The organism is Pelotomaculum propionicicum (assembly GCF_048984525.1).
GTDB classification, from domain to species: domain Bacteria; phylum Bacillota; class Desulfotomaculia; order Desulfotomaculales; family Pelotomaculaceae; genus Syntrophopropionicum; species Syntrophopropionicum propionicicum_A.
Window position 1 is genome coordinate 172377 of record NZ_JBMGJC010000004.1, and the last position, 57671, is coordinate 230047.

The window sequence follows — 57671 nt, forward strand, 5'->3', positions numbered from 1 at the left end:
CTGCTGGCCAGTCTGAATCCCGCCCAGCATGTGATTAAAATCGTCCATGAAGAGCTGACAGCCCTGATGGGAGGCCAGAGCAGCAGGATCAACCTGGCTCCCAAACCGCCCACAGTGATAATGATGGTAGGATTAAACGGCGCGGGCAAAACCACCACTTCCGCGAAGCTGGCCAACCTGCTGCGGAAGCAGGGCAGGCGCCCCCTGCTGGCGGCGGCTGATGTCTACCGGCCGGCGGCGGTTAAACAGTTGGAGGTGCTTGGCAGCCAGCTGAACATACCCGTGTTTGCCATGCCGGACCAAAAAGACCCTGTGGCTATCGGCCGGGCTGCTGTCGACAACGCCCTCACAGGCGGCAGGGACATTGTCATAATTGACACTGCGGGACGGCAGGAAGTAAACGACGATCTGATGGCCGAACTGGAAAACATGAAAGAAGCAATCAAACCGCATGAAATACTGCTGGTGGTTGATGCCATGACCGGCCAGGCGGCGGTAAGCGTGGCCGAAACTTTTGACAGCCGCCTGGGCCTGGAAGGGGTTGTGCTGACAAAGCTGGACGGTGACACCAGGGGCGGCGCGGCGCTGTCGGTACGCTCGGTGACAGGAAAACCTATTAAGTTTATCGGCGTGGGCGAAAAACTTGACACCCTTGAGCCCTTTTACCCTGAACGGATGGCCGAACGGATCCTGGGCATGGGCGATATGCTGACGCTTATAGAGAAAGCCCAGGAGAACTTTAACGCCGAACAAATGGCCAAAATGCAGAAAAAAATCCGCAGTATGGATTTTACTCTGGACGATTTTCTGGACCAGTTGAACCAGGTTAAAAAACTTGGCCCTCTTGAACAGGTCCTGGGGATGATCCCCGGCCTAGGGGGCGCCAAGAAGTTAAAGGACGTCAAGCTGGATGAAAAAGAACTTGTATTTGTCGAGGCTATTATTAAATCCATGACGCCCGCAGAGCGAAATGAACCGGAGCGGGTCCTTAACGGCAGCAGGAAAAGGAGAATAGCCCAGGGCAGCGGCACCACCGTACAGGACGTCAACCGCCTGCTGAAGCAGTTTGAGCAGACCAAAAAAATGATGAAGCAGTTCCTGGACATGGAAAAAACTTTAAAAAAGGGCGGCAAAATGCTGAAAAACCCTTTCTTAAATTAATTTAACAAAGGAGGTGAGGGCGCGTGGCAGTTAAAATCCGCTTGAGGAGAATGGGTGCGAAAAAAGCCCCGTTTTATCGCATAGTGGTTGCCGATTCACGCTCCCCGAGAGACGGAAGGTTTATTGAAGAAATAGGGTTTTATGATCCACTAAAAAATCCCGTGGTGATCAATATCAATGAAGAAAAGGCGCTGGACTGGCTCAGCAAGGGAGCCAAGCTTTCAGAAACCGCCAAAGCCTTGTTTAACAAGGCCGGGGTGCTGAAAAAAACCGCGGGAGAGGGTCAGTAGGATAGGGAGGCTATATGATGAAGGAATTGGTGGAAATTCTGGCCAAAGCTCTCGTTGACCAGCCCGAAAAAGTTGTGGTTAATATGATTGAGAAAGACAAATCAACTTTGATTGAACTGCAGGTCGCCCCGGAAGACATGGGTAAAGTCATTGGCAAGCAGGGGCGTATCGCCAAGGCGATCAGATCAGTGGTCAAAGTGGCGGCAGCACGGCAGAAGAAAAAAGTTGTAGTCGAAATAATTTAAAGCTATGTCAGAAGATTATATAGCTGTCGGCAAAATCTTAAATACCCAGGGAAGGACCGGGGCTGTCCGGGTACTGCCGCTTACTGATTATCCCCAGCGTTTTAAAGTAAAGAGCCGGGTTTATGTATCATTAAAAGGTTCCAGAAAGGTAATGAGCATAGAAGAATCTGCTCCGCGTCAAAAATATGTCATAATAAAGTTCAAAGAAGTGCCTGACATGAACGCGGCGGAGGAAATTAAAGGGGGATTACTGGAGATAACCCGTGAAGATCTGTATCCCCTCCCGGAAAACACCTATTATATCTTTGATATAATAGGCCTTAACGTAAGAGACCTAAACAGGGGGAGCCTGGGCAGGATTACTGATGTCCTGCAAACAGGGGCAAATGACGTCTATATTGTCGAAACCGGCGCCAGGCCTCTTTTAATACCGGCTCTCAAACAGGTGGTAAAGGAGATTGATTTGCCCGGCCGGAGCATGGTCGTTGACCTGCCGGACGGGCTGGTTGATGATGAAAATTGATATCCTCACCCTATTCCCGGAGATGTTTGCCGGGCCGTTTTCCTCAAGCATCCTTAAAAGAGCGCAGGACAGCGGCTTAATTGATATTAACCTGGTAAACATCCGTGATTTTTCTACCAACAAACACCATACTGTAGACGATACGCCATATGGCGGCGGCGCGGGTATGGTGATGGCGCCGGAAGCAATATTCGGCGCTGTTGAGGACGTTGTCAAAAAAATTGAGGGCGCGCAGTCCCGGGTAGTATTGATGTGCCCCCAGGGCAGGCCGTTCAGCCAGGCGATAGCACTGGAACTGGCCCGGGAAAGAAACCTGGTCCTCATCTGCGGCCATTATGAGGGTGTGGACGAACGTGTGCGCGAGGGCCTTGTGACTGATGAAATTTCAATAGGGGACTATGTCCTGACCGGCGGCGAACTGCCGGCAATGGTACTAGTCGACGCGGTAACACGGCTCATTCCGGGTGTGCTTGGAGAGAGCGCGTCGGTTGAAGAGGAATCTTTCAATACCGGCCTGTTGGAATACCCGCAGTATACCAGGCCCAGGGAATACCGCGGTCAGGCTGTGCCCGATGTGCTTTTAAGCGGCCACCATGAGGAAATTAGGAAATGGCGCAGGCGGCAGTCCCTGCTGAGGACGTTGGAACGCCGGCCTGAACTGCTGGCACAAGTGGAATTAACTGATGAAGACAGGGACATACTAAAAAAATTAATGTGTAACCTGCAGCGTTTAAATCTTTAGCTAAAAGATCCAACATGTTTTAAAGCGCAGCCGCAGTTTTTTAGGAGGATATTTGTTGCCGCTAAAAACTGTTTGTGCTATAATAACTTCTGTTGGGTATAAAACATGGATTTACCGTATTTGTTATATTAACCTTAAATGCATTAATGGGGAAGGAGGGATTCTTAAATGAACCTCATCCATTCGCTTGAACAGGAGCAAATCAAGAAAGATATAGTTAAATTTAAACCCGGAGACACTGTAAGAGTTCACGTGAAGGTTGTTGAAGGCGGCCGGGAAAGGATCCAGGTCTTCGAAGGCGTTGTAATCAGGCGCCGCGGCGGCGGTCTGGGTGAAACCTTTACCGTCAGGAGGGTTTCCTACGGGGTAGGGGTAGAAAGGACGTTCCCCCTGCATACTCCGAAAATCGAGCGTATTGAAGTAATGAGAAGAGGCAGGGTGCGCCGGGCAAGGCTTTACTATCTGCGCGGGCTGCGCGGCAAAGCCGCTCGTATTCAGGATAAACGATAAACTTAGAGGGACTGGGTTATACAGTCCCCTTTGCTTTTAACCCAGAATTTCGCAGTGAAACTTTTGTGTCAACATTTTTACAGTGCCTGTGAAGGTAAGTCCGGGAGGTAATAAAATTGGCTCAGAATGAAGACCCTGCTAAGAAAAATTCGTTTTTTATGGAAATCCTGCAATCACTCCTGGTTGCCGCGGTGCTGGCTTTCATCATCCATACTTTCATCATGCAGAATTTCCGCATACCTTCCGGTTCTATGGAGCCTACGCTGCAGATACAGGACTATATTTTTGCCAGCAAAATAACCTACCGCTTCAATGAACCAAAGCGGGGGGATATTGTGGTTTTCAAGTATCCCCAGGATACCAGCAGGTATTTTGTGAAGAGACTTATAGCCGTGGGCGGGGAGACAGTAACCCTCAGGGGCAGCAAACTCTATATTGACGGCCAGCTGGTGCCTGAAGATTACCTTCCGCAGGGGTTGAGATTTCCGGATTACGGCCCGGTAACGGTACCCGAAGGGAGTTACTTCATGATGGGGGACAACCGCAACAACAGCAGTGACAGCAGGGACTGGGGTTTTGTGTCCAGAAACCTGATCGTCGGGAAAGAAATTTTTATCTACTGGCCCCCGGGCAGGATTGGCGTGGCCAGGTAGATTAAACGGTGCGCTTTACCTCGTTAATTCCAATGCTGTACGAAATATTATTATTGAATAATATGGCAGAGTTGGAGATGAAAAATGGATATTCAGTGGTTTCCGGGCCACATGGCTAAAACCAGGCGGCAAATTAAAGAGGACCTCAAACTGGTAGACGTTGTAATTGAAGTTTTAGACGCGAGAATACCGCAGAGCAGCCGGAACCCGGATATTAATATTATAACAGGCGGAAAACCAAGGCTTATCGTTTTGAATAAGTCTGATCTTGCCGACCCGGTCCTGACCAGGCTCTGGGAAGGCTTTTTTTTAAAAACCGGTGTGTCCGCGGCGGCTGTGGATTCTCTCAGCGGCAGGGGGATAAGGCTGGTTCCGGGACTGGTTCAACAGCTGACAGCGGCCAGGATGGCCGCCCTGGCGGCATCCGGCAGGCGTTCCAGGCCGGCCCGCTGTATGGTGGTCGGCATCCCAAACGTGGGGAAATCATTTTTTATCAACAAGCTTGCCGGGCGCAGTGTCACCAGGACTGAAGACAGGCCGGGTGTTACCAGGGGACGCCAGTGGATACGGGTGGCAGGCAGCCTGGACCTGATGGACACGCCAGGCGTGCTCTGGCCCAAGTTCGAGGACACGGCGGTTTCATTCAGGCTGGCGGCGACTGGCGCTATTAAGGAAGATATTTATGATCTTAACGCTGTGGCCGGCAATTTATTGAAATGGCTGGCTGAAAACTACCCGCACGCCTTGCGGGAGCGATATAAACTGGTGGAGGAACTGCCGGCTGAGCAGGAGGAAATACTCAGGGCGGTAGGGAGTAAGAGAGGTTTTCTCAAACCTGGCGGCGATGTGGACACTTTAAAGGCTGCCCAGGTTGTTTTAAAAGAGTTCCGGAGCGGCAAACTGGGCCGTTTTACACTGGAAGCGCCGGAGAGCCGATAAGTTTTAGAAAACCTTTGCAGGAATATTATTAAAAGCCCCGAAGATTAATATTAAATATTGTGGTTTAACCGGTTTTGATTAAAACACTATTTGCGCCACTAAATCTACAAGGGGTGGTATTAATGTTTCCCAACCTGGGGATGTCGGAAGTAGTTTTGATATTAGTGATTGCACTGGTCATTTTTGGACCCAGCAAGCTGCCTGAAATGGGGAAAGCGCTGGGGAAGACCATGAATGAATTCAGGAGGGCTTCGGCGGCCAGCTTCGCAGATTTTGAGGAAGTTAAAAGTGAAGTTCAGCAGGTCAAGGAAGTGGTCAGCCAGGAGGTCAGCCAGGTTACAAAAATTACCCAGGAAAAACCTCATTAGAGAAAAGTTATGAATTAGGAAATTATACGAAGGGGGTACTAAAACCTCCTTTTTTATTGTCTTTTCGCAAAATTAAACAGCTCCCAGGTAAACATATTAAATGATTTAAAGGATTAAAGGATTAAAGGATCTAAACATATATCACAAGATTTACAGGATTATTAAGATTTACATAATTTTAAGGTAACAAAAACTCGTGTCTTAACAAACATACAATGACAGAGGAATGGGGACACACCGTTTGAGACGTGAGAAATGAGATGTGGGACGTGAGAGTGCAAGACAGACCTTAAGGGTTAAAGGCCTGAAAGGAATGCATGAACCTCACGTCCAACGTCTCACGACCCACGACCCAATTAATGTCTACGATTAAAAAGGGCAGGGGGGCTTTTATTAAGCCCCCCTGAACATTTGTAACTATACAGGTTTTTATTAGGCGTGGAAGCCTGCTCCGACAGAATGGCCGCTGCCGTGCGCGTGCTCTTCCTTGGGCAGGATCGGGAAGTTCTCAACAACGAAGCAGTATACTAATACCAAACCGCTCCACATGCCGATGGTCAGCGCCCATTCCCAGATGCTGGGGAAGTAGCTGCCGCCCGTGGCCTGTGCCATACCGGTGAACACCACGTTCATCCGGTTGAATATTACACCTACAACCACCAGGATTGAAGCGGTCAGAACACCGCCCAGCTTGTTGCGGACAGACGGCATAGCGTACATGATGATCGGCAGGATAATAAACACGATCATCTCGATCAGGAACATGTTACTTTCAAAGGACCCATTGAAGGCCATTGAAAGCACGCCTCTGTATACCAGGTCTGCTATCTTTACAATAAGGTAGATGATTAACATAACCAGCGTAATCTTGGTCATGCTTGCAAATACCGGAAGCTCCGGTTCCCGCCCGTAAGCTCTGGCGGCCAGGGTCCCTTCCACGGTGACCATAGCCGGCCCGAGGAAGAAGGCGGACCAGACAAAGAAGAACGGGATGATCTGTGACCACCACAGCGGGTACAGCCTGTCAACGGCAACAATGTACAGAGAGCCGAGGGAGGACTGGTGCAGCGAGGGCAGTACTATGCCCAGGATCAGCAGGAATGGCAGCATGGCTTTAATAATTTTCTGCAGCCCTGGGAAGTTGATTTTTTCAAAGAAGATCTCACCGAACTCCAGTACCTGTACTGTCGTGTACAGTGAAATGCACCAGAATACTTCAAACAGCACGGAGTGGAAACCCCAGAAGAAGAAGGGACGCCAGAAGTTAAACCAACGGCCGATATCCAGGAAAAGGCTGACCATTGATATGATATAACCGATTAACGAAGTTAACAAAGCAGCGCGGGCGATCGGCAGGTATTTGTCCTTATGCAGCACGTGCACGATCAGCGCCGTGCTGAAGCCGCCGCCGGCCAGGGCGATGCCGCAGAGCAGGTCAAAACCGATCCACAGCCCCCAGGGCCACTCGTCGCTCAGGTTCGTCACCGATCCCAGGCCGAATGCAAAGCGCCAGAGGGCGGCTCCAACCGCGATCAGCACGAACAGTATCAGCAGCTTTCTAAAACCAGTCAATCTGAAAGTAAAGCGTCCAAATTGCATTTATATCTCACCTCCAGTTATCAAAATAATTATTTGTTGTCAACGGGCTCAAACATTTCCGACTCGTCATGATGTTCCGCGCGGCGCTTGGTATAGGCGCGCATGATGGTCAGGATGGCGCCCCAGCCGAAGAACAGGTAGGGAGTCCATTTGAGCACGTCCCAGGTCAGAGAAGGTATCGACCTCTGGGTGACAGGTTTGCCGAAAGCTTCTGTCCTGAAGCCTAATTTATCGAAAGGAACGTCTGATATATACAGCCATGATGTGCCGCCGTATTCTTTTTCGCCGTAGACATGTTTAATGTACCTGGGGTCCTTGTTAATCTTGTCCCAAGCCAGGGCAAGCAGTTCGTCCCTGTTTCCGTATGTCAGGGTCTGGGTGGGGCAGGAGGTCACACAAGCCGGCTCAAGGCCCTCTGTCTTCATGCGGTCATAGCAAAAACGGCATTTCAGCACGTAGGGGAAAGCTTTGTCCCACTGGAAGCCGGGCACTCCAAAGGGGCAGGCGATCATGCAGTAGCGGCAGCCGACGCAGTAGTCCTTGTTGGCGTCGGTCGGCTTGTAAATAACCGCCCCTTCTTTAGTCTTGACAAATGAGTGGGTAAAGCACGCTGATTCACAGGCGGGCTCATTGCAGTGCATGCATTGTTTTTTAACAAAGCGCCACTTGAGCTGGTCGCCTTCTTCTATTACATAGTAGTTAACGTTGGTCCAGGTATATGCGCTTAATTTGCCTGGGCTGTCCCAGTTGTTGGAAAACGCGCCCTCATTGGCCGGCAGGTCGTTCCATGATTTACATGAAACCTGGCAGCTGCGGCAGCCGATACACCTGGTAACGTCTACCAGGACACTCTTTGACATCGTTACACCTCCGGTTTCTGCTTGGATTTAAGGTGTTGATTATTATGCTTTCTTCACGTTGCAGAGGAAAGCTTTGGATTCCGGTATCATCGTGTTGGGATCCCCGACGCTGGGTGTTATGTCGTTGGCTGTCTCACCCGTTGCAATGCCGGAGTAACCGTAATGCCAGGGCAGGCCGATAAGCTCAATTTCCTTGCCGTCAACCTTGAACGGCTTGACTATTGGCAGCACGTTCGCCTTGCACTTAATCTGGCCGCGGATACTGCTTACTACCAGCATATCACCCGGTTGAACTCCCAGTTTCTTGGCCAGGCCTGGAGATATTGTCGCGAACATTTCCGGCTGGAGCTCTGCCAGGTTGGGGCAGCTTCTGGTCACAGCGCCGCTCTGGTAGTGCTCAACCAGGCGGTGGGTCGTACCGATATAAGGATAGTCCTGAGACGCCGTTGGCGCGAGCTTGGCATAGTCACCTTTGTATTTCACAGTCACCGGATTGCTTTGTTGTTTACTTATCGGGTTATCTATCGGGCTCTCCACCGGCTCGTAGTGTTCCGGCAGAGGGCCGTCCTTGCAGCCGGTAGGCGCGAACAGCCTGCCGACACCCTCAGTGGTCATAATGTAGCAGTTTACGGCTGACTTGTCCGGGGTGGTAAAGGCGCCTGTCGCCGCGTCTTTAAATCCGAAGTCAGGCACGTCGTTATTTACCCATGCCGCGCCGTCCCAGGACACCAGCGACCGTTTCGGATCCCACGGTTTGCCGGACGGGTCGGCAGAGCAGCGGTTGTACACGATACGGCGGTTTGCCGGCCAGGAGAAGGACCATTTCGGGAAGAGGCCCAAGTTGCTCTTGTCTTCCCGGCTGCGCCTCTGCGACGCGGGGACTTTCAGCACGGGGTCTTCAAACATGTAGCCGGTGTAAATCCAGACGCCGCAGGCTGTTGAACCGTCGTCTTTGAGTTTTGAGAAGGCGTCCAGGGTGGTGCCGTCAGCCACCACGTAGCCGTTCATCTCCTTGGCTATTTTCATGATATCCGGTTCATCATGGCCGGGCAAGTCGTAATCCCACACCATATCCAGGATCGGGGCTGGGAACTTGCCGCCGGCCTTGTATTCTTCACGGACCGCTTTAAATATTTCATAAGCGATCCAGAGGTCGCTCTTGGCCACTCCGGGCGGCTCAACCGCTTTCCAGCGCCACTGGATCCAGCGCGAGCTGTTTGCCACTGTGCCTTCCTTCTCATAGGAAAAAGCGGTGGGCAGCAGGAAGACCTCAGTCTTGATATTGGCCGGGTTTGCTCCCGGACGCTTCCAGAATGAAGCTGTTTCCGTCTCAAACAGGTCGACGGCTACCATCCAGTCCAGGTTCTCCAGCGCCTTGCGGGCAACGGTGCTGTTGGGCCCGCCTACCGCCGGGTTCTGTCCCCAGGCGAAGTAGCCCTTGATTTTGCCTTCGGACATATCATGGAATATCGCCTGGTGAGAGTGGTCTTTGCCGTCATGCTTGGGAATATAGTCAAAACAGAAGTCGTTTTCCTTGGTCGCCTTGGCTCCGTACCATGCTTTCAGCATGCTGATCAGGAACTTCGGCTTGTTCGACCAGAAGCTGGTCTTGGGAGTCTCTTTTTCCAGATAATCTTTAAGAGCGGGGTGTGCAGCCGCGTTAACTGATGCGAGATAACCAGTCAATAAGTGATATAAAATTCCCTGGTCAGTGGAGCCCTGCACGTTGGACTCGCCGCGCTGGGCGTTGACGCCGCCGCCGGCGATGCCGATGTTGCCAAGCAGCAATTGCAGCATGGCGGTGGCCCGCACGTTCTGGCTGCCGTGCGAACTCTGGGTGATACCCATGGCGTAAATCAGGTTGCCGGCTTTATCCGGCTTGCCGGTGGAGCAGTACAGGTCGCAAACTTTCTTGTAAACATCTTCGGGTGTGCCGGTGATATTGGACACTGTTTTGATATCATAACGGGATAAGTGCTTTTTCAAAATCTGGAACACGCACCGGGGATCCTGAAGAGTGGGGTCTTTTGCTATGGCATCTCCGTTCATCTGGTATGCCCATGTTTTGGTGTCGTACTTGCCGTCGGCAAAACCGGTGAACAAACCGTCGCTGAAACCATATTCCGGGTTTACTATGAAGGAAGCGTTCGTATAGTTCAGGACGTAATCATAAAAGTACAGACCGTTCTCAATAGCGTAATTCATGATGCCGTAGAGGAACGCGATATCGGTGCCGGGGCGCAGCGGAGCGTGAATATCAGCTTTGGCCGCTGTTTTGGTAAACCTGGGGTCGGCTACGATTACCTTGGCGCCCCTGGTGCCCACGGCAATACCCAAGTGGCGCATGATCTGCGGGTGGTTTTCCGCAGGGTTGGCGCCGATAATTAAAAATACGTCGGTGTTTTTATAGTCCGTAAAACTGTTGGTCATAACACCCCTGCCGAACGTTTGGCCAAGACCGGCCACAGTGGAGGAGTGTCAGAGGCGGGCATGGTGGTCAATATTGATGAGCCCCATGGCACGCTGCATTTTTTGGAAGAGGTAGTTCTCCTCATTGTCACAAGATGCGCTGCCGATATGGCAGATAGCCTGGGTGCGGTTGACAGTGACACCCTTTTCGTCCTTTTCCTCGAAGGTTGCGTCGCGTGTTTCTTTTACTCTCTTGGCAATTTCTTTCAGCGCCCACTCCCAGTCTTTCTTTTCCCATTTGTTGCTGTTGGGGGCGCGGTACAGCACATCCATGATCCTGCGGTTGTTGACCACCCTCTTGCGGTTTTTGTCAACAATGGTGTTGGCGTCGCCGAGGGCGATACCTTTGGAGCACATGGATCCTTCGTTGTTGGGGTTGTCCGGGTCGCCCTCGATATGAAGAACTCTTTCCCCTTTTTCATCGGAATAGACAATGAGTCCGCAGCCGACTCCGCAAAACGCGCAGACTGAAGCAGTCTCTTTGGCCTTGCTAATTTTCAGGGGACCCATTTCAAAAGTGGGGAGCTTGTCTGCGTCAGTGCTGGCAAGAGCCGGTACAGCGCCCGCGCTGCCCAGAAGTGCGGTTCCGGCGGTGCCCAGACCAAAATATTTCAAAAAATCGCGACGACTGACTTTTTGCTTCACAAACCTGACCTCCTTTGACATAAAAGTGCGCGTACTCAGTCATCTCGTTAGATCTCCTTTCCAAGTACGGGAGGTGTACCGGTTTCCCTGTATACCCTAACGACCTGGAAATCATAGCTTTTAAGCGCTTTAGATCGCCAGGTTCGGAGATTATTAGATAAGATACTGAAGAAAATTTTACCCTTTCCTCTCAAAATCAGTGGACCTGGAACTTCCCCCCCTTCTATATCTATAAAATATCGAAAGTTTCCCAGGCTGTTATCTATCTCTTACAGCCGGCCCTCTCGTTGTTCCCTGAAAGCCATACCAGTTTTATAGAATAAGTGGCTATCATCCATGTTTATGAACAGTTACGATAAAAAATAATATGATTGATTAGAAAAAATAATAAATTCTTTTAATTTCATTAGTTTATTCTGTATTTGAACACTTTTCCCTGCATAAGAGAACAAAATATTTTTTGTTTACGGGTAATCAGCATACCAATATAAGTCGACTTCATAACTTTTACATTTCATGTCATTAGTAAAAGCAAAAGGTAACAATTTTACAAAACTTAATTTTGGCCTTTAGAGGTGACTATAATTTCCCGGCCTCTCTAAGGCTGCTGCGGGTGAGCGTCCGACATTTCAGCCATCTGCTCCCGCTTTTTCCTGCGGGCAAGCCTGCGTTCAGTGATACGCATCACAAAGACGCTGAATTCAAAAAGCAGGTACATGGGACCGCTGACTATTAAACAGGTAATGATATCGGGAGTAGGTGTGATTACAGCCGCTATAACTACAGAGATCAGGATCGCGTAGCGCCGGTTCCTGGCAAAAAAAGCGTAGCTGACAAGCCCCAGCCGGGCCAGGAAATAGCTGATTAATGGAAACTCAAAGACTATGCCGAAAGGTATCAGAAAGGATATAGTAAATGAAATATACTTGTCAATGGTAAGCATCGGCGCCAGAGTGGGACCGGCGAACTGGAGCAGAAAATATACGCCGTAACGGAACACGCCAAAGAAACCGAAAGCCACCCCGCCCATGAAGGACAGGTAAGAAATCAAAACGAACATGGTAAAAGCCACTTTTTCGTTTTTTCTAAGCGCGGGTACGACAAAGCTCCAGATCTGCCACAGAATAATAGGCATGGCCGCTAAAAAGCCGGCAAAAAAAGACAGCTTGAGTTTTACAAAGATCGGTTCGGTAACGCCCAGAAAATTCACTTTTTGTTCAAGCTTGGTCAGTGGTTCCATAAGTATCGCCAGAATCTGGTCAATGAAGAAATAAGCAGCTATAGCAAGTACAATAGTGGCGATAATAGATACGATTAAAACCCGACGCAGTTCCTCCATGTGCTCCATAATAGGCATTTCGTCGGTTTTTTTAGGCATTTTTTACCCTCTCTAATAGGCGGCTAAATAGGCTGTTGCATGCTGGACGACCTGCTGTTCAGGAATTAGCTTTAGCCGCTTCTGTTATTTGTGGTCCTTCGCTTTTCTCTTTGCTTGCGACTGATTCTACATCATCCATTATTTCCATTGAAGAACGGCGAAATTCTCTTATTGTTTTGCCTGCCGCTTTACCCAGGTCCGGCAGTTTGCCCGGGCCAAATATTATTAGGGCCACGGCCAGGACCAAGATCAATTCAGTTGCTCCAATATTCGGCATTTAAGCGCACTCCTTTCATGCTTACAGCTTAATTTACGACGCAATCGTCGAATATTCCTGCCCGTGCCATTATTTTTCAGGCTCCTGCGGGTCAACCTGCTGGTTGAAATAACCTTCCCGCATGGCCAGGATATCCAGCTGCACCGTGTTAATATCTTCCCAAAAAAGATTTAGCTTGCTGTCGCCGGCCCTGGCTCCGTCTATAGTTTTTATATAACCGTGGCATTTGTCACAATAATAAACCCTGTACTTTTCCATACCCTCAACTGTAAAAAAGTGTGACTCAGGGCTGGCACAGTAAGGGCAGCCCAGGCGGTGGAAGCGCCATTTCACTTCACAAAGCCCGCAGTACAAGTAACGGCCGCCTTTTTCCTTTTCCAGCAGCGCCAGGGTGGGTTTGCCGCCGCAAACAGGGCAGTTTCCTTCCAGCCATGTTTCGGGGTCGAAATATTTGCTTGCATTGACCGCGTACTGCCGCATGAACGGCTTAACAGTGTGGTTCAATAAGAAGCCAAAGGTCTCAGGCGGCACATCTGATTTTAGGTATGTCAATAAATTCACTCCGGGGGTAAAGGCCCTGGCGGCAAATTCCTCCTGTCCAGCGGGTTCAACAGGCAGGGCTGATTCTATCTGCTCTGTATCCGCGGCTAGATCAGGCATGAAATTTTTAATAACGCCGGCCACTTGCTTCATGGTTGCAAAAAAGTCTTCGGCTTTAACCCGGGGCGGACAAATACTCACCAGCGGTATCGATTTTTCCCGCCCCTGTTTTAAAATTGTTTCGCCCGGCGTCTCGAAAGTTACGGCGTCTTCCCGCACCGATATCTGCAAAAATTCCTGGTGAAAACTTACCAGCATTTCCTGTAATGATGGGTTTTGCATTGAAATTTCGCCTACTTTCTTTTTATAATGTATAAAATTTACATTATGGCGTATGCATGTCCTTTAAGCCCTGGAATGAGCATAACAAGCGGAAATATAGATGTCAATTAAATTATTTTCCATATGCATATCAATATCAAATCCGCATCAAGGAGATTTTAATCTTTTGGCGAAATTATTGTTAAATCTGGAATAGGGTAAAATGTTATAACGGAAAACGGAGTCTGCAGTATGGACATATCTAATTTAACTATTGGACAAATAAAAAAGATAGCATGCAGTCCTCACGGAAACAGCCTTGATTTCAGGCAAGCTCTGTCGGCTGATAACAGGGCGGGTGTCCGGGAAATATACATGAAATTATTGCGGGCAGAAAACGTAATGGCACTTGAAATGAAGCGCCTGGCCAAGCTGTTTCTATATGAGGAAGACCTGAAGGCCGGGGGGTATTATCCTGTCGCGGGCGTTGATGAAGCGGGCCGGGGTCCGCTGGCCGGGCCGGTTGTGGCCGCCGCGGTAATCCTGCCTGAAGACGCCGTCCTGGTAAACCTTAACGACTCAAAAAAACTGACCCCCGCCAGGCGCGAATTACTGGCGGGCCAGATTAAAGAGACTGCCCTGGCCTGGTCTGTCGGCATCTCTTCCGTGGAGGAGATTTTCACAGAAAACATTCACCAGGCAGGCCTCAATGCCATGCGCAGGGCTGTTGCCGGGCTGGCCGTAAAACCGGCTCACGTACTGGTGGACGGTTTTAAAATTGACCGGCTGGAATACCCTCAGACGCCCATTATCGAAGGTGACGGTCTAAGCGCTTCCATTGCCGCGGCTTCGATCCTGGCCAAAGTGACAAGGGACGACATGATGGACTCATACCACGAGCTTTATCCCCAGTACGGTTTTGACCGCCACAAGGGCTACGGCACACCGGAGCATTTGAAGGCACTGGCTGTTTACGGGCCCTGCCCGATCCACAGGGCCGGGTACCGTCCCGTCCAGGAATGCCTGCAGCTATGACAGTCAGGAGAAAGAGGCGGGGTCAAAAGGGAGAAAACGCGGCTGCTCATTACCTTGAAAAGATTGGTTACAGAGTGCTGCAAAGGAACTACACCTGCTCTATAGGCGAGATTGATTTAATAGCGCTGGATAAGGATGTATTGGTCTTTGTGGAGGTTCGGTCACACAGCAGCTTAGAATTTGGCCTGCCCCAGGAAAGTGTCACGAAACACAAGCAGAACAAATTACGGCAGCTGGCCTGGTATTTCCTGAAAGCTGAAGGAAAAACTGAAAGCAGATGCCGGTTTGACGTGATAGCTGTTTTATTTGACTGGGAAGATGTTATAAAGGATCTGGAACACATTAAAAACGCCTTCTAAAACATTGCAAAGTGCGACAGTGGGGACGGTTCTCGCTGTCATTTACTTGAAGCTGAAGGCTGCCCCTTGTCGCAATAAATAATGGCAAACTAAAAAACTATTTACACTTTTATTAATAAAATGGTACACTATGATAGAAAATTCTGTTAATTTGTCTAAGGAGGGGTAAAAATGAAAGCAACAGGTATAGTGAGAAGAGTCGATGACCTTGGACGCGTAGTTTTGCCAATGGAATTAAGACGTACTTTCGGCATTGACGAGAAAGACCCCTTGGAATTTTTTGTTGAAGGTGAACAGATTATCTTAAAAAGGTATGAGCCTGCTTGTGTCTTTTGTAATAACGCTGTAAAAGTCAAACATTTTCGCGGGAAGATGGTATGCGTTGAATGTGCTGAAGCTATGTTCAGAAACGTTAAAACTATATAGTTCCTGTAAAAAAGCTGCTCCGTAGGTGAAAGGCTGCCATAAGGCGGCCTTTTTTATTTGTAAGGACAGCGGCAGACATTATTTTGTCAGCAGGGAAGGGAGATTTGGCCGGGTTATCAAAGGAGGCAGGGTGAAAAAGGCGACCACGTTAGAATCAAAGATATGTTTTGTTAATGCGTATGCCTGTGATGTAGGTCAGGCAAATGTGCATGCTTGTGCTCAATTGCTTCATGAGTATGTTCATGGCTGTGTTCTCCAACTATTTCAGGGTAGTGTGTATGAGAGTGGTGCCCGTCATCGTGGCTGTGTTTATGCTCATGCGACTCTTCAGCGTGGACATGTGAATGCTTATGGTCCTCGGTGACCGCAAAATATGTTCCGACTAGCATGATCATAAGTGCAATTAGAAACGTTTGGGTAATACCTTCCTGCAGTACCACCCAGGAAATCAAAACTCCTATAAATGGTGCGGCAGCGTAATAGGCGCTTGTTCTTGCCGCCCCAAGTTCTCTTTGAGCTGAAATATAAAAAAATATACTGAGCCCGTAGGCAAAAAACCCTAATACCAGGGCAAGGAATATATATAAAAAATTACTGCTGTATTCCTTTAATAACATTGAAATGATGAGAGCCCCGGCGCCTGACCCAAATCCCTTAACAACCACTATTTGCAAGGGGTCCTTTAAAGACAGCATACGTGTACAGTTATTCTCAAGCCCCCAACTGACGCAGGCAAATAAAACAAATATAGAGCCAATAGAAAAGGAAAAACTGCTGAAATCCTTTACCGACAAAACTATACTGGACAGCGTTATGAATGAAATCGCCAGCCACAAGCGCTTTCCCACAGCCTCTTTAAAAATAAACAGCGCGATCAGCGAGGTCGCTGCAATTTCAAAATTATTAAGCAGGGAAGCATTTGCGGCAGTTGTCATAGTAAGTCCCAGCATCAAAAATATGGGGGCCGCAATATCCAGAACTACCATAGCTATTATATAAGGCAGTTCTTTTTTGGTCATTTTCGCTTCTAATTGTTCTTTCTTCTTAAGTAACTTTAAAAGATTAACCGCCAGCATTCCTAAACCCGCGCCTAAATATAGCAGCGCAGCCATTAATGTTGGTGGTATATCCACGAGCAGCAGCTTTGACGCAGGTGAACTGATGCCATAAAGAGCCGCTGCTAAAACAGCCATGAGTACAGACTGTATTTTTTTGTTTTTTCTGTCTGCATTTTTTACCTCTAATAATTCCATATATAAGCCTCGTTTAATTCTATAGGTTTGCAAATAGCGGTCCGTAAAGCTTTTAGCCCGTAGAATGAAAGTTGGGGTACACCGGCTTCGTTACAGGGTAAAACCTGCCTTTTAAGCAGACAGGTTTTTTAAATTATATTCGATAAATCAGACAGCGATTCCTTCGCAGTTACTCCTAAAAAACAGATTTGAAACGGGGCTAGCCGGGGAGAACCTGCCTGGGGTTAAAATTCATAAAATTCACCTTGGAGTGGGGAGTATAGAAGATGGACAAAGGCTGGCATCATATTATTATGATGCTTTAATAACAGGGGGGTCATGGTTTGGATGCGTCGCTTAAACTGAAGTATTTGGAGTGCCTGAACAGGATGCAGGGCAAAGATTATCTTGCAGCCATCATCTCTTTTGGGGCCGCTCCCACTATTAAAGGCAGGAAGCCGTCCTCTCTGATTGCTTTTTCAGGGCGCAGAAAGAACCTTTTTGCTTTGTGGCATTGCTATAAACAGGAAATATGCCTGGAGTTTAACCTGGAATATTGCGAGCTGAAAGACGGGGCCGAAATCGCAATAGTGCTTTTTTACAGGCGGAAAATGCTTGAAAGGTATCTGGGTAATAGCCGCAACCTTGATTTTTTAAACAGCTTGGGTTATCAGGAAGCTGTTACTTTGGACGAAAAGCTGCAGTTGTTAAAAAGCAGGTTTGCGTTAACCTGCACGCATGAAGTTGGTATATTTTTGGGCTTTCCGGTTGAGGATGTGAAAGGCTTCATAGAAAACAAGGGCAAGAATTATCTGCTGTCAAGGTACTGGAAAGTATACCGAAACCGGGAACGGGCCGAACTTCTTTTTAGAATTTACGACGAGGCTACACTTGATGCGGCCAGTGCTGTTATAAGATACAGCGAGGGATATAATTCCATGCGGGATTAAAAGGATGGCGACAAAATTCGATTTAATAATTATTTAATGATTCTGAAATCTTATTTTAATTTTTTCTTTATATAATTACTACCAGAATAAACATTTAACCGGCACAAGAAGAGAATATTAAAATGTCCGGAAAAAGGGAATAAATCTTTTTTACAAAGGAGGAGCGAAAATGGATTTGCTGGTTGCCGTACTAATTGTTATATTTGCCGTATATGGAATTCCTGTTATTACAAACTTTATTGCAGAGAAAAGGAGCACAGCCTCATGAAACCAGAGACCCAAATATGAACCGGTTCTTGTATTTAGACGAGAACCGGTTCATTAGTTTTAGAGACAGATGAGAGTAAGGCTATTTCCATATAAATTATTATTCAAAACTCGATTCCGACCTGCGGGCGGGGCCAAATCAACAAATTACAAATTATGATGGACGCCGACCGCCTTTTATAAATAGGTGGAATGCCAACTTTTTGTGTTTAAAAAACTACCTACTTTTTGTGATTTGCATTCAGGACATGAGTTGCACAAGCCAGGCAGGGGTCAAAGGAGCGGATGATCCACCCAAGTATAGTTGAAAAGCATGTCATTGGAGGGTATTTCTGTGCCGATCAAAGCGGATTCCACCGGATCCCTGTTCCCGTATTGATCCTTGGGAGAAAAATTCCATACGGTAGGCGTAAACCATTATTATTAGAGTTTCGATTTGCATATTACAATTTCTCAATTGTAGGGTTCAGAGAAGGTCACAGGAAGTCTTTCACATCACCCAGCCTTGGAAGGAATATCCGAAAAGTATAACGTTTGACTGTATTGTATTATTGTTATATAATGCTAAATAAACTGATTGGAGGGTTTAAATTTTGGGGAGTCGATAAAATATAAAATAGGTGAAATTGCTGATTTGGCAGGCATCAGCAAGAGGACCGTGGATTATTATACAAATTTCGGACTGCTTAATCCTTTGCGTTCCGAAAGTAATTACAGATATTATTCCCAAGAGGCCTTATTTCGCCTTAAACTCATTGAGTGCATGAAGAAAAAAAGACTTACTTTGGAGGAAATTAGAAAAAGGTTAAGCTTGCTGGACAACAACCAGTTAGAAACCGGAATTGAAATTGATAAGGAAACTATAAGTATTGATTTTATCAAGAAGCAGCTTAAAGAACTGGAAAAGCAAATTATCCAGCTGCAACCAGTTGCTTCCGGCCAGGAATTCAGTCAGGCCTCTCAGTTGACAAAACAGGTGTTAATACAAAGCATGGCATTGATTAATTCAATAATGCTGTATATCAATGAAATTGCTCCTGAAATAACACAATATCTTTAGTGCTTATATGCCATTTAAGGAATTATTAGGCTTAAGTTTGGATATTTATCAGACAAGCTATGTGTTCGAAATAGTTTAAGGAGCGTATATTCAGTGAATTTGTTGGCTGATGCCGCTGGCGCCCGCATTGCCGGTTCACCGGCAGGTCTGGCTAACGCCCTGTTGAAGTTGGAGGCCGGAGCGCAACGGGTCCCAATGCAGGTGAATCCCGCGGCTTCCCATCTTTTCATTGTGAACCCGCTATCAGGGGGATCCCTGATGAGGCTTTTCAGCACCCTCCCACCTATCCAGGAAAGGGTGGAGAGGTTAAAGGATGGGATAGATTAGTCACTAATTATATAGCCATTTAGTCAATTTAGGCTGAGCGTATATAGGCTCAAATGATCATAGGGGGAGAGTGTTTCATAATTATGGATGACGGCTCGTCATTCAGTTTTTTCTTGGTTTTTAAAATGTTTTTAGCCCTTTTTTTAGTTTTGCTGAACGGTGTTTTTGTAGCGGCAGAGTTTTCTTTTGTAAAAGTAAGACCGACTCGCCTGACACAGTTGGTTGCAGAGGGCAACCGCAGGGCTAAAATCGCCCAGCAGTGTATTCACAATATTGACGCTTATTTATCGGTGTGCCAATTAGGGATTACGATCTCAAGCCTCGGTCTGGGCTGGCTGGGTGAACCGGTGGTGGCTAAGCTTTTAGAGCCGCTGATGCACAGCTTTGGTGTTAGTTCTCCGGCAGCAGTACACTCCATATCTTTTATGGTTGCATTTACTCTTGTGACTTTCCTGCATGTGGTTTTTGGAGAACTTGTACCCAAGTCGCTGGCCATTCAGAGGGCTGAACACGTGACCCTGTGGCTGGCGGCCCCGATGCGGCTGTTTTATTACCTGTTTTATCCGGGAATTGTCGTCTTTAACGGTACAGCAAACAATATCCTGCGTGTCCTGGGTGTAAGGCCCGCCAGCGAGCACGAGGAAAGCCACAGCGAGGAAGAACTGCAGATGCTTGTTTCCGCCAGCTACAAGTGTGGTCACCTGGACAGCAGTGAATGGAACTTGCTGCAAAACGTGTTTCAGTTTGAAAAGAGGGTGGCCAGGGAAATAATGGTCCCACGGCCGGAGGTAGTATTTCTGGATAAAAAGAACAGCCTGGAAGAGAACATGGAAATAGCTCGCCGGTCAGGGCACACCCGTTTCCCGCTTTGTGAAAGTGATCATGACCATGTTGTGGGACTTGTCCATATAAAGGACGTTTTCCGCCTGGACACTGGTACCAAAATAGACGATATCAAGCGCAATATTATGTTGGTTCCGGAAGGAATGTCTTTAGACCGCCTGCTGAGAGAGTTTCAAAAAAACCACCAGCATATGGCCCTGGTAGTTGATGAATACGGCGGCACGGCAGGTATTGTTACTATGGAAAACGTTCTGGAAGAACTGGTCGGACAGATTCAGGACGAATTTGATGAAGAGGTACCCCAGGTGACTCCGGAGAAAGAAGGGTCATACCTTGTGGACGGCCGGATGCTCCTGGAAGATGCTGCTGACATGTTTGATTTGCCGGTTGGCGAACAGGAAGAATATGATACCCTGGGTGGATTTGTATTTGGAAAACTGGGAAAGCGTCCCCGTGTTGGTGATGTTGTCGAACTGCCTGAGCACAGACTGAGAGTGGTTGAGGTCAAGGGCTTGCGTATTCGACAGGTCCAGGTGGTTGTAAAGGAACAGGCCGGTCAGGCCGTGTAGCCCGATTTAGTAAAAATGGAATCAGTATGCAATGTAACTCCGGTGGATTTACCCGGAGTTTTCTTTTTTTAGAAAATTAATTTCCAGACGACGGATAGTGTTTTTCTCGTATTCAATTATAGTAAACCTTAAATTTTGGTGCACTAAACTTTGCCCCAATTCCGGCCTTTTATGAGACTTATCCAGGAACCAACCGCCAAGGGTAAAAACACCATCTGCCTTCAAGCACTGTTCAAATTGCCGGTTGAAGTCCGCTATGGGTATCCTGGCATCAATGGAGTACCTGTTGTCCTCCAGTTCTTCAATGGTGTTTCGCTCCTCGTCATGCTCATCCTGGATCTCCCCTACAATTTCTTCCAGGATATCTTCTATGGTTAAAAGGCCCGCAGTACCACCGTACTCATCCACCACAACCGCCAGCTGCACACGGTTTTTTTGCATTTTTTTCAGGATTTCATCGATGGAGGTCAATTCAGTAACGATCATGACCTTGCGCAGGGCCTGCATCAGAAAACCTTCCATCTGGATTAAAGTCAGGTCCGTCTGCCCGCTGAAACAGATGTCCTTGGTATTTATGTAACCGATGATATTGTCTTTGTTGACGTCACAAACAGGGTAGCGCGCATATTTTTCCTCTGTCATTATTTTTAGATTTTCTTCCCAGTTGAGGTTAGTGTAAAGGCAGATCATATCAGTACGGGGAACCATAATCTCACTGGCAACCCGGTCGGCGAACTGGAGGGAGTTTCTGGCTAATTGTAATTCGGACTGGGTAATTTCGCCTCCCTCGTGACTTTGTAAAAGAATCATCCTTATTTCTTCTTCAGAATGAATCTGGTGATGTTCGGAAACCGTATGCAGCCCTATGAATTTTATGATTAACCTGGCGGAGCCGTTCAGCAACCAGATTGCCGGGTATAGAGCTTTATAAAACCATATAAGGGGGCTCGAAACCCACATGGCTGTATACTCAGCACGCTGGATGGCGAGAGTTTTGGGAGCTAATTCCCCGATGACCACATGGAGAAAGGTTATGGTGGCAAAACCTATAATAAAGGACAACCCTTCCGCTACAGGTACAGGTATGCCCAAGTAACTAATTGCCGGCCCAATAACGTCAGCCACGGCAGGCTTTCCTATCCAGCCTAGGGCCAGCGCGGTTATGGTTATACCCAGCTGGCAAGCGGAAAGGTAGCCGTCCAGGTTATGGATTACTTTGCGGACGGCCAAAGCTTTTTTGTTTCCTTCCTGAATCAGCTGCTCGACACGGGAGTCCCGCACCTTAACAATGGCGAATTCAGCAGCCACAAAAAATGCGGTAGCCGCAATCAGTATTACTACAAGTGTCAAGTTTATAAACGGCATGTTTTAGATCCCTTTGAAGAAGTCAATTATGATTTTTATTATTTTCAATAATGCAAATTTTAAGCACCGCTATTAACTGAGCTATCTCATGCAAAAAGAGGGGGCCTCGATTGGGAATTGGACCCGGGTGAGAACCACGCTGCCTCATATAGCCGGACTAACAGGAGTAACAGTTTAGCATTTTGGTTTGTTGGAAAAGGAAAGAAAATTGCAGACCAAAATGTATAAATATTAATTGGGGGTAAGATATGTAGGGATAAGGTAGTATGTTGCAAGAATCGCTACCAAACGTTATCTTGTCTCCGGGCAAGGGCCGATTCTCTGAAAGGTTTAAAGTCGGAATAATAGTTAGAACAGGGGATCCCGGCAGAGAAATATGTTTAGAAGCACTGTTCTTCTGGTAAAAAAATAACATTTAAATTTTCTTTGCTAATAGTATGAATAAATCCTGTCCAGGGAGCGGTACTGGATGGCTTCAGCCAGGTGAAATTCTTCTATGAGCTTCGAACCGTCCAGATCAGCTATGGTACGGGAGACTTTCAAAATCTTATCATGGGACCTTGCACTCAAGGAAAATTTGCTAAAAGCCCCTTTAAGGAGGTTTTGTGCTCCTTTAGTCATTTTACAATATTGACGTACTTCTTTCGACCCCATTTGAGCGTTGCATGTTGGGGCCTTGCATCTTTTATGATCTTCATTCATAAACCTTTCCCGCTGGCGTTCCCGCGCCGCTTCCACCCGTTTTTTAATAGACGCCGAGCCCTCCGGTTTTTCATTTGAAGAGATTTCCTCGAAAGGCAGCCTTGGCACTTCGATGCAAATATCGATCCTATCCAAAAGCGGCCCGGACAGGCGGGAAATATACTTCTGCACCTGGTGGGGTGTGCACGTGCATTCGCGCATTGGGTCGCCGAAATAGCCGCAGGGACAGGGATTGAGCGCTCCCACCAGCATCAACCTGGCCGGGTATGTAAGAGAAGCGCTGGCTCTGGATATTGTCACAATACCGTCTTCAAGAGGCTGGCGGAGGGCTTCCAGCGCGTCTTTTTGAAATTCAGGCATTTCATCTAAAAATAGTACGCCGTTGTGGGCGAGGCTGATTTCTCCCGGCCGGGGATTCCTGCCGCCGCCGACCAGGCCGATGGTAGACGCGGTGTGATGGGGTGATCTGAAAGGCCGCCGGTTAACCAGCGGTGTGTCCGCTGTCAGCAGGCCGGCGAGGCTGTAGATTTTGGTTGTTTCTATAGATTCCTGGAAAGTCATGTCCGGCATGATGCCGGGCAGGCGGCGAGCCAGCATGGTTTTGCCCGATCCCGGGCTGCCGAACATGATCAGGTTGTGCGAGCCGGCAGCGGCCACCTCGAGAGATCGCCTGGCGGTTTGTTGTCCTTTCACGTCAGCGAAATCCGGCCAGTCAAAAGGTGCGGACCTTAGATAATCTTCCAGGTCCAAAACATATGGTGGTATGTTGATTTCACCCCGCAAAAAACCGGTCAGTTCCGCGAGGCTGACGGCGGGATAAATATTCGCCCCTTCAACCAGTGCCGCTTCAGCGGCATTTTCCGCAGGGACGACGATTTCATCCATGGATGCTCCCACAGCCGCCAGGACGCTGGGCAGCGTCCCGGCGACACCGCGCAGCGAACCGTTTAAGGATAGTTCACCCAGGTATGCGAAGCGCCCGTACTGATCAGGTGTCAGCTGTTCGGTAGCGGCCAGGATCCCGACTGCAATCGGCAGATCGTAAACGGGACCTTCTTTTTTTACGTCAGCCGGCGCCAGGTTAACAGTTATTCTCCTCACCGGAAACTCCAGGCCGGAGTTTTTTATGGCCGCGCGGACCCGGTCTTTTGATTCCCTGACCGAGACGTCGGGCAGGCCTACTATATCAAAGGAAGGCAGGCCGTTTGAAACGTCAACCTCAACTTCCACCACCTGGCCGTCCAGGCCGTGGAGGGCGGTGCTTTTTACAATGGCTATCATCAGAGCCTCCAGTTATAGCTATTTTTACCATTTATTCGACTGCCGCCTCCTTAATCCTTCCAGCATAAGCAGCGAATGGTTGGAATTTTAATAAAATAAGCCAATTAAGAGGAAAATTAATAGATCCAAAGAAATAATCTTTGGGGGGGATTTTATGTTAGATACATTTAAAAGCTGTTTTATAATTACTGCAATGGGAGAAGTCAATTCACTAGAATGGAATAAATTAGAACTAATAGAGGATCCTATAAATATTACTCTAAAAAAAAGCGGGTATAAGGTAAAATGGCCGCATAAGAATTATTGCTTAGGTTCAACGATTAAAAAAGTATTTGACGAAATTAACAGTTGCGATTTAGTAGTTGCAAATTTAACAGGATTTAAAGCAAATATTATGTTTGAGTTGGGATATAGTTATGCTGTAAGTAAACCTGTAATTCAAATTTGTGAAATTGGTGAAGTGCTGCCATTTGATATAACTGATATTAATACCATTTATTATGATACCAGTGAGAAGGGTTTGGACAAACTATCAAAAGATTTAACGAAAGCACTTGAAGTGGTTTCGGAAGATAAATTTTCACACCATCTTTATAGTGAATCACAAAAACTTCTTGAGCGAAAATCCAGAATGATGGAGGAATTAGATTTAATTAAAAAGGAATTAAATATGTATATATGCTATGGTGGAATCGAGAATTTTTTGAAGAAGCAAATCAAGGTTTATACTACTGTACTTTCGACAATACTTTCTTGCCTTATAAATGATGATAGTTCTAAAAGGATTGCCATTCTTGTAGAGGATGAAAAAGATCCCAATAACCTGGTAATTTTTGAAAATTCAGGTTGGTTTAATACTTATGATTCTGAGCAATTATCATTGCCAAAATCATCAAGTTTAGGAGGTTATGTTTTTAATAGCAAAAAAGAATATCATTTGAAGGATATTGATTCAATAGAAGCAAAAGGAATGTATTTTACACGTAAGCAAGATAAAATATACTCTTCAATTATCTGTGTTCCAATTTTAATGGGAGAAGAAATTTACGGTGTTTTAAGCTTAGATTGTCAAAAGGTTAATGCCTATGATGAATTAGATGTAAAGTTTCTTGGTTATTGTGCTACTCTGATAGCTCCTTTTTTGAAAATAAGTTTGCAGCAAAGGAATAGTAAAAATACAGTATGTTGATCGATAAACGGGACATTTAATGTTTAATGCTGCTACTGCATGGAAAATCTTGAATGACGAGTTTGAAAAAATGATGAGTTTAGATACCCATCAGCCTCGAGGTTTTTGTCTGTGAGACTTGTCCAAAACATCCCGCCTAAATCAAAACGGCCACCTAACAGGGCGGCCGTTTTTTTAACCGGCTGTATAACAATCCATGCATAATATGCGGCAATTGCCTGCATCAGGCGGTCTCTCAGGGTTAACCCGACAAGTTTCCCAACCACCGGGCAGAGACATGCCCCTCATATGGTAGGTCATTAACTTATTGCATCTTCCCGAGTGCTTATGGTTACTTTTTGTGCATTCACACTCTCCGTCCGAGCGAATGAAAGCTGCCTTGACCACGTCTGCGGAAAAAGCGTCAGGCATTTTGATTCCCCCACTTTTAAAAAATTAATTGTCACTCTATAAATTCTACAGGCCTTTAATATTACCTTTCTAAATAAACCTTAAACCTTGCTGGATGGCGATGCGGGCGCATTAGTCCTTCAATTAAATTGAGACCATAGTCCCAGAAAAAATGTAAATATGGTTGCCTGTAAAAAAAATCAGCACAGTTAAAATTAATATTAGATAAAAATAAGGGGAGATGGTGGGATTGAGAAGGCTAGTGTCCCTGGTTATTTCACTTGCACTGATTGGTGTTTTGTTTACCGGAGCCGCATGGGCTAAGCCAGGAGGAGAGAGCAAGGGGAAAAGTAAAAATGTTGTTCAGCAAATAAAGAATGAAGAACAATCTGAAAATCAAATCGAAAATCAAGCAAAACGACAATTAAAAGATCAAACTAACAGTATTAAGGGAAATAAAGGAGCGGTAACAGAAAACAAGTATAAAGACGTTAAAGGGCATTGGGCCAAATCAACTATTATTGAGATGTCAGAGCTTGGTATTTTTGCGGGATACGATGACGGCACTTTCCGGCCGGACGACCCGATCACAGAGTTGGAGACCGTTTCGCTGGTGGATAGAATTACTGAGGAAGGGATTGAAGAGGAAGATTTGGATTTAGAGGAAGATGAACTTGGCGATGTTCCCGGCTGGGCCAAGAAATCTGTCCAAAAAGCAGTTTACAAAGGCGCTATTAACATAAACCGCTTCCATTCACATAAGCAGTGCGAAAGGGTCGATGCGGCAGTTATTATCGCCAAGTATATGGGCCTCACACCGGCGGACACATCGACTCTTCCCTTTAAAGACGGAATCTTAATATCACCTGAAGACGCAGGTTATGTTCTGGCCCTTTACAACGAAGGTATTATTTCCGGCACTCCGGACGGTAAATTCAATCCTAACAGCAGGATTACAAGGGCGGAGATGGCAGTCATAATAGCCAAAATAAACGCTGAAACCGGTGGCCAGACGGGTGACACCACAGATACCGGCGATGATACCGTCAGTGATACCGACGATGATGCAGATACGGACACTGACACCGACACCGATAATGATACCGGGGAAGAAGACTAGTAATATATAAATTCAAGCAAAACATACGAGGATGGTGGTGCTATTAGAACTAAGACTTAAAATAATTAAACCTTATCTTAAACCAAAAAGGGGAGCCCGCAATTTGCAGTGCGGGCTCCCTGCCGTTCTTTAACCTGTTATTTAAGATAAATTTTCGCTTTTTAAACAGTAAAAGCAGGTGTGTCTGCGGGGCTGGATAATGCTTTTTCAACAGCCTGCAGCAGTCGTTCCCTGGTAAAAGGCTTAAGTACGAAGTCCTGTGCTCCTAAAATAGATTCTTTTACATCCAGGGAGCTGACAATAACTACTTTGGCTTGCGGGTCCATGGATAATATTTTATGCAGGGCTTCTTTGCCGCCCATTTCAGGCATTACGATATCCAGTGTGACCAGGTCCGGATTCAGCCTCTGATATTCGGCTACCGCGTCAATACCGTTTCCGTAATCCCCAACCACTTCATAACCCTGGCCGGTAAGAATTTTTTTCAGCATCATTCTGGCAAAATTGCTGTCATCGACAATCATAATGCGTTTTTTCATCGGTAACCGCCCTCTACAAAAACAATCACCATAATATTACTATTTTGGCCAAATCTATTTATATATTTCGTACTATACCTTACTTTTGTCAGGGAGTAAATTAGTATATTCTACTAATTTTTTATTATACGAAGGTCCTGGATTTATCCGGGACCTTAATCGAGGCATAAAAAAACATGATTTTTATGTCGCTATTTGTCGTAAAAATTTTCCAGGGAGTAACCAGGTGTTGTCGAAATAGTGAAAAAACGGCAGGGCATTAAGAAAGATCCGGACGGATTAATGCCCTGTGGCAGGTTAATGGCCGGCTGTAATGTGGAGGGGAGGAGGCCAATGAGCATGGTCCGGGAACAACCGAGAAGAAATGATCCGTGCTCCTGCGGCAGCGGCAGGAAATATAAAAGATGCTGTCTGGGAGCAGTACAAGAAGTCGCCTTTACAAATTACCAGGGGCGTCAAGCGTATTACCCTGTCGAAGAAGCCAGGCTTGCACTCGATAAATATATGCTCCTGCTGGTTGAAGCCGCCCGGGTGAGGGGCATTAATGAAAAAAATGCCCTGGAGATGCTGCGGCAGCTGTATTATTTATATGAAGGGGTACAGAAATATTTTTCTCCTTATTACTCCTGCCAAGCAGGCTGCAGCTATTGCTGCTACCCCTATGTCGGGGCCAGCACGCTCGAAAGCCGGTTGGCCGGAGAACATATAGAAAGCGCTTTCAGCGCGGATACGCGGGATTTATTCTTCAAAAAGATATGCGAACACAAAAATGATTATTTATCACTGGTGGAAACTGTTGGTGCTATCGCCGGACGTATGCAGGAGGAATATTTCGCCAAGCAAATACCTTGTCCATTTTTATCCGACATTGACACCTGCCTGATATATCCTGTCCGGCCGCTAGCCTGCAGGGCGCTGGCGGTTATATCAGACCCTGAAGAATGCAGGCTCGACAGGGTCAAGGAGCATTTTGTGCCATTCGGTATTAACAGCCACGCGGTAAAGGCTGTTCTGGCGCTTTCGAGAAGAGTATATGGCGGTGAGGCTGAGGTAAAACATTTTCCCGCCTGGTTTGTTGACGGTTTTGGTAAAATAGGTATAGAGCGCACTTGAAACCAGTCTTTAATAATGGAGGGGTTTGTATTTTTGGGTTTGGCTTAAAAAACAAGACAGTAAAGGAACTGCGGAAAAACCAGGGCCTTACGGCCAGGGAACTGGCACAACAAGCAAAGGTCGACACTATAGATATTTTAAGAATAGACGACGTGAAGGTTAAAGATTTGTCAGAGCCGCTGAAGACAAAGATCATGCCCATACTCCGAGGTGATTACATGGATAAAATACCCTGGTGATCAGGTTTTGTCACAATAATTTTTAAAATTATACCAGAATAGATGAGAGCGGCGGGCGGTAACGAATATAAATGGCAGGAATTTGGGAACATAATAAAGAAATAAACATCACTGTGCCACTGATTACATTTTCTAGCGGAAGGTATTGAGGGTATGAACGGAGATAACGGGCCCAAAAGAAAAGTGCGGACCGGCCTGGCAAAATTATTCAGGGACGCCCTGGACGAAGCGTTGGAAAGAGATCCTGTCCAACATATCAGGGACGGTTACCACAAAAAACTGGATCATGAATTTAATACTGAGCTCAGCATTGATCCAGCGGAGGACGACCTGCGGCAAGATCCGGTCCAGCGGATCAGAGACAGCTATGATAAGAGGCTGGACAATGAAGACCATGCCCAGGCCAGCATCAGTTCCCTGGAAGACGAACTGCGGGACGAACCGATCCGGAGTATCAAAGAAGGTCTTGAAAAAAGAATAAACTATGAAGACGATATTAAAAACAATATCGACACACTGGAGGAAGCGCGGCGGGATGAGCCGGTCCAGCGCATCCGGGACACCTACGATAAAATATTAAATAGTGAATATGGAGAACCAACAGCTGTGCAGGACGCCCCGCAGAAGGAAAAAAGCAATTACGCCAGGGTTGACCCTTTTCAGCGTATCAAAGAAACATACGACCAGATGTTTGATGATAAAGAAAATAATTTTCAGGAAAACCAAAAAAATAAAAATGGCCAACTGCCGTGGTGGAAAAAGTTTTTTTAAGCTCATCGGCATTTGGATCTCCGGCGTGCGTACTTGACCAACCAAACATATGTTTGCTATAATACCTCCCACAGGAGGTATTTTCTATAGGTGGTGGATACATGTCTGAAAATGAGAAACTGCTTAAAAGCTTATTGCAGGAGCTGAAAAATGTGCTTTTAGAGCCTTATGCCTCGGACCGGGCCAAGGTGCTGTTTATTGAAAACCTGTTCAACCGCTACACCCATTTTTATAAAGTACCGGGATCTTTTTCAGCGGCCCAGCGGATAATTGACCGGGCAAAGGGCGCAGAATAAACTTTACCAATAAAATATGAAGCCCATTATTACGAAAATATATGTCAAAACTGGGGGGCGCCGGTTTGCATATCAGGTTCGGTTACGTGGCAATGTCCGTTATTCTTGAAAGTGCTTCCCCTTCGGGCACAGTTACATTTAAGACATACAGCAAGCTCGCTGAGAATGACGAGGCGGCCGCTTTAGCCAGGGTGCGGAGGACCGCCCGCGAAAACCTGCTCAACACGCTGCGCCTGCTCAGGCATAACAGGGCACACAGGGTGCGGGTATACCGTTTTTCATCCAAAATTATTCCCCTGGCCACCCATCCCATGCTGTCGGAATGGGACTATATAAAAGACCTGAAAGAAGAGCTGGAGACAATCGGCAGTCTTGTAAAGGAAAATAAAATCAGGGTTTCCTTTCACCCTGATCACTATACTCTACTGAACTCGCCTGCGGAAGAAATCCTCCAGGCTTCCCTGAAAGACCTCGGGCACCACTGTCGCCTGCTTGACGCAATGGTCCTGGATAACAGGGCCAGGCTTGTTATCCACACCGGGGGCGCTTACCGTAATAAAAAGAACGCGCTGGAACGGTTCAAACAAAACTGGGGTCGCTTGCCCCGGCATATGGCGGACAGGATAGCTGTCGAGAACGACGACAAGTCTTTCACCGCGAAAGAAGTGCTGGATCTGTGCGGCGCGTTATCACTGCCCATGGTCCTGGATATCCACCATTATAAGTGCAATAACGAGGGGGAAAGCCTGGCCGAAATTTTGCCTGCAGTCTTCTCAACCTGGGATATTGCCGGCCTGCCTCCGAAGTTTCACATCTCCAGCCCTAAAAGCGCGGCTGACTTCCGCAGCCACCATGATTTTGTAAACCCGGACGACCTCTACCCGTTTCTGAAGCTGGCACGTGAATTGAATAATGATATTGTTATTATGGTGGAGGCAAAGCAAAAAGACAGGGCGATGTTTCAGCTGGTCGGGGACCTGGCCGGCTACCCCATGGTGGAGCGTGACGGTGACGCGGCCCTAATATTTTTATAGCTTAAAACGGTGAGTAAGGATTTCAAAAGGTAAACCTGGTTATCATAAAGGCGGGTAATTATATTCAAATAAATAAAGGGCGGGAAAAAACTTGAGCAGGCAGCGGTTCATACGTTTTCACACTCTGGAAAACCTGGACAACTTTTTCAAAGAGTCAAAAAGACAGGAACTGATTTTTAAGGCCCACCCCATATCAGGCAGTCCGGAAAGGTTTAGGTACGACAGCGGCGGGAAAGCGGTATCAAGCCTGGAAGACGGAGCCAGGTTCGACAGTATGGAGGATTTTTACCGGTATGTATTTCAGTGTGACTCTGAAGGTTACCCCAATACTGAATACATCGACTTCGAGCTGTGGGAGCCAAAAGTTTTCTGAATAACAATATCTGATAATCAGCATAATACTGGCATAAAAAAAATAGGAGGGATATTATGCCGGCTAACCTTGGCGCCCATGAAACAATGGAATTACACGAGGTCCTCACGCACACCATCGACGGCATTAACCAGCTGCAGCTGTACAGCCCCCATGTGAAAGACCCCCAGCTGAGGAACATCCTGGACAACCAAATTAATTTCGCACACCAGGAATACAACAATATGGTCAATGCCACCAGCCAGCGGGGCAGGGGTGAAGCTGTCCCCTACCGCAGAGTTGGCAACGTCAGCCCTTCGTATGGTCTGCGGCACCCGGGCCCCGTAGCGCCAAATGTTTCACCCGATGAGATTGACGACAGGGATATTTCAAGCGGGATGCTGGGATTCCATAAATCATCTGCTACGCTTAAGATGACAGCCTCTCTTGAATTTGCAGATCCTTATTTAAGGCGAATGGTGCAGCAAGGCGCTATCAACTGCTCCGAGCAGGCTTATGAGGTATGGAATTATATGAACCAAAAAGGATATTACCAGGTGCCGACGATGAAAGAAATGACAACAGGCACGATGATCAATACATTCCAGCCCGCTAACATGGGGCAAATGGGTCAAACGGGACAAATGGGACAGATGGGACAGATGGGACATATCAGTTAAACCGGGCCCCTGGTTCACAAGACCAGGGGTCTAAATTTTTTATTTATTCTAAATTATTTTTTAATTCAAAATATAATCATTTTGTGGTATCTTTAAAAAAGCTAAATAATTCAACGCAGGAGGTGTGTTTTATGATTATGAACAGAGTTGAACTGTTGGAAGCTATTGAAAATACACAGAAAAACATTAACTCGGTTAAAGAAATGCTGTCAACGGCCACTGACCAAAATGCCGCCAGCGACCTGAGGGCTAAACTTAAAAGCTTGCTGAACACTCACATTGAGCTGATGGACCAACTAGGGTGATAGAAAGTAGAATAAACCGGAGGAACCGGTTTCTGGAACCGCCGCCCCAAGGCGGTTTTTGTTTTGCATCAACCGCCATAATTTGACGCCCGATGCCGCTCAGGTGTTATTAACGATTTAATAGGGTGGAAAATGAGGCTATAAAATATTTGGCTAAAATGTTTTAATGTGTTAATCTTTAATCAGCCTAAGTTTTTATGAGCAGGGAGAATTATATGGGACACATAGCAAACGCCAAAGACATGGTTTACAGGGCGCTGGCCGAAAGGCTCAGTAAAAACCCGGTGGGCGTAATAATAAATGAAACCCTGCTGGAAATTCTCCACCGGCTATACAGCGAGAGCGAAGCCTCAGTTGGCGGCAAATTCCCTTTAACCCCGGTGCCGCTTGAAAAGATTGCCGCGGCGACAGGTTATGAAGAAAACAGGCTTAAAAAAATATTGGATGAAATGGCCGAAAAAGGGCTGGTGCTGGATATCTCGCGCCGAAGCACAGTCCTTTATATGCTGGCGCCGATGGTGATCGGTTTTTTCGAGTACACTTTCATGCGGGCCAATGAAAATGTCGATATGAAGGAACTGGCCGGACTCTTTGAGATTTATTTTAAAGACGACGGTGTAAGGGATGAATTGTCCGGCGGGGAAACGAAGATGTTTAAAACCATGGTATACGAAAGGCTGATCCCTGCCGCTGTGGAGACCGAGGTTTTAAGTTGGGAAAGGGCGTCTGAAATAATTGTCCAATCGGGCGGCGGGGCTCTTTCCATGTGTTCGTGCCGGCACAAGGCCCAGCACCTTGGCAAATCGTGCGGCGCGCCGCTGGACGTGTGCATGTCACTGGGCAAAAGCGCCTCGGAGTGGTTGGTCCGGCGGGGATTAGGCAGGGCGGCTGGTGTGGACGAGCTGCTGCGGGTCCTGGAACGAACAGAGAAGGCCGGCCTGGTCCACCTGGGTGACAATGTGCTCAATAACCCGACCTTTATCTGCCACTGCTGCGGCTGCTGCTGCACAGTGCTGAAAGCCGTCAGGGAATCCGGGAAATTTATGGCTCATCCAAGCAATTTCATACCGCGGCTGGCTGAAGATCAGTGTGTCGGGTGCGGGACGTGCGCAAGGTCCTGCCATATAGGCGCCATAGACATGCGGCCGGATGAAAAGGGTGTGGAACTGCCCTGTATAAGCCAGGACCTGTGCATTGGCTGCGGTGTCTGCGCATCTGCTTGTCCCCGGGGTACGCTCGTTATGTCCAGGCGGGACGCCATACATGTTCCCCCGAAAAACAGTATGGAGAAATTTTCCCGCATTGCCGGAGAAAAGAGAAGAAGCAGCTGATGAATTTATTTTTTCTCCCGTCGCGGAATATAGCCCTGACCATACCAGTGATGCTTGTTACAGGTTTTATAGCGGGTTTATATTTAAACACCAGCTTTTTAAAAGACTATATACTGTTGGTCACAGTACTTATTATGATCTATCCCACCATGATCGGCTTTAAAACAAACGAGATTATCAACACCAGCCATACCAGGCTGCTGTTGGCCGCGTCAGTTATTAACTTCATACTGGTCCCGCTGCTGGCTTATGTGCTTGGTGTGGTATTTCTGCTGAGGGACCCGCAGCTTTTCGCCGGCCTGGCCATCGCGTCGCTGCTGCCGACCTCAAACATGACTATCGCTTTCACTCATTTTGGCAGGGGGAATATTCCGGCTGCTGTTAAGCTTACGGTTATCAGCCTGGTTTTTGGTTCACTGCTGGCGCCCTGGTACCTGTATATTATGGTCGGCGGTTATATTGAAATAAATGTCCTGGCCATGCTCCAGACTGTTTCGATGGTAATTTTCCTGCCGTTGTTTATGGGTATAACCACCTACAATATAATTTTGAAAAAATATACCAGGGAAGAATTTGAAAACACCGTTAAGCCTTATCTGCCCGCGCTCAGCGCCTGGGGCATGGTATACGTTATTTTTACCGGGATCAGCACCAACGCCCATACCATTGTCTCAAAGCCCGGCCTGCTCCTGGTTTCCCTGATGGTCTGGGTGTTTTTCTACGCTTTCAACTATATGATTTCCATTAAAGCCGGCCGCAGGTACTTTAACCGGCAGGATTCCGTTACTCTTGTTTTCGGCACCGTCCTGCGCAACCTGGCGATTTCGATCGGCCTTGCGGCCACCGCTTTCGGTGTCACTGCCGCTTTCATGGTTTCCCTGGCGTTTCTGTTCCAGGGACAGTCCGCCGCCTGGTTTGTCAGGCTGAATGAAAAATACAATATTCTGCCTGAAGATTCCGCCGACCTGAGGATTAAAACAAATTGACAGGATTGGAACCTGAGAATTGTAGGTGCGGCTTCAGCCGCACATCTTTGGCGGGATAAATCCCGCCCTACATTGTTATCTTGACTAGTTGGTTGGGAAAGAAACAGGGATATAAAAGGTGGGATATTGCTATCGAATAAAGGAGTAGTCACGGCTTTTGTTAGTGGACTGAAAGTTCCTGGCGCAAGTTGACCGGCTGGTAATCCTCCAGCAGTTTGCCGTCAACGACGACCACAACCGGGAACTGGCCGGCGTTGAAAGCCGAGCCGACCCTGCCGCGGGCGTCAACGGCCAAGATGCCGCCTTCAGCTTTTTTTAGTTCATGCAGCCTCTTGAGGGCTGATTTTATTGCCTGCTGAGGCTCACTGCCACCGGCAATCACTTCATCGACGTATTTCGATGTTAGTGTCTCTATAAATGCTTCGCCGACACCGGTGCACACGACGGCGCTAGTTTTGGAGGCGAATATACCTCCTCCGAGGCATGGAGTATCTCCTACCCGGCCCGGGGTCTTCAGTGAACAGCCTCCGGTGGATGAAGCCGCGGCCAGCCCCTCGCCGTCCCAGACGACGCACCCGACCGTATCGCCGTGATAGGCCAGGCCGGTGTACAGGTTTTGGGTTGGTTTTTCCCCGCGGGCAAGGCTTTCCCTGGCCTTCTGCCAGGCGTCGAGCTGTTCGTCGGAAACGCAGTTTGCCGTTGGAAAACCATGTTTGCGGGCAAATTTAATTGCACCGTCTCCAGCCAGGATGACATCTTTGGTTTTTTCCATCAGCGCCCTGGCTACAGAAACAGGATTATGGACATCCCGGATGGCGGCGATAGCGGAGAAACGGCTGAATACACCATCGACGATGGCTGCATCCATTTCCACAACACCGTCAAAATTAAGCACGGATCCATACCCGCAATTAAATTTTGGCGATTCCTCCAGGATACGCAGCACTGCTTCCAGCGCCTGTACGCGGCTTTTGGCCAGGAGTCCATGCCCCTGCAGGGCCGCATCCTGAAGAATTTCCAGATACTGTTTATCCCGGCTGGTGTCCAGCCCGCCATGTACAGCTATTATTCCCATGGACATAGTCTGGGCATAAAGCAATTCTTCTATGCATGGGATGGGTATAGTACTTTAGCATAATGAGGGCATAAATCTTGATCATCTATATACTGGCGATTAATATTACCGGTTTTTTGATAATGTGGTATGACAAAGCCATGGCCCGCGCCCGCAGATACAGGGTCCCTGAAAGCAGGCTGCTCCTTTTAGCCGTCGCGGGCGGATCTGTTGGCGTTTATTTGGGGATGCATATTTTTAAACACAAAACAAACAAGTTGCTCTTCAGCCTGGGTGTGCCGGCTATTTTTGTAGCCCAGATTATTATTTTCAGGACGCTGCATTAAAGCTATATTAAAGGAATTGGGACACACCGTTTGAGACGTGAGAAATGAGATGTGAGAATGATGTCTGACACGCTGATAGCCTCAATTATTTTTTTTGTTATCATCCCCATTGTATTGAACAGGTTCTTAGGCTGGCGAGGCAATAAAGCCCAATACGGACTTGTTGTTATCGCCGCTCTTTACTGGATTTACATCTGGTACGCAGATTAGAAAAAAATTTAAATTCTGCCCCCAAAAAACGCCACTATTTTCGTATTATAAGAAAAGGAGCGGTCCCCAAACGGCCCCTGCTTGTAAAACGAGAAAGAGGTGGTTTCCGGCATTAAGGGGAGTGAATGTTTGTACCCTGTGCAGGTTGTAGACGAAAAAATTAAAAAGATCAAACAGGGAGACCGCCCGGCCAGAGAAGATTTCCTGGAGAACTATAAGCCTTTTGTTTACAAAATGGCCTGTAAATTTTCAGGGCGGGTCCTGGAATGGGGCAGGGACGACGAGCTTGCTGTGGCCCTGATCGCTCTGAACGAGGCGATAGACCGCTTTCGCGAGGAGACAGGAGTACCCTTCCTGGCATATGCCAGGATAGTAATTCTCAGCAGGCTTAAGGATCACCAGCGGCGGGAGGTCAGGAAAGCTGCCGCCCAGGTCCCGCTGATGACCAGCATAGATGAATCGGAGACCCTGGGTTTAAATAAGTCATGGGAAACATACTTTTCAGACATGGCTGCCAGGGAGAGGGAAGAAGAAATCAAGGAGTTTGAAGTACTCCTTAACGAATATAACGTGTCGTTCAGGGATCTGGTCAAATGCTCGCCGCGACACCGTGATACGCGCCACTCTTTAATGACAGCCGCGGTAGAATTAACAAAAAACGAAAGACTGTTCAAAGAACTTAACGATAGTAAAAAACTGCCGCTGGCGGAACTGGAGAAGCTTACCGGGATCAGCCGCAAGACCATGGAAAGGGGCCGCAAGTACATTATAGCGATTGCACTTCTTATATATAATCAAAGGGAATATTTGTACCTGAGCTCATACTTAAAGCTGCCGGTCCAGGGTTAGGGGGGTCTGTTATGGTGGAAGAGCGTGGAATGATAGTTAAAATTGAAGGCCGGTCATGTATAGCGGTCACCCCGGCGGGTGATTTCGTAGAAGTGCCGCTCCCCAAAGGAGGCGGTATCAGGATCGGCCAGGAGATAAGCCTTGCCGGCCGAAGAAAAAGAATACCTTATTTAAGGTATTTGATGGCTGCCGCTTCTTTTCTGATTATTTTTCTAACAAGCCAGCTTTATATCGGCCGTACCCCGCAGGCAGTCGCCTACCTGACTATGGACATTAACCCCAGTATCGAGCTGGCTATATCCGATGAAGGTAAAGTAGTGTCCTGCAGCGGCTTGAACAGTGACGGGGAAAAAATCCTGTCGCAGGTCACGGTCAAGGGCTGTGACCTGGAGCAGGCTGTTGAAATAATCGTTACTCAAGCTATCGCAGACAAATATTTAACGACGGACGACAGCAATGTCATCCTGACCACGCTGACAGTTAATGAAGACAGTAATCCTGTGGTGGACCTGGAACATGTTTATAACGCCATTAAGACCTCCATGGATTCGGGTGGTGTCGTGTCTGAAGTGGTAATTGAGGCAGTCGAGCCCGAAATGCGCCAGGAAGCCGTAGAGTCGGGGATCTCAACAGGGAGGCTGCTCTTGCAAAAGAAGACTTTTGAAAAAAGCCTGCCGGTGAGCGTGAGTGAAATAGGCACAATTAGGTTTGACAAGATTGAAAGAGAAAATAAAGTTTCTATCGTTAACCTGATCGGCGAGGGCAGCGGCGACGTCAGGGAATATAACCTTGAAAAAGGAGAAGGGGCCGGAATTGTTAAAAAGGGTTTATACGCCGAGCGCCGCAATAATAATATAAAAATAAAAACCGGTCCTCAGCGCGGTCAGGGCAGTGAAAAAGGTAAAAACAACGAAGATAAACAAAACAAGTATGACAACGAGAACAAACCGGGCAGCGAAAACAATCAATACACGCGCGACAACGAAAACAACCAAAACAATAATGACAACGAAAACAGAAACAGGTATGACAGTAAAAACAGCTCGCGCAGCAATAGTTCAAGGTATAGCGGCAGTCGCTGAGGCACTGGTATTAACATAGGGCACTAATAAAAATAAGGCTGTTGAGAGAGATTTTTTTACTCAGCAGCCTTAATAATTTTTTCGCGTGGTTACAATGACGGTATCCAGGCATGGCACGGGAAATTAATGAGCAATGTAGGCGCAGCTTAAACGAAAAAACTAAATATACTATAGAATACCGCTGTTACCGCGGCAGCCATAACCGGCCCGCAGGGCATGCCCCGCAGCAGAAGAATTCCGGTCACACTGCCCGCGGTCAGTCCGAATATAATCTCAGGGCTTGTGTTCATCAGGTTCAGGCCGTCCCCGTTCAGTTTGGTTGCCAGAGCTCCCGCCGCCAGGGCCAGCAGGCCTTTAAGTGAAACAGAGGAATACATGTCTTCTTTGGTGAGCCTGCCTGTAGCAATCGGCGTGAGGATATGCAGCATTAATAAAACCAGCCCTATTTCAATACCGCGTTTTTCCAGCACGGGCAGGATTACATGGTCCAGGTTGAAGTACTTGACACAGAGAAGGATACAGGAAGACGTGACAATTATATTAGACCGTCCGAAAAGCCCCAGGAAAAGGAGGATTATTAATATTATTTCAGACGCTTCATAATTTAAAAGGAGCATGCCAGGGCCACTCATCTCTTGTTTTTATATTGATAGGATATGCCAGGCGGACCAGAATATCACATAATTGGAATTAACAAAAACCGTTTTTTTTGAACAGGCAAATTTTCAGAAAACGGAAGGTTTTTCTAAATAAAGCATGAATTAATTAACAATAAAATACTATTTAGGGGAGGGGAAAATATGGCCAAGGTATTAGAAGTGGGTATCAAGGGCGAGGCCAGGGATGTCGTAACCGATCTCAACACGGCGGTAGCCTATGGCAATACCGTGGTAAACGTATACGCTTCACCGGCGATGATCGGCCTGATGGAAAAGGCGTCGCTGGAATCAGTCCTGCCGTACCTGGAAGAGGGCATGACAACTGTCGGCACGAGGTTTGAGGTAAAACACATGGCGGCGACGCCGGTGGGCATGAACGTGGTTGTCCGCTCCACTCTGGCTGAAATTGATGGGAAGAGGCTTCTTTTTGAATTTGAGGCGTGGGATGACGCGGAACAAATCGGCAAAGGCACCCATGAAAGATTTATTGTCAAGCTTGACAGCTTTTTAAAACGGGCCATGGTAAAATCGGGAAAGCAATAAAATTAATGATAAAAGGCCTTTCTTACTTGATATAATGTAATTGGAAACCAAATCAGGGCTTTCAGGTGCTGAGACATGTCCATAAAATTGTTCGCAAAAACAGAGTCCAAAAAAGGTGTTAACAAGGATATCGTTAAACTGACCTGGGGGGCGATGAACAACGCCGGGAGAATATTTTATTCCCACACGGAGTTGATGTGCCTGGAGGATTTCGAAAAATTTAAGGAGCTTTTTGTGTCACTGGGACCCGACGACGAGAAAAGGGTGGATACAGGCCGGTCGATATACTAACCTGTTCGTGGCGGATTGAAAATATGTGTTAACGCTGGCGGGGGGTCCTTTATGCGTTTGATTTATCTTGCCGACACACATATACGTAGTGGAGTTCCTGAAAACCGCAGGGATGATTTTATTAATGCAATTTCCCTCAAGCTTGCTGAGGTTTTAGATCTCTGCCGGCAGTTCCAGGTTAATTTCATTATCCACGGCGGCGATATTTTTGACAACCCCCGGCCCGACCAGAGGTCACTTGACCTTTTCCGCTGGTTTTTGAAAGAACTGGACCTGCCTGTATACTGTGTCGCCGGTAACCACGACCTTATCGAACAGCGTCTGGACAGCCTTGAATCTACCGCCATCGGCAGCCTGGCCAGGCAGGGATTGATCAACCTGCTTCAGCCCGGTGAGAGGACTTGCCTTGCTGACGGCAGCTGTGTCCTGCAGCTGAGCGGCCAGCACTATTACGGCGGCATAGACCGGCAAAAAAACAAAAACCATTACATGGTTAAAAAGCAGCGCTGTGATATAGCGCTCCACGTGACCCACGGCATGCTTTTACCCAGAGCCTTCTCCGAGAAGGTTCCCTGCACCCTGATTTCCGACGTGATCTCGACGGAGGCGGATTTCACCCTGGGCGCGCACGCGCACCTGGGCTACCACGAGGTGGTCGGTGACAAGTATTTCCTGAATCCAGGCGCGCTGGCCCGCCTGACCAACTTAAAACAGGAACTGGTACGCAGGCCGAAGGTCCTTTTTATGGAATTTAACAGCCAGACCAGTTATAAATTTATACCGCTCGAATCGGTGCAGCCCGGCCCCAATATAATGGGGTCAGTCTCATGACTTGGATCGTGTCAAAAGAACCGTCCCCTTGACACGATCGTGTCAAGGGGACGGTTCTTTTGACACGCTTAATGGCTGCCGAGTGCCATGAAGCAGGTTGGTTTCATTGTGGACTCTAATGTACCTGTTCCTTTGCCAGCTCCCGCCGGTCTGTTTTACGGGGCGGCTCCTCAAACCAGCCGTTATCAATCATGATGTTTACCCCGTCTTCTCCATAGTTGGCAGCCTCGCCCATCAGCCGCAAAAAATTCACACTGAGGTCGTGCCTCAGGGAGGATGCCATGGCAGTCGCGTAGTTGCCAATGCCGATCTCGATTAATACTACTATGTGCTGTATCATTAATTTATCAGAGAACGGCGGTATGGTTGAGTCTGTGACCAATACCCCGGAGTGCATCGGAACCGGAAGATTTTCCTTTTGCAAAGCCTTACTGAATATATTTACATGTTTTTGAGCGATCTCCGCACCCCTGGCCAGGTATGCCCGGACCTTATCCGATCTGGCCACCTGATGAAAACCGGTTGCTAAGGCTCCTCCGATCACGTTATTTCTTATCCCGAAGAAAAGGTGATCTATCTCTAATTCAAGCAGTGGTCTTCGTTCACCCAAAAATCCGCGTAAAAAGTCTTGTTTTTCTACTATATCTGCTTCCTTGAAAGTATTAGTGACAGGGGGCCGGATATAAATTCCCTTTTCCAGCATTATCTCAGAAAACCTGTTATAGTACCTCATTGTTGACGCAACAGATTCCGTGTAGAAGTCCCGGACATCCGCACGGACTGAATGGGCCAGGTTCATGCTGCCCAATTGGAGTCCAATCCGTGCCATGTTTAAAATATAGTGGTAATAATATAAATCCGTGAACAGCCTGGGAGTTTCCAAGTCCAGGTCATGATCTGCGAAACCCTTTGGATTGGGGTGCCCTTCTTTCCTGAGCATCTCCGAAGCCTGGTTTATCCGCCTCTCAAACATTGATATGGCCTCCTCGACATTTAAACGGAGGTCCTGGTCAGCCAGTGTGTTTAAGAAATGTTTGAAAACGCACCTGAGCATTGTGTAATAAGCATTAACTTGCCATACCCTGGCTAATTCAGATGAAGTAAGCGGGGCGTTGTGGAGAATTTCCTGTGTTGCTTCTTGTGTATCGGCGGCAGTCTGTTGTTCCAAATCAATTCCTCCAAAAGAGTATTGTGAATATTTTTTCCCTGCTCATGTAAAATATTCTCATAGAGGTCATTGCCACTTTTAACACCTTGCATCACTTGAGGTGCTTTTTCTTTTATAAGCGGGAAGGTGTTTTTTGATTAAAATGGTATTTATTTAGTAATAGAAACGTTTATGGAGGTAGAGTGATGGGAAAAGAGTTAAAACCGGGAATTACGGGTGAAGTCAGGATAAAAGTTGATGAAAAGGAAACAGCGATTGTTTATGAGAGCGGCTCAGTGCGTGTTTTCGCTACACCGGCACTGATCCGCTTAATGGAAAAAGCAGCCCTGTCGTCCGTCGCGCCGTACCTGGAAGAAGGCTTGACAACAGTCGGGACCAGAGTCGACGTGAAGCACCTCGCCGCTACACCGGTAGGTATGGACGTGGTCATAACCTCCCGTTTGGTGGAGGCTGAAGGGAAGAGGCTGCTGTTTGAAGTGGAGGCGCGGGACCAGGTGGACCTGATCGGTACGGGAACCCATGAGCGTTTTATTGTTAAAACCGAAAGCTTTGTCAGGCGGACGGAAGGTAAACTGGCAAACAGTTAATAAATTGTAACAACCTTGTTACTGGTTGCTGACAGAGTCTCAACGATGTTGAACCCGCCTGGCATTTGGGTAGTGGGACGCGGGTCGTGAGCCGTGGGTTCATTCTGCATTACCGGATCCTTTTTCGATGTAGGGTCGGCTTTAGCCGACCAATGTGCGGTTGAAGCCGCATCTGCAATTCTCACGTCCGACGTCTCAATTCTCACGTTTCAATAGGGCAGCTGGTTTCAAAACCATGCCCTTTACAGGATGAATTTGTGGACACTCTGTAACAACCTCTGGTTGTTCAAAGTTTAGACATGTTATTGGTGGTGTATACATTTGTCACTGCGGTTTATTATAGGCCGGGCCGGGAGCGGCAAGACCAGGACCTGTCTCGACGAGATCCGTGCTGAATTAAAGGCGCGTCCCACCGGCAGCCCGCTGGTGCTGCTGGTGCCGGAGCAGGCCACCTTTCAGGCCGAATATGCGCTGGCCTCAACTCCCGGACTGAAAGGTTTTATCAGGGCCCAGGTGCTGAGCTTCCGGCGCCTGGCCTACCGGGTGCTGCAGGAGGCTGGGGGAGCGGCCCGCCCGCATATAGGCGACCTGGGCAAGCGCATGCTGCTGAGGCGACTGTTGGAACAGCGCCGGGAAGAAATCAGGATATTCCGCCGCTCAACGAGCCAGCCCGGTTTTGCCGACACCCTGGCCCGCATCCTGGGAGAAATAAAAAATTACTGCGTCGAGCCGGCTGACCTGGTATCCGCTTCCGCTGCCCTGCGGGAACTGCATGGGGCTGAGTCACTGGCGGACAAGCTGGAAGACCTCTACTTGATATATAACGACCTGGAAGATTTTCTTGCTGACCGCTTCATAGACCCGGATGATTACCTGAACCTCCTGGCTGACCGCCTGCCATTTACAGGCGCGGTCAGGAACGGGGAGGTTTGGGTGGACGGTTTTTCCGGTTTTACTCCGCAGGAATACCGGGTGCTGTCATCGCTTCTGCATAACGCCGGGCGGGTCAGCATCACTTTATGCGCCGATTTGAAAACACTGGGCGGAAAACCGGACCAAACCGAGATGTTCTACCCCATCCGCGAAACATATGAATCCCTTTGTGAATTAGCGGCCAGAGAAGGGGTTGTGGTCGAAAGGCCCCTGGTTTTAGATGGGGCTGTTAAGACGCGGTATCTGAGCACAGGCATTGCCCACCTGGAGAGGTGCTTTTTCAGGTACCCGGCGCCAGTCCTGGATGATGCAGACGGCGGTGTCACCCTGGCCGTGGCGGCCAACCCAAGGGCCGAGACGGAAGGAGTGGCCCGGGAGATAACGGCGCTGTGCCGGGACGCCGGTTATAGTTACCGCGATATCATTGTCCTACTGCGGGATCTCGACACTTATCCCAACCTTATTTCAAGTGTTTTTGCCGATCACGGCATCCCGGTGTTTATCGACCAGAAGCGGCCGGTCATGCACCACCCGCTGGTGGAGCTGGTCCGTTCCGCGCTGGAAGTGTATAATTCAGACTGGTCATTTGATCCGGTCTTTCGCTTTTTGAAGACCGACCTAACACCGCTCAGCAGGGAGGAAGTCGACCTGCTGGAAAATTACGTGCTCGCCCACGGCATCAGGGGCAGCCGGTGGAGTGACGAAAGGCCGTGGGAATACCGCCGCCGCCTGTCGCTGGAGGAAGACAGCGAGATCACGTGCCTGGAAGCGGAAGAACTGGATGCGATCAACAGTATTCGCCGCCAGGGCGCTGTTTTTCTGCACTCATTTTGCAGCGCCGCCAGGCGGGCTGCCAATGTCCGTGAAATAACGGAAGCCCTTTTTAACCTGCTGGACGCTATGGAAGTGCCGGAAATGCTGGAAAGCTGGAGCAGGGTAGCGGAGAGCAATGGCCTGCTGGAACCGGCCAGGGAGCACGGCCAGATCTGGGACGGGCTGACCGCGATGCTCGACCAGGTGGTGGAAGCTCTCGGCGATGAAGCGCTGTCTGTGAAGGAATATGCCGCCGTCCTTGACGCGGGGCTCGAAAGCATGCGCCTGGGCCTGATCCCGCCGGGACTCGACCAGGTCGTGGTCTGCTCCCTGGAGCGTTCCCGCAGCCCCGAGGCCAAGGCGGCTTTTGTTATGGGAGTCAGCGACGGGGTGCTGCCGGCCAGGGTTTCCGACAGGGGGATCCTGTCCGAGGGCGAAAGAGAGAGGCTGCAGGCGATAGGTCTGAATTTGGCCCCGGGCTCACGCCGCAGGGTTTTTGACGAGCAGTACCTTGTATACATAGCGCTTACGCGGTCATCTGAAAAACTTTACCTGAGCTGCCCGCTCGCGGACGACGAGGGAGGGGCGATCGCGCCCTCCCCGGTTGCGGCAAGGGTCAGAGAACTGCTGCCAGGGCTGGCGGTGAAATTCTGGCCCGTTGAACCGGACGGGGATGGGTCCGGCGACCTTGAATTTGTCTGCAACCCCGTGCGCACGCTGTCGCACCTGGTTACCAGGATGAGGGAGGTTAAGGCGGGACGCCGGGTCGACCCGCTCTGGCAGGACGTTTATTCCTGGTTTATGCGCAGCGGCTATAAACAAAAAACGTCTTTTGTTTTATCCAGCCTTTTTAAATCAAACAGGGAAGGCAGGCTGCCGGCCGGAGTCGGCAGGGCTCTTTACGGACGCAGGCTGAAGACAAGCGTGTCCGGCATAGAAAAATTCCGGGCCTGCCCTTTTTCACACTTTCTTGCCAAAGGTTTAAATTTGCAGGAGAGGACTGTCTACAAGATAGGCGCGCCCGATTTAGGCCAGTTTTTCCACGCCGCCCTTAAACTTTTCGGTGACCGGGTGCGTGAGCTCGGGATTAGCTGGGGCCGGCTGGACAGTGAGCAGTGCCGGGAGCTTGCCGGCGATGTGGTGGACAAGCTGGCGCCGCGGCTGCAGAGTGAAATCCTTTTAAGCACGGCCCGGCGGCGATATCTTACAGGAAAGCTTAAAAAGACAATCCAGCGGACCGCCCTGGTCCTTTCAGAGCATTCCCGGCGTGGCAGCTTCCAGCCGGTGGGGCTGGAAATGGCCTTCGGGCCGGACGGAGACCTGCCCTCTGTCACTTTTGTACTGCCGGACGGCAGTGAGATGATCCTCGCGGGCAGGATCGACCGCGTTGACGCTGTTAAGGGAGAGCAGGGCGTTTACCTGAGGATTATTGATTATAAATCGGGCAGGGTCACAGTGAGCCTGCAGGATATTTACCACGGCCTGAAGCTGCAGCTGCTGGCCTACCTGGACGTGGCCCTGCGCTATGCGGAAGAACTCGCTGGCGTAAAAGGGCTGCCTGGCGCTATATTATATTTTCGCATCGATGACCCGCTGGTGAGGACGGACGGTGAAATGCCGGCGGCTGTTGATCTAGAGAAAAAGATACTGAGAGAATTCAGGATGACCGGCATGGTGCTGGCTGACCCGCAGGTGGTAAGGCTGATGGACAGCAATGTGGCCGGTGATTCCGACCTGATTCCCGTTCAGGTAAAAAAGGACGGCGAGTTTTCCGCCCGTTCCACTGTTTTAACCCTGGAGCAGTTCGAACTGCTGCGTGGACACCTGCGCCGCGAGCTGACCAGGGCCGGCGGCGATATCATGGGCGGGGTGGTCGATATATCTCCTTACCGGCGCGGCGCGAGCCGCCCGTGCCAGTACTGCCCTTATAAGCCCGTATGCCAGTTCGACATTTTAATTGAGGGCAACACATACCGGGACATTAAGCCGGAGGACGCTGATGCTGTCTGGAACAAGCTGCTGCGGATGAGAGGTGAGACAGTTGAGTAACCAGTGGACAAAAGAGCAGACAGAGGCGATTGAGAGCCGGGGAGGGAACCTTCTGGTGGCCGCCGCCGCCGGATCGGGAAAAACAGCGGTGCTGGTGGAACGGATTATCCGGCGCATCACCGACCGGACTGACCCCGCCGATGCCGACCGCCTGCTGGTGGTTACTTTCACCAACGCCGCCGCGGCCGAGATGAAGGAACGTATCGGCCAGGCCCTGGCCCGGGAATTAGAAAAACACCCGACTTCAAAGCACCTGCACAGGCAGATGGCCCTGCTGAGCAGGGCATCTATCAGCACCATCCATTCCTTTTGCCTTGACCTCCTGCGCCAGCATTTTTACCGCCTGGACCTGGACCCGTCCTTCAGGGTCGCCGACGAGACTGAGTGCGCCCTGATCCAGGCGGAAACCATGGAAGAACTATTTGAACGGCGTTACGCGGCTGATGATAATATTCCTTTTACGGCACTGGTTGACTGCTACGGGGGTAAACGGGACGACTCGGCCTTACAGGAGATGGTCCTCGGCGCGTATCATTTTGCCCGCAGCACGGTGGATCCCGCCGGATGGCTGAGGGGGCTGCCGGAGAGCTATAACCTGGAGGAAGGCTGCTCCTTTGACCGCCTTCCTTGGTGTGATATATTGAAGAAATCACTGAAAAATGAACTCGAAAATATTATTTCAGCCCAGGAGCAGGCTGTTAATCTCGCCAATAAGCCCGGGGGGCCGAAGGTTTACCTGGACAACCTGGAAGAGGAGCGGGAGATGGTGTTCCGCCTGCTGCAGTATTGTGCCGCCGGGGCCTCCTGGTCTGATCTTTATAATGATATTAATGATATTTCCTTTGCCAAGCTGAAAAGCTGCAGGAAACAAGACGCTGACCCGCAGCTGGCCGAGCAGGTCCGAAGGCTGAGGGACAGTATCAGGAAAAAGGTTGCCGCCATCCGGAAGGAATATTTCAGCCGCACACCGGAGGGAATATGCGGCGACCTGAGAAAGCTGTACCCCCTGGTTAAAGAACTGTCCGAACTGGTCACAGATTTCGCGGAAGCTTACCGGAAAGCCAAAACAGCCAGGGGCGTGGTTGATTTTGGCGACCTGGAGCACTACAGCCTGCAGGTACTGTCAGAAAGTGGAGCGCAGGAGCTGCTCCCTTCCCCGGCAGCGATAAGCCTGCGCGAGAGGTATGAGGAAGTGCTGGTGGACGAGTACCAGGACATCAACGCCGTGCAGGAGGCTATTCTCCAGCTGGTTTCCAGGCAGGGTGACAGCAGCCCCAACCTTTTCATGGTGGGAGACGTGAAGCAGAGCATCTACCGCTTCCGGCTTGCCGATCCCGGCCTTTTTCTGCAAAAACACATGGCTTACTCGTCCGGGCGGGACAACCGCGGACAACGTGTTGACCTTACGAAAAATTTCCGGAGCCGGAGCGGCTTGATAAACGCTGTTAATTTTTTATTTCGCCAGCTGATGACCCCAGCCGTCGGTGAAACAGCCTATGACCAGGGCGCGGAACTGGTCTGCGGGGCTGACTACCCGCTGCCTGCCGGAGAATTTCCGGATCAGGATGACGCGGTGGAAGTGCACCTGGTTGAGAACGGCGCCCCGGAACAAGGGGCGGGGCAGGCTGCAGGCGATGCGGGAGATGATCCTGCCGAATCTTCTGAAGAGCTGGCGGAATTTGAAAAAGAACTTGACTCCATGCAAAAAGAAGCCCGGCTGATCGCCGCGAAAATAAAGGAACTGGTGGGGCCGGCAGGCGGGAGACAGGGATATAATATATATGACCGGCACTTAAAGGCATACAGGCCGCTGAACTACCGTGACGTGGTGGTCCTGCTGAGGGCGACGTCGGGGCACGCCAATACGTTTGTGGAGGAGTTCAGGCAGTTTGACATACCGGCGTACGCAGAACTTGCCACTGGTTATTTTGAAGCCACCGAGGTGGAAACAATCCTGTCCCTCTTGAAAATTATAGACAACCCGCTCCAGGACGTGCCCCTGGCAGCGGTGCTGAGGTCTCCGCTGGTAGGGCTGGACGCCGGGGACCTGGCCAGAATAAGGCTGTATTCACGCCGCGGTTACTATTTTCACGCGGTTGTTGCCGCCTCCCTGGCTGATCAGGGGGAGCTGTCCCAACAGCTGCTGGGGTTTTTGGGGAAACTTGAAAACTGGCGCACCACGGCCAGGCGCGGCCCTCTGGCCGACCTGATCTGGGCGATCTACCGGGAAACCGGGTATTACGACTTTGTCGGCGGGCTGCCCGGCGGCGGACAGAGACAGGCCAACCTGAGGTCGCTGTATAACCGGGCGCGGCAGTACGAAGCCGGCACTTTCCGGGGCCTGTTCCTTTTTCTACGCTTTATCGAGCGCGTGCGCGAAGGGGGCCGCGACCTTGGCGCCGCCCGTGCCCTGGGTGAAAAGGAAAATGTGGTCCGGATCATGAGTATCCATAAAAGCAAAGGGCTTGAGTTTCCGGTGGTATTTATCGCGGGCCTGGGCAAAAAATTTAATTTCAGTGATTTGAACCGGGACATGCTGTTTCATAAGGACCTGGGCTTGGGGCTGCAGTTGGTGGACGCCGGTGCGAGGGTAACCTACCCGGCCATGTCCAAGCTGGCTTTGAAACAAAAGTTGAAAATGGAATCGCTGGCGGAAGAAATGCGCATTTTATATGTCGCCCTGACCAGGGCGAGGGAAAAACTGTTCCTGGTAGGCTCGGCGCGCGGCTTGAGTAATTGTGCCCGGCGCTGGTGCGGGCCCGCGGGTACAGCCGGGTGGAACCTGCCGGACGGTTACCTGGCCGGCGCGGTCACCTATCTTGACTGGTTGGGAGCGGCCCTGGCCAGGCACAGGGACGGCGCGGAAATCAGGAATATGGGTTTGTTTGAAGACGGACCGGCTGCAGCAGTTTCCGGCTATAGTTCCCGCTGGAAGGTATATTTTCACGCCGGGACGGAAAGCATTGCCGCGGAGAAAACTTCCAGTCCGGAAATTCTGGCAGTGATAAAGAAGAAGGAACCCTTTGAAACCAAGGGGTTGTGCGCCGGCATCATTAATGACAGGCTTAGCTGGCGTTATCCCGCCGCTGAGGTCCTCGGGCTGGCATCCAAAGTCTCGGTAACCGAGCTGAAGAGGAGATTTGACCGGGTTGTTGCCGAAGAGGACGGCGCTGTGCGGGACTTCAGGCCGAAAATTGGCGCCCGCCCGCTTTTTATGCAGGAGGTGCGGGGCCTGACAGACTCGGAGAAGGGATCGGCCCTGCACTTGGTGATGCAGAATATCAATTTAAAGGGCCCGTTGGCGCCCGGAGACATAAAGAAGGAAATAGCGGACATGGCGGAACGGGAGATCCTTTCCGAAGAACAGGCGGAGGCTGTACCTGTTGAAAAAATAGCGGCATTCTTTGACGGGCCGCTGGGCAGGAGAGTCCTTGCCGGCCGCGAGGTGCTGCGGGAACTGCCGTTCACCCTGGCCCTGCCCGCCGGGGAAGTATATCCTGGCCTTCAAAGCTGTAACGGTGAAAGAGTTATTGTCCAGGGTGTGGTGGACTGCCTGGTCGACGAGGGTGACGGCTACCTGCTGATTGACTACAAGACGGACGCACTGGCCGCCGGACAGGTGAAAACGGCCCTTGAGCGCTACCGGGGCCAGCTGGGCCTTTACGCCCGGGCGGTGGAAGACATCCTGGAACGCCCGGTCAAAGAAAAGCAAATATACCTTTTCCACCTCGGCCTGGCCCTAAAATGCATCTAAACCGTGTCAAGGGGACGGTTCTTCCGTGTCAAGGGGACGGTTCTTCTGACACGATCGTGTCAAGGGGACGGTTCTTTTGACACGCAAGCCATATAATGGCGGGATGAATCCCGCCCTACAACGTAAAATGAGGAGACATACTGTTAGGTAGCAAGAACACGTAAACTGTAGGTGCGGCTTCAGCCGCACAATATTAGTTTAAGGAGACTATATGTCTTACAATGACTTGATAAAAGGAAGGATTTCTTCTGTCAGTCAAATTTATTTTGTCACCACAGTTGTCAATAACCGTGTGCCATTTTTTACTAATATTTTTCTTGGCAGAAAAGTAGTTGAAGAAATGCGGCGGCTGCACAATGAAAAAATTGTTCAATCAATTGCCTGGGTTTTAATGCCAGATCACTTACACTGGGTTTTCCAGCTAGGAGAAGAACATGCCCTTCCCACTGTTATGATGCTTCTCAAGGGTCGTTCTGCGACAAAGGTAAACAAAGCATTAATGCGGCAGGGTCCGGTTTGGCAGAGAGCATATTATGACCATGCAATAAGAGATTATGAAGATATGTTATATCGCGTTATTTGGTTGCAAATCCTTTGCGTTCAGGATTGGTTGCAAACATTGGAGATTATCCGCTCTGGGACGCAATATGGCTTTAAAAATGGCGGGCTGAAGCCCGCCCTACAACTGATAACGGCCGCACAAATAAGCTCGACTATAGCCGACATCCAAACGTGCGGAAACTAGATCCAAAATTCCCAGGCGCAGTAATAATCATCCGGGTGTTCGTCGGGGGGGCAGGCGAGGCACCTGGTGTTTATACGCGGGTCGATCGACTTTGCAAAAATCGAGTATTCCACCAGCCCCACTGTTTTACAGGGGAAGTCGGGCAGGCCCTTTCGCTTTCTCGCTGACTGTACACGGCAGTCGTTCATTCTGAAAATTATTTTGTTTGGATCTACGTCAATGATTTCCTGCTTGTTAATAAAAGCGTATAACCTAAGTCCAAGCGCTTTTTTCAACGCCGGGATCCCTCCGTTATCGGGCAGCCCGAGCATCGCTTTAATTCTTTCCGCTTCGACTTTTGAAAACTTCTCCCAGGCGGCTGCGTCTATTTTTATAGCGGCCTCCATGCCCAGTTCTTTTTCAACCGCTTGAAACCACAGCCCGTCATGTGCAAGCCACCTTTTGGCCATATCCTCCAACAGGGAAATAAGAAATTCACGGTCTTTATGGTCCAGCAAGGGATATTTCACAGGGCGCCCCTCCCACATGGCTAAATTGTAACAATAAAATTATATCACAACAGTGAATACTTACTGCTGCTGAGAACACGACTGTAACGATTAGAATTCACTTTGATTGTTTTAATCACTCCAACTAATATGGCCGGAAAAATCCGGCCAGGCGTCGAAAGTGAATGGAGATATAGGGCGGAACAGGCCGGGAGAACTGTTCACTTACGCGGAGAACCCCGGTGCCCTTTGGAAAGCGTGTCAAAAGAACCGTCCCCGTGAACAGAGGAATGGGGACACACCTCTATTTGGAGCCTGCTTCAAGGCCGAGGAATGTCCCCGATGTGTCAAGAGAACCGTCCCCGTGACACGGTTTAGGAGTCTCTGTAGTCGAAGACGCGCTTGCTTTTTTTCTCGCTGCGCGGCAGTGCGCCGGGCGGGACGGCTTCGATGGCGGTTAAAATACCGATGCGGGCTTTTACATTTTTGCGAAGCAGGGCGGCTACCTGTTCGGCTGGAGCTCCCTCCTGGCATTCGACCTTGATCAGGATATTGTCTTTGCCCTGATCCCTGTTGACTATGATCTGGTACTCACTGCCGGCGCCTTCGGTGATCTTGAGCACGTGGTCCACCTGGCCGGGGTAAATATTCACGCCCTTGATCTTAATCATGTCGTCAGTGCGGCCAAGTATGCGCGCGTGCATGGGGTAAGGGCTGCCGCACGGGCACATTTCCGGCACGATGCTGGTGATGTCGCGGGTGCGGTAGCGCAGCAGGGGCATGCCCTCCTTGGTCAGAGTCGTTACCACCAGCTCGCCTTCCTGCCCGGGTGGCAGCTGCCGGCCGGTAACCGGGTCTATTACTTCAAACAGCAGGTGCTCGTACCAGTAATGCAGCCCGCGGTGCTCAGGGCAGTCGATGGAAGTGCCCGGGCCATATATTTCAGTTAGTCCGTAAATATCAAAAGTTTCAATGCCGAGCATTTCTTCAATCCTGGCCCGCATTTTATCTCCCCAGCGCTCCGACCCGATGATGCCGAGGCGCAGGCTGATCTGGTCCAACAGGCCCCTCCTTTGGATTTCTTCAGCGATCAGCAGCGCGTAGGAGGAAGTGGAGCAGAGGACGGTTGTTTTCAGGTCGAGCATCATCTCAATCTGTTTTTCCGTGTTGCCGGGGCCGGTCGGGATGGCCATGGCGCCGAGGCGCTCCACACCTGCCTGAAAACCTATCCCGGCGGTCCACAGGCCGTAGCCCGGGGTTACCTGGACGCGGTCCCTGTTCGTAACACCGGTTATGGCCATACAGCGGGACATCATCTCGGCCCAGGTGGCGACATCGTTGGCGGTGTAAGGAACAATCACCGGTTTGCCGGTGGTGCCGGATGAGGAATGGATCCTGACCACCTGTTCCTCGGGAACGGCCATCAGGCCCAGGGGGTAACCGGTCCGCAGTTCTTCTTTCGTGGTGAAGGGCAGCCTGCCCAGGTCAGCAATAGTTTTTACACTGTGGGGGTCAACCCCGGCCTCGTCCAGTTTGCGGCGGTAAAAGGGGGACCCTGAATATACGCGGGGCACGAGCTCCCGCAGCTTTTCCTCCTGGCAGGCGAAGACCTGTTCCAAGTTTGCAGTTTTCTTGTTGGACGATGCTAACATTCTTACGATGCCTCCATTGCCTGGCGCCCTATTTCAAAGGCACGGGTATTCATTTCTTTATATTTTTCAGGAACGAGCCGCAGGATTGAACGCAGGAGCTGTTCCGGCTTCAGCGGCAGTTCCGGGCATGTTGATAACGCACCCATAATAATCACGTTGCCGGCTCGGGGGTTGCCCGCCTGGAGAGACAGGTTCTCAAGGTCCAGAAAAATCGCTTTTTCAGCCTGCTCTCTGATGTGCCGGATGTATGCTTCTCTGTCATATTTGGAAAGTCCCAGCTGCACGGAAACCGGTATAATCGCCGACTCGCTGGTGATAACCGTGCCGCCCGGTTTAAGTTTGCCGAGGCCGCGCACAGTCTCTGAAAGTTCAAGGCCGATCAAAAAATCAGCCTCACGGTCCGGGATTAAAGCGCCGCAGAGATCATCTCCGATCCTGATATGGCTTGTCACCGGGCCTTCCCGCTGGGCCATGCCGATAACCTCCGACGTGAGCACGTTCAGCCCGCTTGCCATCGCCGCATCGGCCAGGGCTCTGGAAGCCAGTATCGAGCCCTGCCCGCCGACTCCGCTGATTACAACGTCAAGTTTCATGTTCTACCTCCTGATGGCTTTAGCCGGGCAGATCCGGGAGCAGACACCGCAGCCGGCGCAGTTCGAATTTATAACTGGAAGTCCGTCGCGCCTGCCTATGGCTGGGCATCCCAGGTCTTCCACGCAGGCGCCGCAGTTAACGCAGTCGTCGCTGCTTATGGAGTATGGCTGTTCTTTTTTAACCAGCGCCGCGCAGTCACGCCGCATGATTACCACGGAAGTGCCGCTGTGGTCCATCGCCGCTTTGGCGGCTTCGCCAGCCGCAGCCAGGTCGAAGGGGTCGACCTCGCGCACAAAATCAACTCCGCAGGCTTTAACCAGGCTGGCAATATCCACACGCGCCGCTTCCTCGGCCATGGCTGTTTTACCCATACCGGGGTGGGTTTGGTGGCCGGTCATGGCGGTGGTGCGGTTGTCCAGGATGACCACGGTAATGTCGGCCCGGTTGTAAACAGCGTTGATCAGCCCGGTGACGCCGGAGTGGAAAAACGTGGAGTCACCCAGGAAGGCCACATGCCTGCGGCCCGGCTCAGCCCGGTGCAGGCCGGCGGCCATGGTGATGCTGGCGCCCATGCACAGGCAGGTGTCCACCGCGTTTAAAGGGGGTATGGCGCCCAGGGTATAGCAGCCGATGTCACCGGTAAAGACCGCGTCTGTCCCGCGGGCCGCTTCTTTAAAAATATAGAAAGAGGCCCGGTGAGGGCAGCCGGCGCAGAGTATAGGCGTGCGCAGCGGCAGTGCGGGGATGGTCTCATCCTCCGCCGGCGCAGCCTCGCGGCCAAAGTATTTCTCAATAATTGCTTTAATTTTGTCTACATTAAATTCCCCTTCCCTGGGTACCAGACGGTCGTGTTTTCCCGAAATGCGGGACTCCAGGCGGTGCTGCCACGCCAGCGAGATAACCTGGTCTTCCACCACAGGTTCCTGTTCTTCAATAACCAGGACTCTTTCCGCGTGTTTAAACAGTTCCAGTACCGGACCGGCGGGCAGGGGATAAGGAGTGCCTATTTTTAAGACAGAGGCCTTGAGGCCCGTAAGTTTTAATGCTTCCCGTACATAATTATAACTTAATCCGCAGGCGACAATGCCGACTGTGGAATTATTATCAATTTCAAGGCTGTTAAAGGTTGATGACCCCAGGATGTCCCTGGCCGCTTCCTGCTGTTTGTTCAGCCAGACGTGCTTGCGCGCGGACAGGCTGGGGAAAATTACCCAGTCATTACTTTTTGTAAAGCCGGCTGGCGGCAGCGGTTCCCGGATATTGTCCGGCAGCTCGACATCCTGGCAGGCGTGGCAGGTCCGTGTGGTCGGCCTCAGGATAACAGGCAGCAGCAGCTTTTCAGACAGTTCAAAAGCGTATTTTATCATTTCCCTGGCTTCGGCCGGATTTGACGGGTCCAGCACAGGCAGCTTGGCGAACTGGGCAAATTTGCGCGTGTCCTGTTCGGTCTGTGAACTGTGCGGCCCGGGGTCGTCCGCCACCACCAGCACCAGGCCGCCTTTTACGCCGATGTAAGCAAGGCTCATCAACGGGTCGGAAGCCACATTGAGCCCGACCTGCTTCATGGCAGCCAGGGACCTTGCGCCTGCGATTGACGCGCCGGCGGCGGTTTCCAGGGCGGCTTTTTCATTGACGGACCACTCCGCGTAAAAACCATGCTCCCCGGCCATGGAGGACAGGGTCCCCAGGATTTCAGAGGACGGGGTGCCCGGGTAAGCGGCGGCGACCTGTACGCCTGCCTCTACGGCGCCGTACGCGATCGCTTCATTTCCCATTAATAATTTTACAGCCAAAATTAAACCCCCAATTGAACATGATAAAAGCAGGGAGGCAGGGTACTGTCCTTAAAAAAGTGCTGGGCGCTTAATGTCACATGGTTCCATAACCCCCGGCCCTGGCGGCAATGCCGCAGACCAGCAGGAGGAGGAGTACAGCGCCGAAAATGTAATCGCTTCCTGTAACACCCGGCTTTTTTAAATAAGTTCGACGCCCGCCGCTGTATCCCCTTGTTTCCATGGCCAAAGCAAGATTTTCTGCTTTGTTTAAAGAGACCAGCACCAGCGGCACGGCGACAGGGGCGTAAGAACGGATCTTCTTAACCGGGTTAAACCCCTCCACTGCATGGCCCCTGGCCTGCTGCGCCTCACTTACCTGCCTTACTTCCCCGAGAAAAGTGGGGATGAACCGCAGCGCGGTCATAAACATAAAAGCGTAATCATAGGGGACCTTAAGTTTTTCCACCATGGTAAAGACGAGGTCTTGAATGCGGGTGGTCGACAGCAGTACCAGAAAGCTCAGCACAATGGACATCATCCTGGCGGCCATGGCCACCCCGGTCAGCAGCCCGTAATCGGTGACAGGCAGCTTATTGTAGACGGGAATGATATGAAACAGGACGTTTCCCTGGTCATAAAACAGGGCCTGGATCAGCAAAAGGACCAGTGCGAATACTGACAGCCCCACCGATACCGGCAGCAGGTTTTTGATTATCCCGGCCGCGCACGCTATAATCAGGACGGAAGCCAGCAGGGCCAGCAGGTAGCGGTAGTCGTTGAACATGAGGCCGCATACGAGTATGGCCAGGGCCCAGAGCATTTTTGTAACCGCGTTGAGCCTGTGTACAGGCGAATTAACAGAGATATACTCAACTGCAGCAGCCAATTTTCACACCCCTCTTTTCTGTCAGCAGGCCGTACATTTCGGCCACGCTCAGGACATCCGGCGGAAACGAGTGCCTGTTCAGGCTTTGGGCCAGCGCGGTAATCTGGGGCGGGCTGAGGTAGCTTTTTAACAGCACCTCCGGCCGGGCGAATACGGAACGTACCGGGCCGTCAGCTATGATTTCCCCCTCACACAGTACCACGGCCCTGCCGGCATAACCGGCTACCAGGGACATGTCGTGGGTGATAAAGATAACAGTGTGGCCTTTCTTGTTCAGATCACCGACCATATCCATGATTTGGACGGATTCCTTGTAATCCTGCCCCGTGGTGGGCTCGTCTAAAACGATTACTTCAGTCCGCATGGCCAGCACCGAGGCCAGCGCTACCCGTTGGCGCTGGCCCTTGCTAAGGTTAAACGGGTAGGAAAGGTAGTGTTCTGTCAGCCCGACCGCGGCCAGAGCTTCAGAAACCCTTTCTTCAATTTCTGCGGCAGGCAGCCGGAAGTTTTTTAGACCGAATGCCACCTCTTTGCCCACGGCGTCGTGAAAGATCTGGTGGTCGGGGTTCTGGAACACGTAGCCGACCGTCCTGGACAGGGCGGATACCTTTAGAGACCTGGTATCCTGCCCGTTAATGGCGACACTGCCGGAAGCAGGTTTGTTCAGGCCGTTTAAGTGTTTGGCCAGGGTGGTTTTGCCCGCCCCGTTCTGGCCGATGATGGCCACGCACTCGCCTTTAAAAATCTCCAGTGAAATATTTTTCAGGACCGGGTGTTCCCGGTCATAGCCGTAGGTGAGATTGTCGATAGTTATCTGCGCCTTTGCTGCAGCCATTACCTGCGCACCAGCCTCTCTACAAATATGCGTGCCTGTTCCACTGTCAGCGGCAGTGAATACCTGTCACTGCCGCCCAGCAGCCCGGCCAGCCTGGTAACCTGGGGAATCCTGACGCCGATGGCGTCCAGCTCTTCCTGCCTGGAAAAGACCTGCCAGGGTTCACCGTCCATCACAAGGTTGCCGTCGTTTAAAACTAAAATTCTGTCGGCGTGGGCCGCCAGTTGGTCGGTTTTTTGTTCGATTACAATTATGGTAATGCCGTGCTCCTTGTTTATGCGGCTCAGGACCTGAAATATGTCCTCGGTCCCCACCGGGTCCAGTTCTGAAGTCGGCTCATCCAGCAGCAGTATCTCCGGTTGCATGGCCAGCGCCGAGGCCACGGCGACACGCTGTTTCTGCCCGCCGGACAGGGTGGCGGTGGCGCGACGGCGCAGGTCGGAAATGCCCGCCAGTTCCAAAGCCGCGGCGATCCTTTTCTCTATTTCCGCAGGCGGGCAGGCCTGGTTTTCCAGTCCAAACGCGATTTCCTGCTCCACGTCCAGGGAAACGATCTGCGACTCGGGGTCCTGGAAAACACTGCCCACATGGCGGGAGATCTGCGCCGCGCTCCTGTTGAATATCGACGATCCGTGGAGGTCTATCTGCCCCCGCACACTGCCGCCGTAGAAGTGGGGGATAATCCCGTTCAGGCAGCAGGCCAGGGTGGTTTTGCCCGCCCCAGTCGGACCGGTGATGCCGATGAATTTACCTTTGTCAATTTTGATGTTGATGTCCCTCAGCGCGGGGCGCGTCGACTGCGAGTAGCTGAAGGTGAAATTATTTATTTCCAGCACAGCCATTTTAATCGGCTCCTTCTTAAAGCGGTTTTACGCCCTTAAAAACTTTTTAGCCGGGGCGTACAGGATCTGGGCCAAAACAGCGTTGATGGCAGTGACGGGAAGCACCACGGTAATAAAGGCTGCATTCCATGCGATCATGAGTTTTTCCGGTGGCAGGTCCAGGGCGAACTTGAAATTCAGGGTTATATAGACCAGCCCGCTTACAAGCGTGCCTATCGCGGCCGCGAGGACCGGCTTAAAAGAATAATTCTTTACAGAGAATTCCGGCAGGCAGCTGACGATGAAAGCGCAGGCCAGCGCGCCGGCGGGTTCTGAGATCAGGTTCAAATAAGGGATGGGCGACTTGGAAAAGATCATTGCCACCGCGCCGCCGACCAGCCCGACACCGATAGCGCCGCCCAAA

General features: G+C 49.8%; 59 protein-coding genes, 2 pseudogenes and 1 riboswitch (2 of these 62 cut by a window edge). Of the genes and pseudogenes, 38 read left to right on the top strand and 23 right to left on the bottom strand.

Going from position 1 to position 57671, the window contains the following annotated elements:
• The 9 genes from ffh to ACOBQJ_RS06095 form a co-directional block, all read left to right on the top strand.
• Positions 1-1161, top strand: partial view of a signal recognition particle protein gene (gene ffh, locus ACOBQJ_RS06055; protein WP_421070833.1) — the 3' portion only. It extends 189 nt beyond the left edge of the window; only the last 1161 of its 1350 coding nucleotides appear in the window; its start codon lies off the left edge, out of view; the stop codon is at positions 1159-1161.
• Between the two features lie 23 nt (positions 1162-1184).
• A complete protein-coding gene (gene rpsP, locus ACOBQJ_RS06060) occupies positions 1185-1451 on the top strand; it encodes a 30S ribosomal protein S16 (RefSeq protein WP_421070834.1) in 267 nt (88 codons plus the stop codon).
• 17 nt (positions 1452-1468) lie between these two features.
• A complete protein-coding gene (locus ACOBQJ_RS06065) occupies positions 1469-1696 on the top strand; it encodes a KH domain-containing protein (protein ID WP_421070934.1) in 228 nt (75 codons plus the stop codon).
• A 4-nt stretch (positions 1697-1700) separates the two neighbouring features.
• A complete protein-coding gene (rimM, locus tag ACOBQJ_RS06070) occupies positions 1701-2219 on the top strand; it encodes a ribosome maturation factor RimM (RefSeq protein WP_421070835.1) in 519 nt (172 codons plus the stop codon).
• Positions 2209-2961 carry a tRNA (guanosine(37)-N1)-methyltransferase TrmD gene (gene trmD / locus ACOBQJ_RS06075; protein ID WP_421070935.1) on the top strand — a complete coding sequence of 251 codons (753 nt, stop codon included), beginning with the start codon at positions 2209-2211 and terminating at the stop codon, positions 2959-2961. The genes rimM and trmD overlap by 11 nt, the downstream gene beginning before the upstream one ends.
• Positions 2962-3129: 168 nt before the next feature.
• Positions 3130-3471 carry a 50S ribosomal protein L19 gene (gene rplS / locus ACOBQJ_RS06080; protein ID WP_421070836.1) on the top strand — a complete coding sequence of 114 codons (342 nt, stop codon included), beginning with the start codon at positions 3130-3132 and terminating at the stop codon, positions 3469-3471.
• Positions 3472-3587: 116 nt separating this feature from the next.
• Positions 3588-4124 (top strand): signal peptidase I, encoded by a 537-nt coding sequence (gene lepB, locus ACOBQJ_RS06085; protein ID WP_421070837.1) that lies wholly within the window; start codon positions 3588-3590, stop codon positions 4122-4124.
• A gap of 84 nt (positions 4125-4208) precedes the next feature.
• Complete coding sequence (ylqF, locus tag ACOBQJ_RS06090) at positions 4209-5063, top strand: ribosome biogenesis GTPase YlqF (RefSeq protein ID WP_421070838.1); 855 nt, start codon at positions 4209-4211, stop codon at positions 5061-5063.
• Positions 5064-5185: 122 nt separating this feature from the next.
• A complete protein-coding gene (locus ACOBQJ_RS06095) occupies positions 5186-5431 on the top strand; it encodes a twin-arginine translocase TatA/TatE family subunit (RefSeq protein WP_421070839.1) in 246 nt (81 codons plus the stop codon).
• Positions 5432-5863: 432 nt separating this feature from the next.
• Here ACOBQJ_RS06095 and nrfD read toward each other — a convergent pair whose 3' ends face one another.
• From nrfD to ACOBQJ_RS06125, 6 genes are all read right to left on the bottom strand, one after another.
• Positions 5864-7030 carry an NrfD/PsrC family molybdoenzyme membrane anchor subunit gene (gene nrfD / locus ACOBQJ_RS06100; RefSeq protein WP_421070840.1) on the bottom strand — a complete coding sequence of 389 codons (1167 nt, stop codon included), beginning with the start codon at positions 7028-7030 and terminating at the stop codon, positions 5864-5866.
• 29 nt (positions 7031-7059) lie between these two features.
• Complete coding sequence (locus ACOBQJ_RS06105; protein ID WP_421070841.1) at positions 7060-7890, bottom strand: 4Fe-4S dicluster domain-containing protein; 831 nt, start codon at positions 7888-7890, stop codon at positions 7060-7062.
• Positions 7891-7932: 42 nt separating this feature from the next.
• A complete protein-coding gene (gene fdnG, locus ACOBQJ_RS06110) occupies positions 7933-11025 on the bottom strand; it encodes a formate dehydrogenase-N subunit alpha (RefSeq protein WP_421070842.1) in 3093 nt (1030 codons plus the stop codon).
• A 16-nt stretch (positions 11026-11041) separates the two neighbouring features.
• A riboswitch (molybdenum cofactor riboswitch) is annotated at positions 11042-11165 on the bottom strand.
• Between the two features lie 437 nt (positions 11166-11602).
• Entirely contained in the window at positions 11603-12382 is a 780-nt protein-coding gene (gene tatC, locus ACOBQJ_RS06115) for a twin-arginine translocase subunit TatC (protein ID WP_421070843.1), read from the bottom strand.
• Between the two features lie 58 nt (positions 12383-12440).
• On the bottom strand, positions 12441-12659 hold the full coding sequence (locus ACOBQJ_RS06120) for a twin-arginine translocase TatA/TatE family subunit (protein ID WP_421070844.1): 219 nt from the start codon (positions 12657-12659) through the stop codon (positions 12441-12443).
• A 69-nt stretch (positions 12660-12728) separates the two neighbouring features.
• Entirely contained in the window at positions 12729-13541 is an 813-nt protein-coding gene (locus tag ACOBQJ_RS06125) for a formate dehydrogenase accessory protein FdhE (protein WP_421070845.1), read from the bottom strand.
• A gap of 231 nt (positions 13542-13772) precedes the next feature.
• Between ACOBQJ_RS06125 and ACOBQJ_RS06130 the strand changes: the two genes are divergently transcribed.
• From ACOBQJ_RS06130 to ACOBQJ_RS06140, 3 genes are all read left to right on the top strand, one after another.
• Positions 13773-14555: a ribonuclease HII gene (locus ACOBQJ_RS06130; protein ID WP_421070846.1), complete on the top strand. Its 783-nt coding sequence runs from the start codon at positions 13773-13775 to the stop codon at positions 14553-14555.
• Positions 14540-14914, top strand: a complete 375-nt coding sequence (locus ACOBQJ_RS06135; RefSeq protein ID WP_421070847.1) for a YraN family protein — start codon at positions 14540-14542, stop codon at positions 14912-14914. Before ACOBQJ_RS06130 ends, ACOBQJ_RS06135 begins: the two co-directional genes overlap by 16 nt.
• 171 nt (positions 14915-15085) lie before the next feature.
• Positions 15086-15340, top strand: coding sequence for an AbrB/MazE/SpoVT family DNA-binding domain-containing protein (locus tag ACOBQJ_RS06140; RefSeq protein WP_421070848.1), 255 nt, complete (start codon positions 15086-15088; stop codon positions 15338-15340).
• Between the two features lie 170 nt (positions 15341-15510).
• Here ACOBQJ_RS06140 and ACOBQJ_RS06145 read toward each other — a convergent pair whose 3' ends face one another.
• Positions 15511-16593 carry a DMT family transporter gene (locus tag ACOBQJ_RS06145; protein ID WP_421070849.1) on the bottom strand — a complete coding sequence of 361 codons (1083 nt, stop codon included), beginning with the start codon at positions 16591-16593 and terminating at the stop codon, positions 15511-15513.
• A 323-nt stretch (positions 16594-16916) separates the two neighbouring features.
• Between ACOBQJ_RS06145 and ACOBQJ_RS06150 the strand changes: the two genes are divergently transcribed.
• Positions 16917-17522: a DUF3793 family protein gene (locus ACOBQJ_RS06150; RefSeq protein ID WP_421070850.1), complete on the top strand. Its 606-nt coding sequence runs from the start codon at positions 16917-16919 to the stop codon at positions 17520-17522.
• A 540-nt stretch (positions 17523-18062) separates the two neighbouring features.
• On the opposite strand, the pseudogene ACOBQJ_RS06155 reads toward ACOBQJ_RS06150, so the two are convergent.
• Positions 18063-18158: pseudogene (locus tag ACOBQJ_RS06155) on the bottom strand (hypothetical protein); the annotation flags it as partial.
• A 208-nt stretch (positions 18159-18366) separates the two neighbouring features.
• Between ACOBQJ_RS06155 and ACOBQJ_RS06160 the strand changes: the two are divergent.
• The 3 genes and pseudogenes from ACOBQJ_RS06160 (at position 18367) to ACOBQJ_RS06170 (ending at position 20588) form a co-directional block, all read left to right on the top strand.
• Positions 18367-18849 (top strand): MerR family transcriptional regulator, encoded by a 483-nt coding sequence (locus tag ACOBQJ_RS06160; protein ID WP_421070851.1) that lies wholly within the window; start codon positions 18367-18369, stop codon positions 18847-18849.
• Between the two features lie 102 nt (positions 18850-18951).
• A pseudogene (locus ACOBQJ_RS06165) lies at positions 18952-19176 on the top strand (protease HtpX); the annotation flags it as partial.
• 113 nt (positions 19177-19289) lie between these two features.
• Entirely contained in the window at positions 19290-20588 is a 1299-nt protein-coding gene (locus ACOBQJ_RS06170) for a hemolysin family protein (protein WP_421070852.1), read from the top strand.
• Between the two features lie 48 nt (positions 20589-20636).
• Here the strand turns inward: ACOBQJ_RS06170 and ACOBQJ_RS06175 are convergent, their stop codons facing one another.
• The gene (locus tag ACOBQJ_RS06175; protein ID WP_421070853.1) at positions 20637-21938 is read right to left on the bottom strand and encodes a hemolysin family protein; all 1302 of its coding nucleotides are present in this window, start codon (positions 21936-21938) and stop codon (positions 20637-20639) included.
• Positions 21939-22382: 444 nt separating this feature from the next.
• A complete protein-coding gene (locus tag ACOBQJ_RS06180; RefSeq protein ID WP_421070854.1) occupies positions 22383-23936 on the bottom strand; it encodes a YifB family Mg chelatase-like AAA ATPase in 1554 nt (517 codons plus the stop codon).
• A 154-nt stretch (positions 23937-24090) separates the two neighbouring features.
• Between ACOBQJ_RS06180 and ACOBQJ_RS06185 the strand changes: the two genes are divergently transcribed.
• On the top strand, positions 24091-25125 hold the full coding sequence (locus ACOBQJ_RS06185; RefSeq protein WP_421070855.1) for a GAF domain-containing protein: 1035 nt from the start codon (positions 24091-24093) through the stop codon (positions 25123-25125).
• A gap of 32 nt (positions 25126-25157) precedes the next feature.
• On the opposite strand, the gene ACOBQJ_RS06190 is transcribed toward ACOBQJ_RS06185, so the two are convergent.
• Entirely contained in the window at positions 25158-25391 is a 234-nt protein-coding gene (locus ACOBQJ_RS06190) for a hypothetical protein (protein ID WP_421070856.1), read from the bottom strand.
• 374 nt (positions 25392-25765) lie between these two features.
• Here ACOBQJ_RS06190 and ACOBQJ_RS06195 point away from each other — a divergent pair, with 374 nt between their 5' ends.
• Positions 25766-26635: an S-layer homology domain-containing protein gene (locus tag ACOBQJ_RS06195; protein WP_421070857.1), complete on the top strand. Its 870-nt coding sequence runs from the start codon at positions 25766-25768 to the stop codon at positions 26633-26635.
• Between the two features lie 161 nt (positions 26636-26796).
• Here ACOBQJ_RS06195 and ACOBQJ_RS06200 read toward each other — a convergent pair whose 3' ends face one another.
• Positions 26797-27174 (bottom strand): response regulator, encoded by a 378-nt coding sequence (locus ACOBQJ_RS06200; protein ID WP_421070858.1) that lies wholly within the window; start codon positions 27172-27174, stop codon positions 26797-26799.
• A 240-nt stretch (positions 27175-27414) separates the two neighbouring features.
• Here ACOBQJ_RS06200 and ACOBQJ_RS06205 point away from each other — a divergent pair, with 240 nt between their 5' ends.
• From ACOBQJ_RS06205 to ACOBQJ_RS06250, 10 genes are all read left to right on the top strand, one after another.
• Positions 27415-28287 carry an SEC-C metal-binding domain-containing protein gene (locus tag ACOBQJ_RS06205; RefSeq protein WP_421070859.1) on the top strand — a complete coding sequence of 291 codons (873 nt, stop codon included), beginning with the start codon at positions 27415-27417 and terminating at the stop codon, positions 28285-28287.
• A complete protein-coding gene (locus ACOBQJ_RS06210; protein ID WP_421070860.1) occupies positions 28284-28526 on the top strand; it encodes a transcriptional regulator in 243 nt (80 codons plus the stop codon). The genes ACOBQJ_RS06205 and ACOBQJ_RS06210 overlap by 4 nt, the downstream gene beginning before the upstream one ends.
• 153 nt (positions 28527-28679) lie before the next feature.
• Positions 28680-29297 carry a hypothetical protein gene (locus ACOBQJ_RS06215; protein WP_421070861.1) on the top strand — a complete coding sequence of 206 codons (618 nt, stop codon included), beginning with the start codon at positions 28680-28682 and terminating at the stop codon, positions 29295-29297.
• A 101-nt stretch (positions 29298-29398) separates the two neighbouring features.
• Entirely contained in the window at positions 29399-29593 is a 195-nt protein-coding gene (locus ACOBQJ_RS06220) for a hypothetical protein (RefSeq protein WP_421070862.1), read from the top strand.
• 65 nt (positions 29594-29658) lie between these two features.
• On the top strand, positions 29659-30627 hold the full coding sequence (gene uvsE, locus ACOBQJ_RS06225; RefSeq protein WP_421070863.1) for a UV DNA damage repair endonuclease UvsE: 969 nt from the start codon (positions 29659-29661) through the stop codon (positions 30625-30627).
• 91 nt (positions 30628-30718) lie between these two features.
• Positions 30719-31000: a hypothetical protein gene (locus ACOBQJ_RS06230; RefSeq protein WP_421070864.1), complete on the top strand. Its 282-nt coding sequence runs from the start codon at positions 30719-30721 to the stop codon at positions 30998-31000.
• Between the two features lie 56 nt (positions 31001-31056).
• The gene (locus tag ACOBQJ_RS06235) at positions 31057-31659 is read left to right on the top strand and encodes a spore coat protein (protein WP_421070865.1); all 603 of its coding nucleotides are present in this window, start codon (positions 31057-31059) and stop codon (positions 31657-31659) included.
• A gap of 131 nt (positions 31660-31790) precedes the next feature.
• Positions 31791-31964 carry a hypothetical protein gene (locus tag ACOBQJ_RS06240; RefSeq protein WP_421070866.1) on the top strand — a complete coding sequence of 58 codons (174 nt, stop codon included), beginning with the start codon at positions 31791-31793 and terminating at the stop codon, positions 31962-31964.
• 215 nt (positions 31965-32179) lie between these two features.
• Complete coding sequence (locus ACOBQJ_RS06245; RefSeq protein WP_421070867.1) at positions 32180-33295, top strand: 4Fe-4S dicluster domain-containing protein; 1116 nt, start codon at positions 32180-32182, stop codon at positions 33293-33295.
• Positions 33295-34281 carry an arsenic resistance protein gene (locus ACOBQJ_RS06250; RefSeq protein ID WP_421070868.1) on the top strand — a complete coding sequence of 329 codons (987 nt, stop codon included), beginning with the start codon at positions 33295-33297 and terminating at the stop codon, positions 34279-34281. The genes ACOBQJ_RS06245 and ACOBQJ_RS06250 overlap by 1 nt, the downstream gene beginning before the upstream one ends.
• A gap of 160 nt (positions 34282-34441) precedes the next feature.
• On the opposite strand, the gene ACOBQJ_RS06255 is transcribed toward ACOBQJ_RS06250, so the two are convergent.
• Positions 34442-35356 carry an isoaspartyl peptidase/L-asparaginase family protein gene (locus ACOBQJ_RS06255; RefSeq protein ID WP_421070869.1) on the bottom strand — a complete coding sequence of 305 codons (915 nt, stop codon included), beginning with the start codon at positions 35354-35356 and terminating at the stop codon, positions 34442-34444.
• Between the two features lie 77 nt (positions 35357-35433).
• Between ACOBQJ_RS06255 and ACOBQJ_RS06260 the strand changes: the two genes are divergently transcribed.
• The 3 genes from ACOBQJ_RS06260 to ACOBQJ_RS06270 all read left to right on the top strand — a co-directional run bounded on the left by ACOBQJ_RS06260 (position 35434) and on the right by ACOBQJ_RS06270 (position 37823).
• Complete coding sequence (locus tag ACOBQJ_RS06260) at positions 35434-35682, top strand: DUF1294 domain-containing protein (protein WP_421070870.1); 249 nt, start codon at positions 35434-35436, stop codon at positions 35680-35682.
• Between the two features lie 348 nt (positions 35683-36030).
• Positions 36031-36741: an RNA polymerase sigma factor SigI gene (gene sigI / locus ACOBQJ_RS06265; RefSeq protein ID WP_421070871.1), complete on the top strand. Its 711-nt coding sequence runs from the start codon at positions 36031-36033 to the stop codon at positions 36739-36741.
• An 11-nt stretch (positions 36742-36752) separates the two neighbouring features.
• Complete coding sequence (locus tag ACOBQJ_RS06270; protein ID WP_421070872.1) at positions 36753-37823, top strand: anti-sigma factor domain-containing protein; 1071 nt, start codon at positions 36753-36755, stop codon at positions 37821-37823.
• A gap of 146 nt (positions 37824-37969) precedes the next feature.
• Here the strand turns inward: ACOBQJ_RS06270 and ACOBQJ_RS06275 are convergent, their stop codons facing one another.
• Positions 37970-38440, bottom strand: a complete 471-nt coding sequence (locus ACOBQJ_RS06275; protein WP_421070873.1) for a DUF441 family protein — start codon at positions 38438-38440, stop codon at positions 37970-37972.
• Positions 38441-38623: 183 nt separating this feature from the next.
• Here ACOBQJ_RS06275 and ACOBQJ_RS06280 point away from each other — a divergent pair, with 183 nt between their 5' ends.
• The 3 genes from ACOBQJ_RS06280 (at position 38624) to ACOBQJ_RS06290 (ending at position 40147) form a co-directional block, all read left to right on the top strand.
• A complete protein-coding gene (locus ACOBQJ_RS06280; RefSeq protein WP_421070874.1) occupies positions 38624-39025 on the top strand; it encodes a thioesterase family protein in 402 nt (133 codons plus the stop codon).
• A 75-nt stretch (positions 39026-39100) separates the two neighbouring features.
• A complete protein-coding gene (locus tag ACOBQJ_RS06285) occupies positions 39101-39316 on the top strand; it encodes a hypothetical protein (RefSeq protein ID WP_421070875.1) in 216 nt (71 codons plus the stop codon).
• Between the two features lie 51 nt (positions 39317-39367).
• The gene (locus ACOBQJ_RS06290; RefSeq protein ID WP_421070876.1) at positions 39368-40147 is read left to right on the top strand and encodes a metallophosphoesterase family protein; all 780 of its coding nucleotides are present in this window, start codon (positions 39368-39370) and stop codon (positions 40145-40147) included.
• A 115-nt stretch (positions 40148-40262) separates the two neighbouring features.
• Here ACOBQJ_RS06290 and ACOBQJ_RS06295 read toward each other — a convergent pair whose 3' ends face one another.
• A complete protein-coding gene (locus tag ACOBQJ_RS06295) occupies positions 40263-41315 on the bottom strand; it encodes a DUF3231 family protein (protein ID WP_421070877.1) in 1053 nt (350 codons plus the stop codon).
• Positions 41316-41500: 185 nt separating this feature from the next.
• Here ACOBQJ_RS06295 and ACOBQJ_RS06300 point away from each other — a divergent pair, with 185 nt between their 5' ends.
• From ACOBQJ_RS06300 to ACOBQJ_RS06315, 4 genes are all read left to right on the top strand, one after another.
• Positions 41501-41902 (top strand): thioesterase family protein, encoded by a 402-nt coding sequence (locus ACOBQJ_RS06300; RefSeq protein WP_421070878.1) that lies wholly within the window; start codon positions 41501-41503, stop codon positions 41900-41902.
• Positions 41903-42223: 321 nt separating this feature from the next.
• Entirely contained in the window at positions 42224-45697 is a 3474-nt protein-coding gene (gene addB, locus ACOBQJ_RS06305; protein ID WP_421070879.1) for a helicase-exonuclease AddAB subunit AddB, read from the top strand.
• Entirely contained in the window at positions 45681-49451 is a 3771-nt protein-coding gene (gene addA, locus ACOBQJ_RS06310; protein WP_421070880.1) for a helicase-exonuclease AddAB subunit AddA, read from the top strand. The genes addB and addA overlap by 17 nt, the downstream gene beginning before the upstream one ends.
• A 211-nt stretch (positions 49452-49662) precedes the next feature.
• On the top strand, positions 49663-50196 hold the full coding sequence (locus ACOBQJ_RS06315; RefSeq protein WP_421070881.1) for an REP-associated tyrosine transposase: 534 nt from the start codon (positions 49663-49665) through the stop codon (positions 50194-50196).
• Here ACOBQJ_RS06315 and ACOBQJ_RS06320 read toward each other — a convergent pair.
• The 8 genes from ACOBQJ_RS06320 to ACOBQJ_RS06355 form a co-directional block, all read right to left on the bottom strand.
• On the bottom strand, positions 50193-50705 hold the full coding sequence (locus ACOBQJ_RS06320; RefSeq protein ID WP_421070882.1) for a DUF6125 family protein: 513 nt from the start codon (positions 50703-50705) through the stop codon (positions 50193-50195). The two genes, ACOBQJ_RS06315 and ACOBQJ_RS06320, sit on opposite strands and share 4 nt — an antisense overlap.
• A gap of 353 nt (positions 50706-51058) precedes the next feature.
• Positions 51059-52336: a phenylacetate--CoA ligase family protein gene (locus ACOBQJ_RS06325; RefSeq protein WP_421070883.1), complete on the bottom strand. Its 1278-nt coding sequence runs from the start codon at positions 52334-52336 to the stop codon at positions 51059-51061.
• A gap of 2 nt (positions 52337-52338) precedes the next feature.
• A complete protein-coding gene (locus ACOBQJ_RS06330) occupies positions 52339-52929 on the bottom strand; it encodes an indolepyruvate oxidoreductase subunit beta (RefSeq protein ID WP_421070884.1) in 591 nt (196 codons plus the stop codon).
• A gap of 3 nt (positions 52930-52932) precedes the next feature.
• Positions 52933-54705: an indolepyruvate ferredoxin oxidoreductase subunit alpha gene (iorA, locus tag ACOBQJ_RS06335; RefSeq protein ID WP_421070936.1), complete on the bottom strand. Its 1773-nt coding sequence runs from the start codon at positions 54703-54705 to the stop codon at positions 52933-52935.
• Between the two features lie 94 nt (positions 54706-54799).
• Positions 54800-55591, bottom strand: a complete 792-nt coding sequence (locus tag ACOBQJ_RS06340; protein ID WP_421070885.1) for an energy-coupling factor transporter transmembrane component T family protein — start codon at positions 55589-55591, stop codon at positions 54800-54802.
• Positions 55575-56426 carry an energy-coupling factor ABC transporter ATP-binding protein gene (locus ACOBQJ_RS06345; protein WP_421070886.1) on the bottom strand — a complete coding sequence of 284 codons (852 nt, stop codon included), beginning with the start codon at positions 56424-56426 and terminating at the stop codon, positions 55575-55577. Before ACOBQJ_RS06345 ends, ACOBQJ_RS06340 begins: the two co-directional genes overlap by 17 nt.
• A complete protein-coding gene (locus tag ACOBQJ_RS06350) occupies positions 56426-57268 on the bottom strand; it encodes an energy-coupling factor ABC transporter ATP-binding protein (protein WP_421070887.1) in 843 nt (280 codons plus the stop codon). Before ACOBQJ_RS06350 ends, ACOBQJ_RS06345 begins: the two co-directional genes overlap by 1 nt.
• Positions 57269-57295: 27 nt before the next feature.
• Positions 57296-57671: the 3' portion of a tryptophan transporter gene (locus ACOBQJ_RS06355; RefSeq protein ID WP_421070888.1), read on the bottom strand. 206 nt of this gene lie beyond the right edge of the window; the window shows 376 of its 582 coding nt (coding positions 207-582); its start codon lies beyond the right edge, outside the window; its stop codon occupies positions 57296-57298.

Coding starts and splice junctions, on each gene's coding strand:
- ACOBQJ_RS06065 (WP_421070934.1), top strand. CDS start 1,469: ATGAAGGAATTGGTGGAAATTCTGGCCAAAGCTCTCGTTGACCAGCCC.
- rimM (WP_421070835.1), top strand. CDS start 1,701: ATGTCAGAAGATTATATAGCTGTCGGCAAAATCTTAAATACCCAGGGA.
- trmD (WP_421070935.1), top strand. CDS start 2,209: ATGAAAATTGATATCCTCACCCTATTCCCGGAGATGTTTGCCGGGCCG.
- rplS (WP_421070836.1), top strand. CDS start 3,130: ATGAACCTCATCCATTCGCTTGAACAGGAGCAAATCAAGAAAGATATA.
- ylqF (WP_421070838.1), top strand. CDS start 4,209: ATGGATATTCAGTGGTTTCCGGGCCACATGGCTAAAACCAGGCGGCAA.
- ACOBQJ_RS06095 (WP_421070839.1), top strand. CDS start 5,186: ATGTTTCCCAACCTGGGGATGTCGGAAGTAGTTTTGATATTAGTGATT.
- nrfD (WP_421070840.1), bottom strand. CDS start 7,030: ATGCAATTTGGACGCTTTACTTTCAGATTGACTGGTTTTAGAAAGCTG.
- ACOBQJ_RS06105 (WP_421070841.1), bottom strand. CDS start 7,890: ATGTCAAAGAGTGTCCTGGTAGACGTTACCAGGTGTATCGGCTGCCGC.
- tatC (WP_421070843.1), bottom strand. CDS start 12,382: ATGCCTAAAAAAACCGACGAAATGCCTATTATGGAGCACATGGAGGAA.
- ACOBQJ_RS06120 (WP_421070844.1), bottom strand. CDS start 12,659: ATGCCGAATATTGGAGCAACTGAATTGATCTTGGTCCTGGCCGTGGCC.
- ACOBQJ_RS06125 (WP_421070845.1), bottom strand. CDS start 13,541: ATGCAAAACCCATCATTACAGGAAATGCTGGTAAGTTTTCACCAGGAA.
- ACOBQJ_RS06130 (WP_421070846.1), top strand. CDS start 13,773: ATGGACATATCTAATTTAACTATTGGACAAATAAAAAAGATAGCATGC.
- ACOBQJ_RS06135 (WP_421070847.1), top strand. CDS start 14,540: ATGCCTGCAGCTATGACAGTCAGGAGAAAGAGGCGGGGTCAAAAGGGA.
- ACOBQJ_RS06140 (WP_421070848.1), top strand. CDS start 15,086: ATGAAAGCAACAGGTATAGTGAGAAGAGTCGATGACCTTGGACGCGTA.
- ACOBQJ_RS06145 (WP_421070849.1), bottom strand. CDS start 16,593: ATGGAATTATTAGAGGTAAAAAATGCAGACAGAAAAAACAAAAAAATA.
- ACOBQJ_RS06180 (WP_421070854.1), bottom strand. CDS start 23,936: ATGATAGCCATTGTAAAAAGCACCGCCCTCCACGGCCTGGACGGCCAG.
- ACOBQJ_RS06185 (WP_421070855.1), top strand. CDS start 24,091: ATGTTAGATACATTTAAAAGCTGTTTTATAATTACTGCAATGGGAGAA.
- ACOBQJ_RS06200 (WP_421070858.1), bottom strand. CDS start 27,174: ATGAAAAAACGCATTATGATTGTCGATGACAGCAATTTTGCCAGAATG.
- ACOBQJ_RS06215 (WP_421070861.1), top strand. CDS start 28,680: ATGAACGGAGATAACGGGCCCAAAAGAAAAGTGCGGACCGGCCTGGCA.
- ACOBQJ_RS06220 (WP_421070862.1), top strand. CDS start 29,399: ATGTCTGAAAATGAGAAACTGCTTAAAAGCTTATTGCAGGAGCTGAAA.
- ACOBQJ_RS06235 (WP_421070865.1), top strand. CDS start 31,057: ATGCCGGCTAACCTTGGCGCCCATGAAACAATGGAATTACACGAGGTC.
- ACOBQJ_RS06240 (WP_421070866.1), top strand. CDS start 31,791: ATGATTATGAACAGAGTTGAACTGTTGGAAGCTATTGAAAATACACAG.
- ACOBQJ_RS06245 (WP_421070867.1), top strand. CDS start 32,180: ATGGGACACATAGCAAACGCCAAAGACATGGTTTACAGGGCGCTGGCC.
- ACOBQJ_RS06250 (WP_421070868.1), top strand. CDS start 33,295: ATGAATTTATTTTTTCTCCCGTCGCGGAATATAGCCCTGACCATACCA.
- ACOBQJ_RS06255 (WP_421070869.1), bottom strand. CDS start 35,356: ATGGGAATAATAGCTGTACATGGCGGGCTGGACACCAGCCGGGATAAA.
- ACOBQJ_RS06270 (WP_421070872.1), top strand. CDS start 36,753: ATGGTGGAAGAGCGTGGAATGATAGTTAAAATTGAAGGCCGGTCATGT.
- ACOBQJ_RS06275 (WP_421070873.1), bottom strand. CDS start 38,440: ATGCTCCTTTTAAATTATGAAGCGTCTGAAATAATATTAATAATCCTC.
- ACOBQJ_RS06280 (WP_421070874.1), top strand. CDS start 38,624: ATGGCCAAGGTATTAGAAGTGGGTATCAAGGGCGAGGCCAGGGATGTC.
- ACOBQJ_RS06285 (WP_421070875.1), top strand. CDS start 39,101: ATGTCCATAAAATTGTTCGCAAAAACAGAGTCCAAAAAAGGTGTTAAC.
- ACOBQJ_RS06290 (WP_421070876.1), top strand. CDS start 39,368: ATGCGTTTGATTTATCTTGCCGACACACATATACGTAGTGGAGTTCCT.
- ACOBQJ_RS06300 (WP_421070878.1), top strand. CDS start 41,501: ATGGGAAAAGAGTTAAAACCGGGAATTACGGGTGAAGTCAGGATAAAA.
- ACOBQJ_RS06315 (WP_421070881.1), top strand. CDS start 49,663: ATGTCTTACAATGACTTGATAAAAGGAAGGATTTCTTCTGTCAGTCAA.
- ACOBQJ_RS06325 (WP_421070883.1), bottom strand. CDS start 52,336: ATGTTAGCATCGTCCAACAAGAAAACTGCAAACTTGGAACAGGTCTTC.
- ACOBQJ_RS06330 (WP_421070884.1), bottom strand. CDS start 52,929: ATGAAACTTGACGTTGTAATCAGCGGAGTCGGCGGGCAGGGCTCGATA.
- iorA (WP_421070936.1), bottom strand. CDS start 54,705: ATGGGAAATGAAGCGATCGCGTACGGCGCCGTAGAGGCAGGCGTACAG.
- ACOBQJ_RS06345 (WP_421070886.1), bottom strand. CDS start 56,426: ATGGCTGCAGCAAAGGCGCAGATAACTATCGACAATCTCACCTACGGC.
- ACOBQJ_RS06350 (WP_421070887.1), bottom strand. CDS start 57,268: ATGGCTGTGCTGGAAATAAATAATTTCACCTTCAGCTACTCGCAGTCG.